Consider the following 54,665-nt stretch of genomic DNA (forward strand, 5'->3'; position numbering starts at 1 on the left):
TGGCCGGCCTGGTGCTGGTGGCACTGGCGGCGCAGATCAGCCTGGGCCTGAGCAACGTGCTGTTCCATTTGCCCCTGCCGGTGGCGGTGGCGCATAACGCCGGGGGGGCGGCGCTGCTGCTGACCCTGGTGCTGGTCAACTATCACGCCCGTACCAGCCTGGTACAGGCCCGGGATCGCCTGCCCCTGGGCTGGCGCCTCAGCCCGCGCAAACAGATGGCGGGTCCCATCACCATCAAAGGAGAGATGCCATGGCGACTCTGATTGGCGAACGTCAGCATCCCCAGGCCATCTGGCGCGATTACCTGGAGCTGACCAAACCCAAGGTGGTGGTGCTGATGCTGATCACCTCCCTGGTGGGCATGTTCCTCGCCACCCGCGCCGGGGTTCCGTGGACGGTGCTGGTGTTTGGCAACCTGGGCATTGCCCTGTGCGCGGGTGGAGCGGCAGCGGTGAACCATGTGGTGGACCGGCGCATCGACGCGCTGATGGCCCGTACCCACAAACGGCCCCTGGCCGAAGGCCGGGTTTCGCCCCGGGCGGCCTTGGTGTTCGCCCTGTTGCTTGCGTTGGCTGGGCAAGCGTTACTGCTGGCTTTCACCAATCCGCTCACGGCCTGGCTGACCCTGGCCTCCCTGCTGGGCTACGCGGTGGTCTATACCGGCTTTCTGAAACGCGCGACGCCGCAGAACATTGTGATCGGCGGGTTGGCGGGTGCGGCGCCGCCCCTGCTGGGCTGGGTTGCTGCTACCGGGCACTTGAGCGCCGAGCCGCTGCTGCTGGTACTGATCATTTTCGCCTGGACTCCGCCGCACTTCTGGGCCCTGGCCATCCATCGCAAGGAGGAGTACGCCAAGGCCGATATCCCGATGCTGCCGGTGACCCACGGCGAGCACTACACCAAGGTGCATATCCTGCTCTACACCTTTGCCTTGCTGGCGGTCAGCCTGCTTCCTTATGCCATCCACATGAGCGGCGTGCTGTATCTGGTGTGCGCCCTGGCCCTGGGCGGGCGCTTCCTGCAATGGGCCTGGGTGCTGTACCGTGGCACTCGGCCGCACGCGGCGATCAACACCTTCAAGTACTCTATTTATTACTTGTTCCTGCTGTTCATCGCCCTGCTCGTAGACCACTACCTATTGTTGAACCTATGACTCGAACTCAGAAAACCGTCTTTATTCTCGTTGCGCTGGTGGCCCTGGTCCTGGGGCTGACCGTCAACAAAGTACTGTCCGGCAAGGGTCAGGGCGATCCCACCGCATTGATCGACGCCGGCATCATCCTCCTGCCCCAGAGCCGCACCCTGCCCGCGGTGAAGATGCTCGATCAGGACGGCCAGCCCGTGGTGATCGACGAGTTGAAGGGCAAATGGTCCCTGCTGTTCTTCGGCTACACCTTCTGCCCGGACATCTGCCCCACCACCCTGGCGCAACTGCGGCAGATCAAGAGCGAGCTGCCCAAGGAGGCGGTGGACAAGCTGCAGGTGATCCTGGTCAGCGTCGATCCCAACCGCGACACGCCGCAGCAGCTCAAGCAATACCTGGGCTACTTCGACAAGGACTTCAAGGGCCTGACCGCCGCCTCGGTGGAAGACCTGCAGAAACTCGCCAACGCCGTGAGCATCCCCTTCATTCCGGCAGACACCAGCAAGCCCAACTACACCGTGGATCACAGCGGCAACCTCGCAGTGATCGGTCCGGATGGCAGCCAGCGTGGCTTTATCCGGGCACCGCTGAACAACCAGAAGCTGGTGGCCCAGCTGCCGCTGATGTTGCAGCGTCCGTAAGGACGGGGCAGGTTGTGGTTCTTCGCCGGCAAGCCGGCTCCTACGGTGTGTTGTAGGAGCATCTGAAACGAAACGGGGCGCCCAAAGGCGCCCCGTTTGCATTTCTGCAGTCGATCAGAACGCTGGCAGCACGGCGCCTTTGTACTTCTCGAGAATGAATTGCTTCACTTGCGGGCTGTGCAGGGCGGCGACCAGTTTCTTCATGGCGTCCGAATCCTTGTCGTCAGGACGGGCTACCAGGATGTTCACGTAAGGCGAATCCTTGCCTTCGATCACCAGGGCATCCTTGGAAGGGTCGAGCTTGGCCTGCAGGGCGTAGTTGGTGTTGATCAGGGCCAGGTCGACCTGAGTCAGCACGCGGGGGATGGTGGCGGCTTCCAGTTCACGGAACTTCAGGTCCTTGGAGTTCTCGGTGATGTCCTTGATGGTGGCCAGGATGTTGTTGGAATCCTTGAGCTTGATCAGGCCGGCCTTGTCCAGCAGCAACAGGGCGCGACCGCCGTTGGTGGCGTCGTTGGGGATCACCACGGTGGCGCCGCCTGGCAGCTCGGAGAGTTGCTTGTACTTGCTGGAGTAGGCGCCCAGGGGTTCCAGGTGCACGCCGGCCACGCTTACCAGGTGGGTACCCTTGGCCTTGTTGAACTCATCCAGGTACGGCTGGTGCTGGAAGAAGTTGGCGTCCAGGCGTTTCTCGGCCACTTGCACGTTGGGCTGCACGTAGTCGGTGAAGACCTTGACCTTCAGGTCCACGCCTTCTTTGGCCAGGGCCGGTTTGACGAATTCCAGGATCTCGGCGTGGGGCACCGGCGTGGCGGCCACGGTCAGGGTTTCGGCGGCGTGCGCGGAGAACGCGGCAACGGCTGCGAAAGCGACGAGTAGTTTTTTCATCGAACAAGCTCCTTGTAAGTCGCCCGACCCCGGGCGCCTGCCGGCCAGGGCCGGCGATTGCAATTATTTGCGGGAAAAGTGCACCACCAGCTTATCGCCAACGGTTTGCAGAACCTGAACCAACACAATCAGCATCACCACGGTAACCACCATCACATCGTCCTGGAAACGCTGGTAACCATAACGAATGGCCAGGTCGCCGAGGCCGCCTGCACCCACGACACCGGCCATGGCGGTGTAGCCGACCAGGGCGATGGCGGTGACCGTGATCGCCGCGATGATACCGGGGCAGGCCTCGGGCAGCAGGGCGTTCATGATGATCTGCCGGGTCGTGGCGCCCATGGCCTGGGTGGCCTCGATAATGCCGCGATCCACTTCACGCAGAGCGGTTTCTACCAAGCGCGCGAAGAAGGTGGAAGCGCCCACTACCAGCGGTGGGATGGCGCCCGCCACACCCAGGGAGGTGCCCGTGATGAGGATAGTGGTCGGAATCATCACAATCAGCAGGATGATAAACGGCAGCGAGCGGATGGCATTGACCACAAAGCCCAGGACCGAATAGACATTTTTCTGTTCCAGCAACTGCCTTGGGCTGCACAGGAACAGCAAGACCCCCAGCGGCAGGCCGACCAGTACGGTGAATACCAGGGACGTGCTGAGCATGACCATGGTGTCGCTGGTCGCCACCCCGATATCGGCCCAGTCAACGTTGTCGAAGTAATGCAGTAAGCCGCTCATTAGCGCAGCACCTCCATGTGGACATCCGCCGCGGTGAAGCGGGCGAAGGCCGCTTCCATGTCACCGCCGGTGATGGCCAGGGTCAGTTGCCCGTAAGGGGTGTCTTTGATGCGGTCGATGCGTCCGGCGAGGATGCTGTAATCGACCCCGGTCTCCCGGGCCACAGTGCCCAGCAGGGGTGCGTAGGTGGCATCGCCCTGGAAGGTCAGGCGCACGATACGGCCCGGCACATGAGCGAAGTCGTCGCGTTGCTCGTTTTCGTCGATCTGCTCGTCTTCCTGGACGAAGCGTTTGGTGGTCGGGTGCTTGGGGTGCAGGAACACCTCGGCCACCGAGCCCTGTTCGACGATCTGGCCGGCGTCCATGACCGCCACCTGGTCACAGACGCGACGGATCACGTCCATCTCGTGGGTGATCAGGACGATGGTCAGGTTCAGCTCGCGGTTGATCTCGGCCAGCAGTTGCAGGACCGAGGCCGTGGTCTGTGGATCGAGCGCGCTGGTGGCTTCGTCGCACAGCAGGATCTTCGGCTTGGTGGCCAGGGCGCGGGCGATGCCGACGCGCTGCTTCTGGCCGCCGGACAGCTGTGCCGGGTATTTCTTGGCGTGGTCGGACAGACCGACCCGCTCCAGCAACTCGGCCACACGGCGTTCGATGTCGCTGCGCGACAGCTCGCCGGCCAGGGTCAGCGGCAAGGCAACGTTGTCGGCCACAGTCTTGGAGGACAGCAGATTGAAGTGCTGGAAGATCATCCCGACCTGCTGGCGGAAGCGGCGCAGGCCGTTGGCGTCCAGCGCGGTGACTTCTTCGCCGTCGACGATGATCGTACCGCCGCTGGGGTTTTCCAGGCGGTTGATCAGGCGCAGCAGAGTACTTTTGCCCGCGCCGGAATGTCCGATCAGGCCGAACACCTGGCCATTCTCGACCCGAAGACTGGTCGGGTGCAGGGCGGGAATATCCTTACCGGCGACCCGGTAGGTTTTATGGACGTTTTGAAACTCGATCACGTAGCGAACCTTGTGGGGCGCGTTAGAAAAGGATCAGCGGTTAGCCGGGCGCGCATTTTAGCCTGTCCGTATAGAGGTTCTTAGCATTTATTTCGCAATCATCCTGCCATTTGGCAATAACGCGATCAAAGGTCATAAAAAAGGAACGGTGCCTGTTCCTCGTCAGTCACTACTTAAGCCACTCGAAAGCTCCCAGGTGCCGTGCCCGGGAGCCTTTGCTCACGAAGCCCCGGGCACGCCAGGGATTTCGCCAACGAGGAGTTTTTGTCTGATGAGTACGAAAAAAACCAGTACCCCGAAAAGCCAGATGGCGGGGACCGATACCCTGGACCGAGGCAACAGCAACAGTAAGTTGCAGAGCCTGGAGCCGTTCCGCTCCGACGCCACGGGCCAGGCCCTGCGCACCAACCAGGGGGTGAAAGTCGCTGACAACCAGAACAGTCTCAAGGCGGGCGCTCGTGGTCCTTCGCTGCTGGAAGACTTCATCATGCGGGAGAAGATCACCCACTTTGACCATGAGCGGATTCCCGAGCGCATCGTCCACGCCCGGGGCGTTGGCGCCCATGGCTACTTCCAGAGCTACGACAATCATTCGGCCCTGACCAAGGCTGGTTTCCTGCGTGACCCGGGGAAAAAGACTCCGGTGTTCGTGCGTTTTTCCACGGTCCAGGGGCCGAGAGGTTCCGGCGATACCGTGCGCGATGTACGGGGTTTTGCGGTGAAATTCTTCACCGACGAGGGCAACTTCGACCTGGTGGGCAACAACATGCCGGTGTTCTTCATCCAGGACGCCATCAAGTTCCCCGACTTCGTGCATGCGGTGAAACCCGAACCCCACAACGAGATCCCCACCGGCGGTTCGGCCCACGACACCTTCTGGGACTTCGTCTCCCTGCAGCCGGAGTCGGCGCACATGGTGATCTGGGCCATGTCCGACCGGGCCATTCCGAAAAGCCTGCGCAGCATGCAGGGGTTTGGCGTGCACACCTTTCGGTTGATCAACGCCGAGGGGCGTTCGAGCTTCGTCAAGTTTCACTGGCGACCCACTGTCGGTACTTGTTCCCTGGTCTGGGATGAAGCGCAAAAGCTGGCGGGCAAGGACACCGACTTCCACCGTCGCGACCTGTGGGAGTCCATCGAGGCCGGCGATTACCCGGAGTGGGAGTTCGGCGTGCAGATCATCGCCGAGGAAGACGAGCACAGCTTCGACTTCGACATACTCGACCCCACCAAGCTGATTCCCGAGGAGCAGGTGCCGATCACGCCTCTGGGCAAGATGGTGCTCGACCGCAACCCGGACAACTATTTTGCCGAAACCGAGCAGGTGGCCTTCTGCCCGGGGCACATCGTGCCGGGGATCGATTTTTCCAACGATCCGTTGCTGCAAGGGCGGCTGTTTTCCTACACCGATACCCAGATCAGTCGCCTGGGTGGGCCGAACTTTCATGAGCTGCCCATCAACCGACCACTGACCCCTTTACACAATGGTCAGCGTGACGCGATGCACCGCACCACCATCGACAGGGGGCGGGCTGCCTATGAGCCGAACTCCATTGATGGGGGCTGGCCGAAAGAAACCCCGCCGGCGGCCCAGGATGGTGGTTTCGAGAGTTATAACGAGCGCATCGATGCCCACAAGATCCGTCAGCGCAGCGAGTCGTTTGGCGATCATTTCTCCCAGGCGCGGCTGTTCTTCAACAGCATGAGCAAGCACGAGCAGGAACACATCATCGCGGCCTACAGCTTCGAGCTGGGCAAGGTCGAGCGGCAGTGGATTCGTGAGCGGCAAGTGAATGAGATCCTCGCCAATATCGATCTGCACCTGGCCGGCCGCGTGGCCGAGAACCTGGGCTTGGCCGCGCCGACGAAAGCCACTGTGGCAGAGCGCAAGACGTCGCTGACACGCTCGCCGGCCCTGAGTCAGGCGAACCTGCTGCCGGGTCATATCAAAACGCGGAAAGTGGCAATCCTTGCGGCCAACGGCGTCGATGGTGCCGCGATTGATGCGCTGAAGAAGGCTCTCAAGGCCGAAGGGGCACACGCCAAGCTGTTGGGGCCAACCTCGGCACCGGTTACCACCGCGGATGGCAAGCGCCTGCCGGTGGATGCTTCCATGGAAGGCTTGCCGTCAGTGGCGTTCGACGCGGTGTTCGTGCCGGGAGGCGTGCAGTCGATCAAGACCCTGAGCGGCAATGGCGTGGCGCTGCATTACCTGCTGGAGGCGTACAAGCACCTCAAGGCGATTGCCTTGCACGGTGAGGCCCGGGAGCTGTTGCACAACCTCAGACTGGAGGCGGATGAAGGCTTGATCCTGGGGACGGATGCCAAGGCGCTGAAGGCGTTCTTTGCTGCCATCGCTCAGCATCGGGTCTGGAGTCGGGAGGAAAAGGCCAAGGCAATCCCGGCCTGAACACACCTTCACCGACAAGCCCGCTCCCCCCGTAGGAGCCGGCTTGCCGGCGAAGGTTTTACTGCGCCTTGCGCGGAGTCAGCACCATCTGCGCCGGCACGTGGCGCACGATCTGCCGGCTGATCTTCTGTTCAAAGTCCGGGTCGAGCTTCTTCACCCGCTTGCCGAGCAAGGTCGACAGCCAGGGATAATCCTCGGTGCGCGGCACCTGGATGCTCACGTCGCACTGATAATTCACCACATCGGCGGCCAGGGCATCGAGTTGATGACGCAGCTTGCGGATATCGGTGACGTTCAAGGCGATGGTGGTGCTCGGGGCCGCAGGATCGATCAGCTTGGCCGGTGGGCGCGCCTCGGCGGCCTTCAAGGCGGCTTCGGCCTGTTCCAGCTCGGCCTTGCGTGCATGAGCGATGGCGTTGTTGACTCCGCCGGTCAGCGCCGGCGCCTTGGGCATCAGCGCCCGGGCGCGACTCAGGGCAGTGGCGGCGGCATTCACGTCACCCTTTTGCAGGACGATCTGACTGCGCTGCAGATAGGCTTCGGCAATCTGCCGCTGGTATTGCACCAACTGTGGGTCGTCAGGCGTTTGTGCCTGCAATGCACTGAGTTGGTCTTCAGCGGTGGCCAGCTCACTGCTGGCAATGTTTTGTTCCAGCTGCGCGATGGCCGTAGCCCGCGCATCGGGGACCTCGGTGGTCGCCGGTGGCGTGCTTTGGCAGGCCCCCAGCAGCAGGGAGAATGCGACAAGGAGCAGATAACGGGAGGCGAACGGCTTCATTCCTGCGACTCTCTATTTGCGCAAAAAGCGAGCAAGTCTACACCCCTCGACGGGGCAGAACAAAACTCAGCAGAAACAGTGCGGCGGCCGTGACCACGATCGACGGCCCGGCCGGGGTGTCCTTGAACCAGGACAGCGCCAGCCCGCCGCACACCGCGAGCATGCCCAGCAGGCTTGCGCCCAGGGCCATCTGCTCGGGCGAACGGGCGTGACGCTGTGCCGCAGCGGCCGGAATGATCAGCAACGAGGTAATCAGCAATACCCCGACAATCTTCATCGCCACCGCGATCACTACAGCGATCAACAGCATCAGCGCCAGGCGCAGCGAAGCCACGGGCAGGCCTTCGACCTTGGCCAGCTCCTCGTGCACGGTGATTGCCAGCAAGGGGCGCCACAGTGCCACCAGCAGCAACAGCACCGCTGCGCTGCCGCCGAGAATCCACGCCAGATCGCCAGGGCTGATCGCCAGCAGGTCACCGAACAGGTAGGCCATGAGGTCGATTCGCACTTCATGCATGAAGCTTAGTACCACCAGGCCCAGGGACAGGGTGCTGGGAGCAAGAATCCCCAGCAGCGTGTCGGATGCCAGGGGCTGGCGTTGTTGCAGGGTCACCAGCAGCACCGCCAGCAACAGGCAGCCTACGGTGACTGCCACCGCGGGGCTGACATCCAGCAGAAAACCCAGGGCGACCCCCAGGAGCGCAGCATGGGACAGGGTGTCGCCAAAGTAGGCCATGCGCCGCCAGACCACGAAGGACCCCAAGGGGCCGGCAACCACCGCCAGGGCCAAACCTGCGAGCAGGGCGTAGAGCAGAAAATCAGCCATGCTTGCAGTTTTCTCCATGGACATGGGGGTGGCCCGCGGCGGGCTGGGTGACCACCGAGCCATGCAGGTCATGGGCGTGATCGTGATGGTGGTGGTAGATCGCCAGGCTCGGCGCGTTCTTGCCGAACAGCTCGACGAAGGCGGGATCGCCGCTGACCTGTTCGGGGTGGCCGGAGCAGCAGACGTGGCGGTTGAGGCAGACCACCTGGTCAGTGGTGCTCATCACCAGATGCAAGTCATGGGAGACCATCAGTACGCCGCAGCCATGACGGTCCCGCAGGCGGGTGATCAGGCTGTAGAGTTCGGCCTGGCCGGCGACGTCAACACCTTGTACCGGCTCGTCGAGTACCAGCAGTTCAGGCTCGCGCAGCAATGCCCGGGCCAGCAGCACGCGCTGCATTTCGCCGCCGGAAATGCTTTGCACCGGGCTGTCGATCACCTGCTCGGCGCCGACTTCCTTGAGGGCAGCCAAGGCTCGGCTGCGATCCACGCCCGGTACCAGGCGCAGAAAGCGCAGCACTGACAGGGGCAGGGTCGGGTCGACATGGAGCTTTTGCGGCATGTAGCCGACCCGCAGCTTGGGCTTGCGCCAGACGCTGCCTCTGTCGGGCTTGAGCAGACCCAGTACGGCACGCACCAAGGTGGTCTTGCCGGCACCGTTGGGGCCGATCAGGGTCACGATCTGCCCGGGCTCGACGCTGAGCTGGATGTTGTCCAGCACGTTCTGCCCGGCAAAGGTCACCCCGACCTGCTCGAGGCGGATCAACGCAGTGCTCATCAAGCCCCCTGGCAGCCCGAGCAGAGCCCGACCACTTCGACGGTCTGGCCCTCGACCACGAAGCCGACGTCGCGGGCGCTGGTGACGATGGCGTCGCTGATGGATTTCTGTTCGAGCTCGATGGCGGCGTGGCATTCGCGGCAGATCAGGAACTGACCCTGGTGCGCGTGTTCCGGGTGGTTGCAGCCGACGAAGGCGTTAAGCGAGGCGATGCGGTGTACCAGGCCGTTTTCCAGGAGAAAATCCAGGGCCCGGTAAACCGTTGGCGGGGCGGCGCGACGACCGTCCTGCTCGCTGAGTACGGCGAGAATGTCGTAAGCCCCCAGGGGCTTGTGGCTTTGCCACACCAACTCCAGCACCCGCCGACGCAGGGCGGTCAGGCGCAGGCCTTGCCGTGCGCACAGGGCGTCGGCCTCAGACAGTGCGCTGTGTACGCAGTGAGAGTGGTCGTGTGGACGGCTGGCAAGGGGTGTTTTAGGCATGAGCGGCGACGAGGTTTGTGAGAGACGTTATTATGTTACCCGTTCTCGCCTCTTCGAGTGTCCATCGTGCCCACACTTTTTCGCCTTTTTGTCGCTTTTACCTTCAGCTTGTTCGCGATCGGCTCGGCCCAGGCCGAAGTCCGGGTACTCACCAGTATCAAGCCGCTGCAACTGATCGCTGCGGCGGTGCAGGATGGCGTGGCCATTCCCGAGGTGCTGCTGCCGCCGGGCGCTTCGCCGCACAACTATGCACTGCGCCCGTCGGACGTACGCAAGGTGCAGAGTGTGGACCTGCTGTACTGGATCGGCCCGGACATGGAGGGTTTTCTGCCGCGGGTATTGAAGGGCCGTAGCCTGCCGTCGGTGGCGGTGCAGGATCTACCGGGCATGAAGCTTCGCCATTTCGCCGAGGATAGCCACTCGCATTCCGAAGAAGCCGACGAACATGATCACGATCATCGCCCGGGGACCCTGGATGCCCACCTGTGGCTGTCGCCGTTGAATGCCCGGGTGATCGCGACGCGTATCGCTGCGGACTTGAGTGCTGCCGACCCGGCCAACGCTGCCCGTTACCAGAGCAACCTGAAAGCGTTCACTGAGCGTCTGGATGCCCTGGATACTCGCTTGAAGGCTCGCCTGGCGGGGATCGCCGGCAAGCCCTACTTCGTGTTCCACGAGGCGTTCGATTACTTCGAGGACGCTTATGGCCTCAAGCACACCGGGGTGTTCAGCGTTGCTGCGGAAGTGCAGCCGGGCGCGCAGCACGTGGCGGCCATGCGCGCGCGTTTGCAGCAGGTGGGCAAGACCTGTGTGTTCAGCGAGCCACCTCTGCGTCCACGGCTGGCCGAGACGTTGGTGGCCGGCTTGCCGGTGACGCTGGCTGAGCTCGACGCGCTGGGCGGGTATACGCCCGCGACCGCTCAGGGCTATGAGCAGGTGCTGGAGAAATTGGGGAACGATCTGGCGGGCTGTCTGGAGCAGCTTTAAGCAGGGATTGTTGCGGGGTGTTTTTCGCGGGCAAGCCCGCTCCTACAGGTTCGCTCTGTAGGAGCGGGCTTGCCCGCGAAGGGTTTACAGGGCGAACGGCAGCGTGAGGCTGACCTGTTGCCGCTGTGCCAGGCGCTGCTGGAACTCCATCGGATCGTGAATCAGTACGTCCTGCCCGGCGAAACTTTCGGCGGCAATCAGCCGTGACAGCCAGAAGCGCACGCAGGCCACCCGCAGCATGGTCGGCCAGAGTTCTGCCTCGGCGGCAGTGAATGGCCGCAGTGCCGCATAGGCGCCCAATAGGGCCCGGGCCCGCGAGCCGTCGATCACGCCTTCGGCGTCGGAGCACCAGTCGTTCAAGGCAATGGCCACGTCGTAGAGCATCGGCCCCGAGCAAGCGTTGTAGAAATCGATCAGGCCGGTCAGGTGGGTACCTTCGAACATCGCGTTGTCGCGAAACAGATCGGCGTGGATGTTGGCCCTAGGCAGGGCGAGGATCCTGATCTTCTGCTCGGTGATTTCATCCAGCGCCCGCTGCAGCAGGTTCTGAGCGCGAGCATCGAGGTGCGACAGCAGCTGGGTGCCCTCTTCCTGCATCCAGTCCAGGCCACGATCGGTCTTGCGTTTGATCATGTTGTCCTTGGTCGCCACGTGCAGATGCCCGAGCAACTCACCCACCTGAGCACAATGCTGGGCGTTGGCTTGCTTGATGTGCTTGCCCGCCAGGCGCGGTTGCAGCAGCGCCGGCTTGCCTGCCAGTTCCCGCAGGGCCACGCCGTCTGTGGTGCGCAGTGCATAAGGCACCGGCAGGTCGGCCTGGTGCAGTACGTCCAGCAGTTCGATGAAGAATGGCATTTCCTGGACCGGGCCGCGCTCCACCAGGGTCAGGACGAACTCGCCCTGTTCCAGGCTGATGAAGAAGTTGGTGTTTTCGCTACCAGCGGCGATCCCCTGGAAGTCAAGCAGGCGGCCGAGCCCATAAGGGGCGAGAAAGGTTTCCAGCTCGGGCCGAGCCAGGGGGGTGAACACAGACATGGTTAAAAACTGCCAGTACGGGCGCCGCTATCCAGCCAGCGCCATTGAGTTGAAGTCGGAGTGGTTTACCACTCAAAGATTTTCCACGAAGGGATCAGCATATCCGGCTGATCCGAACGGATGAAGTTGCCGTCGGAGCCATCGGCGCGCACCAGGAAGTAGGGTTTACCACCCTTGGGCGTGACCTTGATGGCGTACAGAAAGCCATTTTGCCGGTATTCCTGGATGGTCTTGTCGCCTTCCGTGCGAATGGTCACTTCCGGGTCCGCGGATGGCGCATCTTCTGCGGCGATCGCGGCCAATGGAGCGATTGCAATCAAGCCGGTCAGCAGCAAGCGATTTAGTGTGCGCATGATAACCTTGTCCCTTTGTCGTCAACGGTCCCGCTATTCTAGCGCCGGACCCGCCGAAAAGGTTGATCGCGCTCATGAGCCAAGCCCCCCTCGTCCTGGTGGACGGTTCTTCATATCTGTACCGCGCGTTTCACGCGTTGCCACCTCTGACCACCTCCAAAGGCCTGCCTACTGGCGCGGTCAAGGGCGTGTTGAACATGCTCAAGAGCCTGCGCAAGCAGTATCCGGACAGCCCGTTCGCGGTGGTCTTCGATGCCAAGGGCGGGACCTTCCGCGATGACATGTACGCCGAATACAAGGCCAACCGCCCGAGCATGCCCGACGATATGCGGGTGCAGATCGAGCCGCTGCACGCCAGTGTGATCGCCCTGGGCTTCCCGCTGCTGTGTGTGGAAGGGGTCGAGGCCGATGACGTGATCGGCACCCTGGCCCGCAGCAGCGCGGCGGCGGATCGCCCGGTGGTGATTTCCACCGGTGACAAGGACATGGCCCAGTTGGTCGACGGGCACATTACCTTGGTCAACACCATGTCCGGTAGCAGCATGGATGTGGAGGGCGTGAAGGAGAAATTCGGCGTCGCTCCCGAGCAGATCATCGATTACCTGGCACTGATGGGCGATTCTTCCGACAACATTCCGGGCGTACCGGGTATTGGTCCGAAGACTGCTTCCGGGCTGCTGGTTGGGGTCAATGGCGGCCTGAAGGAGCTCTACGAGCAGCTCGATATCGTGCCGACCCTGCCGATTCGCGGCGCCAAGACCTTGCCGGCCAAGCTTGAAGAGCACAAGGAGATGGCCTTTCTCTCCTATCAGTTGGCGACCATCAAGGTGGATGTGGCCCTGGATGTGGGGCTGGATGACCTGCACCTGCGCGAGCCCGACCGCGAGAAACTGGCGGAGCTCTACAGCCTGCTGGAATTCAAGAGCTGGCTCGATGATTTGCAGCGTGACGCCAAGCGCGTCGAGCTCAGCGCTGCCGAGGCGCCTGAGACGGTGGCAGAGCAACCGGCAGCAGCGGAGCAGGCGCCACTTGAGTTGCAGTACGAAACCATCCTCGACCAGGAGCGTTTTGCGGTCTGGCTGGAGAAACTGAAAAACGCCAAGCTGATGGCGTTCGATACTGAGACCACCGGTATCGATGCACAGCAGGCGCAACTGGTGGGGCTGTCCTTCTCGGTCAAGGCCGGGGAAGCGGCCTACGTTCCGTTGACCCACTCCTATATGGGTGTTCCGGAGCAGCTGGATCGCGACACTGTGCTGCTGGCTTTGAAGCCGTTGCTGGAAGATCCCAAACTGCTCAAGGTCGGTCAGCACGCCAAGTTCGACATGAACATCCTGGCCAATTGCGCCATAGGTGGTGATCAGGCCAGCGGCATCACCGTGCGCGGCATTGCCTTCGACACCATGCTCGAATCCTATGTGCTCAACTCCACCGCCACTCGCCATGACATGGACAGCCTGGCGCAGAAGTACCTGGACCACAGCACCGTGAGTTTCCAGGACATCGCCGGCAAGGGCGCCAAACAGCTGACTTTCGATCAGATCCCCCTTGAGCAGGCGGGGCCGTATGCTGCTGAAGATGCCGATGTGACCTTGCGTCTGCATCAGGTGCTGTTCGAGAAACTGACAGCCATTCCGAGCCTGGCCAGCGTATTGACCGATATCGAGATGCCGCTGGTGCCGGTCCTGGCGCGGATCGAGCGTCAGGGTGCTCTGGTGGACGACAAGCTGCTGGGGGTTCAGAGCATCGAATTGGGGGACAAGATGGTTGCCCTTGAGCGCGAGGCTTTCGAGATCGCCGGTGAGGAGTTCAACCTGGGTTCGCCCAAGCAATTGGGGACGATCCTCTACGACAAACTTGGCCTGCCAGTGCTGAAGAAGACTGCCAAGGGTCAACCTTCCACCGCTGAAGAGGTGCTGGCCAAGCTGGCGGAAGATGACTATCCGCTGCCTCGGGTGTTGATGCAGTACCGCTCCATGAGCAAGCTGAAAAGCACCTACACCGATCGCCTGCCGGAGCAGATCAACCCGCGCACGGGGCGTATCCACACCTCCTATCATCAGGCCGTGGCGTCTACCGGGCGTTTGTCCTCCAGCGATCCGAACCTGCAGAACATTCCGGTGCGCACCGCGGAAGGTCGGCGTATTCGCCAGGCCTTTATCGCCCCGGCCGGCTACAAGCTGCTGGCAGCGGACTATTCGCAGATCGAGTTGCGGATCATGGCGCACCTGTCGCGGGACGAAGGTCTGCTCAATGCCTTCCGCAACAACTTGGATGTGCACACCGCCACGGCTGCCGAAGTGTTCAAGGTGGAGCTCAAGGACGTTACGTCCGATCAGCGTCGCAGTGCCAAGGCCATCAACTTCGGCCTGATCTATGGCATGGGCGCGCAGAAGCTGGGCAAGGATATCGGCGTCGATACCAAGCAGGCCAAGGCCTACATCGATACCTATTTCGCCCGCTATCCGGGTGTTCGCGAATATATGGACCGCACCCGTGCCCAGGCGGCGGACCAAGGGTATGTAGAGACCATCTTCGGGCGCCGGTTGTACCTGCCGGAGATCAACTCCAACAAGCCGCAAGAGCGTGCCGGAGCCGAGCGCACCGCGATCAACGCGCCGATGCAGGGCACGGCGGCGGATATCATCAAGAAGGCCATGGTGGCGGTGGACAACTGGCTGGAGTCCTCGGGTCTGGATGCACGGGTCATTCTGCAGGTACACGACGAACTGGTGCTGGAGGTGCGTGAGGACCTGGTGGACCAAGTACGTGACGAGATTCGCGGGCACATGAGCGGCGCCGCAACCCTGGATGTGCCGTTATTGGTTGAAGTCGGGGTGGGAAATAACTGGGATGAGGCCCACTAAGGGCTCTTTTAAGCGGTTTTTGCCGCGGCATAGTGTCGCGGTAAAAGCTGGCGAGGGGCTATTAGCACAGAAAATTTCATCGATTATTGCCAATAGTTTTTGCAACGCGCCGGAACTAAATCGGTGAAAGCCCACTCAGAGTTACTGAATGGCTGGTGAAGCCCTTCGATGCTCCTATGTTGTGTTAAGTGTTGGCAGATATCTGGACCCCGCCCTAGCGGTCTAGAACTTGAACCCCGAACTTCCCCCTCCCCATACGAAGTCCGGGGTTTTTTTTGCCTGAAAATTGCCTGGGAAATGATCATGCGGCGTTAAAAGCGCGGCGCGAAATGCTCATTTACAGCCAGTAAACTCCGTTTTCGCACCGCGCTTTTGCCTTGCCTGATCATCCCCCAGACAGTTTTCCCTACGTCCCTCAGGCCTCGATTTCAGCGCCTTTGTCGGCCAGCTCCATCCAGCCTGCCAGCACGGTGTAGGCCTCTTCCAGGCCCATGCGCTTGGGGGCCGAGAACAGTTGGATGGTGACCGCTTCGCCCCAGCCCTTGCGGATCTGCGACTGCACCTTGAGCAGGGTGTTCTTGGCCGCGCCGTAGGTCAGCTTGTCGGCCTTGGTCAGCAGGATGTGCATCGGCATGCCGCTGGCTACCGCCCAGTCCAGCATCAATAAGTCGAAGTCGGTCATCGGATGACGGATGTCCATCATCAGGATCAGGCCTTTGAGGCTCTCGCGACTCCCCAGGTACGCTTCCAGGTGACGCTGCCAGTGCTGCTTCAGCGGGATCGGTACTTTGGCGTAACCGTAGCCCGGCAGGTCGACCAGACGGCGATCGTCGTCTAGCTTGAAGAAGTTCAACAACTGCGTGCGACCCGGGGTTTTCGAGGTACGGGCCAGGCTGGCGTGGGTCAGGGTGTTCAGGGCGCTGGATTTACCGGCATTGGAGCGCCCGGCAAAGGCCACTTCAAAGCCGTCATCGTCAGGGCATTGATCGACTTTGGCGGCGCTGAGCATGAACGTAGCCTGTTGGCACAGACCGAGGATGGGGTTCTTGAGTTGCATGGGATTTCCGATAGGGGCGATGCCGAGAGTGGACGCGGCGAGCGGTGTCGTTTCCGTTTCAGTAACGCCAGTATATAATGCCGCAGATTTTGTGTGCGCTTTGTCCCAGCGTAGGATGAAGTTCACGAGAGCGATAAACCTTGAATGCGCATTAGAACGCAGCACGCTCTCAACCCTGAAAAGGTCGTTTTATGACGAAATGGCTGCTAGCTGCCGGTGTCTTGATGCCGCTTTACAGCGCTCAGGCTACACAGGATCCGGAAGCTGTGTACAACCGTGTTTGTGGGGCTTGTCATTCCGGCCAACTACCCACGGCGCCCCGCAAGGGCGACCAGGAAGCTTGGGCGCCGAGGTTGGCGCAAGGTATGGAGACGCTGGTGCAACACGTGACCCAGGGTTTCAAGGCGATGCCGCCGCGTGGTTTGTGCATGGACTGCAGTGCCGAGGATTACCGAGTCATCATCCATTGGATGAGCGAGTGATCCCGGTCCATAACTCTTAACCCTTAGCCGTAGTTGGATTAGCTGATGAACAAATTACTCGTGAGTCTGCTGTTGACCTTGGGCATCACAGGTGTCGCCCATGCCGCAGGCGACGCTGCTGCCGGTCAGGCGAAAGCCGCAGTATGTGGCGCTTGCCACGGCCCTGATGGGAACAGCATGGCGCCAAACTTTCCCAAGCTGGCGGGTCAGGGGGAAAAGTACCTGGACAAGCAGTTGCACGATATCAAGTCCGGCAAGCGGCAAGTGCTGGAAATGACCGGTCTGCTGACCAATCTGAGCGATCAGGACCTGGCTGACATCGCCGCCTACTTCGCCAGCCAGAAAGGCAGCGTCGGCGCCGCCGATCCTAAAGTCGTGGCCCGTGGTGAAGAACTCTTCCGTGGCGGCAAACTGGACCAGGGCATGCCTGCCTGCACCGGCTGCCACTCGCCAAATGGCGCGGGTAACGCAGCGGCCGGCTTCCCTCACCTGGGTGGGCAGCACGCACAATATGTGGCCAAACAGTTGACCGACTTCCGCGAAGGCAACCGCACCAACGACGGCGATACCATGGTCATGCGCAGCATCGCCGGCAAGCTGAGCAACAAAGACATCGAGGCGGTGTCCAGCTATATTCAGGGCCTGCACTAAGGCCAGCTCGATCAAGCTGCCGAGGGTGTTGAGCCGCGGCAACGTTAATGATCGATTAATCTGACGGTGCAAGCATAAAGGGTGGCTCAGGCCGCCCTTTTTTATGGCGTCTGCCGCTACACTAGCGAACTCAAGCCCGCCATGATCTGTCTGAATTCAGGTCGCGCGAGGCGCCAAAATTGTCCAGGAGTAAAGCATGCGTAATCTGATTCTCAGCGCCGCTCTCGTCACCGCCAGCCTGTTTGGCGTGACCGCTCAAGCCGCCGAACCGCTTGAAGCCGGTAAAACATATGTCGAGTTGAGCAGCGCCGTTCCGGTTGCCGTGCCTGGCAAGATCGAGGTGGTGGAGCTGTTCTGGTATGGCTGCCCGCACTGCTACGCCTTTGAGCCGACCATCAATCCCTGGGTTGAAAAACTCCCTAGCGATGTCAACTTTGTGCGTATCCCGGCGATGTTCGGCGGTATCTGGAACGTTCATGGCCAACTGTTCATCACCCTGGAAGCCATGGGCGTAGAGCACAAGGTTCACAAGGCCGTATTCGAAGCCATCCATAGCGGCAAGAAACTCGCCACTCCAGAAGAGATGGCCGAATTCCTGGTGGCCGAAGGCGTCGACAAGGACAAGTTCCTGAGCACCTACAACTCCTTCGCCGTCAAAGGCAAGGTCGAAGATGCCAAGAAGAAGGCTCAGGCCTATCAGATCACTGGCGTACCGACCATGGTGGTCAACGGCAAGTACCGTTTCGACCTGGGTACCGCCGGTGGTCCTGAAGGCGCGCTGAGCGTCGCCGACCAGTTGATCGCCAAAGAGCGCGCAGCCAAGTAAGCGCCGCCGCCATGCCGCGCTGGGGCTCGGAACGCATCGTTGGCCTGCATGATCCGCAGGTCAACGAGCACCATTTGGCGTCGACCGGCCTGCCGGCGGACAGTCGCCTGCGCTTGCTCAGTTTCAATATTCAGGTCGGCATCAGCACCGAGCGTTATCGCCATTACCTGACCCGTGGCTGGCAGCATCTGCTGCCCCATAACGGGCGTGCGGACAACCTGCAGAAAATCGGCAATCTGCTGGGGGACTTCGATCTAGTAGCCCTGCAGGAAGCCGATGGTGGCAGCCTGCGTTCAGGCTACGTCAATCAGGTGGAACACCTGGCCCAATTGGGCGCCTTCCCTTACTGGTACCAACAGCTCAATCGCAATCTGGGACGCCTGGCTCAGCACAGCAATGGTGTGCTCAGTCGCTTGCGCCCCTGGGCCATCGAAGACCATCCATTGCCCGGCCCCAAGGGGCGCGGCGCAATCCTCGTGCGATTTGGCGAAGGCCCCGAGGCGCTGGTGGTGGTGATGATGCACCTGGCGCTTGGCGCCCGGGCCCGAACCCGGCAACTGGCTTACATCCGCGAGTTGATCGGTGGCTACAAGCATCAAGTGCTGATGGGAGACATGAACACCCACGCCAGCGATCTGCTGGAGCACTCCCCTTTACGTGACCTCAGCCTGTTGGCGCCGCAACTGCAGGCGACCTTCCCCAGCTGGCGTCCGCAACGCTGCCTGGACCATATCCTGCTCAGCCCCAGCCTGACCCTGGAGCGAGTCGAAGTCCTGGCCCAACCCATATCCGATCACCTGCCGGTCGCGGTAGAGATTCGTCTGCCGGGTTCGCTCACGGCCGATGCATTGCCCGCGTTGAGTCCTGCACCTCGCGGAACCGATGAATGAGCGACGACGCCCAACGCTGGAAAGAGAAATACCTCAAAAGCATCGAACAGCAGGAAAAGCTTGAGCGCCGTTGGGCCGCTCGCCTGGACTTGCTGCGTCGTGGCCTGGTGCGTAGCACCCTGGCGGCGGAGGGCACCGATCGCGCGGTCGACCAGTGCATGAAGGAGATGCGCGAGGTCGTGCGCACCGATGACATGGATGCTGGGCTTGCGGCGCTGCTGCCCCGCCTGGAAAAAGCCGTGCTGGACTCCGAGCAGCGGCGTGAAACCCGGGTCGACCAGATGAGCAGCGCCTTGACGGCACTGGTCACTCAATTGCAATCCCTGCCCCTGCCCCGGGAAGTCAGTCGCCCGTTGAAGGCCTTCGCCAAGCAACTGGACGGCCGGGTCAGTCAGGCGCGAGAGATCCCCCTGCTGCTGGGTGAGCTGAGCAATCTCCAGGGCAAGGCCCTGAGCCAGTTGGAAACCCCTGCCGAGCCAGGTCGCCCGAGTCTGCTGCAGCGCCTGTTCGGGGCCCGTGACGCCGCCGATGTTCCCCAGGCAGAAGCGGTTACGCCTGCGGTCCCTGGCCCCGTTCCCGCGGTGGATTCCCGTCCCCAGGTTGAAGAGGTCGCAGAAGCGGACGAAGTGGTTCGCGAGCATTATCAGACCCCTACCACTGACTTGCCGGAAGTCGCCCAGGTCCCTCCGGCAACCGTCGCCGTGACACCGGCCAAGCCCGAGCCAGCTCCCGTTGCGCCGCCCGTTTCCGAGGCCCCGGCCAAGGTTGAGCCCGAAGCCGGCAGCGTACCGGTCCCGCCGTCGGTGACGGCATTCGTGCCGCCAGTCCTGGCGCAGGAAAAACCCCTTGAGCCAGTGCCCCAGGTCGAGATTGACTCTCCGGCTCCGGCTCCGGCTCCGGCTCCGGCTCCGGCTCCGGCTCCGGCTCCGGCTCCGACCGAGGTCGAGGTCGCGCCTCCTGCTTCTGCACCTGTCGATGCTTTACCGCTAGCGCCCCCGGAGCCGTCGGCAGAAGTGCCTGCCGCACTTCAGAGCGAGCCCGTCCCGCTCAACCCCGATGAGTTGCTGCCGCTTCCCGCGGTTTCCCCGGCAGTGCTGCTCGACAGCCTGCCCTTGCCGCCGGTCATGGCCGAGGCTTTGGCGGCCATCGATCCGGAGCAATCCGAGCACGATGTGCTCTACGCTCTGCCGGACTCTCCCGAGCCCTCCTACAGCTCGGTGGCCAAGCATATCGAGCACACCCTGCTGGGGTTGCTCGATGACCTGAGTCTGCCGGAACGCCATCGGCCTCAGGCCGAAGCCATGCGTGATCGTCTGCAACATGGCCTGAACTGGTACGAGTTGCTGCCAATCCTCGATGACCTGGCAGTGCTGATGCTGGCAATTACCGATTCGGGCCAGCATGAGTTCGAGACGTACCTCAAACAGCTTAACGAGCGCCTCGAGGCCTTCCAGAGCAATCTGCAGGCGGCCAGTGATGGCCACGCCGACAGCAGCTCGGCGGCACGGGCCATGGACTCCCAGATTCGTGAGCAGGTCGATGGCCTGCAGAGCAGCGTGCAGGAGGCGGCAGACCTGGATGACCTCAAGCAGGTGCTGGAAAGCCACCTGGAAGGCCTGCTGGGTACCATGGACCACCACCAGAAACAGCGCGATGAGCGTGAGAAGGAAGTGGCGGCCCGCCTGCAAAGTCTGGCAGAACGCGTTTCGAGCATGGAGCAGGAGGCCCAGGGCTACCGTGAGCACCTGGAAGAACAACGGCAAAAGGCCCTGATCGATCCGCTGACCGGCCTGCCGAACCGCGCCGCCTGGACCGAGCGTCTGGAACACGAGGTCGGCCAATGGCAGCAACATGGCAATAGTCTGCTGCTGGCCATGCTCGATCTCGATCACTTCAAGCGGATCAACGACAACTACGGCCATTTGGCCGGGGACAAGGTGTTGAAGATCATCGCCAACGTGTTGCGCAAGCGCCTGCGTGGCAGCGACTTTATCGCGCGTTTCGGCGGCGAGGAGTTTGTCCTGCTGATGCCCAATACCCCGTTGCCAGCGGGCGCGCGGATAGTGGAAGCGCTGCGAGCGGCGGTCGAGGCGTGTCCGTTCCACTTCAAGGGCGAGCCAGTGACCATTACCGTGTCCGTCGGACTGAGCGCCTTCAAGGCCGGTGATCGCAGCGATCTGGTGATAAAAAGAGCCGATCAGGCGTTGTACCGGGCCAAGGATGCGGGTCGCAACCGGGTAGAGGCAGGCTGAGACGCTTGCCGATTCCTGTCTGAAACCTCGGTTTTGCCCATGGCGTTGGGAGCAGTACGTTACACTGTTGCATTCTTTTCATCAGCGTATTGCCCTTTGCCATGAAACTCCTTGCTCTTGCTTTTTCGCTCCTGGTCCTCGCCGGTTGTGCCAGCGGTCCGCGCATCGACACCAGTCACCCTTCGGTCAACTACGACCAGCGCGCCCAGTTCATCATCGTTCACTACACCTCGGCATCCCTGGAACGCTCCCTGGCCTTGCTGACCCACGGTCAGGTCAGCAGCCATTACCTGATCGGCGACGACAAGTCCGCCACTGTCTACAAACTGGTGGACGAGCAATACCGCGCCTGGCACGCCGGCGAGAGCCAGTGGCAGGGCCGGACCTGGCTCAACTCCAGCTCTATCGGCATTGAAATCGTCAACCCGGGCTTTCGTGATGGCCCCAGCGGACGACTCTGGTATCCCTATAGCGAGGCGCAGATCCAGAATCTGATCGTGCTGCTCAAGGACATCAGCAAGCGCAACAACATCTCCCCGCGCCACATCATCGGCCATAGCGACATTGCTCCCCAGCGCAAGCTGGACCCGGGTCCGCTGTTCCCCTGGAAGCGCCTGGCCGACGCCGGACTCGGCTTGTGGCCAAACGCTCAGGCTGTGGCACGCCAGCAGGCGTTTTTTGCCGCGAGCCTGCCGAGCATCAGCTGGTTCCAGCAACAGTTAGCGGTCCTGGGCTATGCCACGCCGCAGACTGGTGAACTGGATGCGGCTACCCGCCATGTGCTGGCGGCCTTCCAGATGCACTATCGCCCGGGTCGTTTCGACGGCACCCCGGACGCAGAAAGCGCAGCCATCCTCCAGGTGCTCAACCAGACAAAATAATGACGCCGCCGGACGGTTCGGGCCGATTACTCAATCAGTTGCTATAACTCATTGGTAATCCTTCGGATCTTTCATGATGCCGGCCGCTCGCCAGACCCTGCGCACCTGGTTCCATCGCCCCTGGTTGCTGGCGATGCTGGCGGCTGCGCTGAGCGCGGCGGTGTTGTTGCTGGGCAGTGCCGGAGTGGCCATGCATCAGGTCCAGCAGCGAGAAAGCGAACAGATGAACGCCCAGGGCCAGCGTTTCCTGGAACGTCTGGAGCAACTGTTCGGGCAACTGCGTGAGGGCCTGGATGTACTGGAGGCCCAGCCGCTGCGCGAGTGCAGCGCCGAGCTGATCGCTGCCCTGCAGCAGGTTAGCTACAGCTATCGCTTCATTTATGAAGCGGCCTATATGGATGCCACCCAGACCTGCTCAAACTGGCCGCAGCAGAATCTCCTGCCTTCGCCCAGGGCTCCGGATATCCGTGGGCCGACCTACAGCTACTGGCTCAACACCTCGACCCAACCCAACGAAAATCTCGCCGCTCTGATGCTGGGACGAGGCAATTTTCGCGTGGCCACCTCCCGTGGGCACTTGACCGACGTGGTCGACCTGCCGGCCGGTGGCAGCCTTATGGTGGTGGTCGACCACGGTGTTCGGGCGATTCCGGTACTGGGTCAGGCTCGGGCCTGGCCACCGGTGGAACCTTGGCGGGCCGGCCGTGACGGTCCCTTGCAGGTCACCCAGGATCTGTTGATCTATCGCATGCCGACCCGTAACCCCGAATACCAACTGGTGATGATCAGCCCCCGGGCCAGCATGCAGGCGGAAATGCTCGATGGCTGGTGGTGGTTGTTGCCGGTCAGCCTGCTAATGGCGCTGTTTATCGGCGGGCTGGTGTATCAGTTGGTGCGGCAGCGCCAGTCGTTGGGAGCAGAGCTGCAAGGGGCCCTGCGACGCGGTGAGCTGCAGGTGCTGTACCAGCCGATCTTCGACCTCAACAGCAGGCTCTGTGTCGGGGCCGAAGCCTTGCTGCGCTGGCGGCGTCCGGACGGCACTCTGACCAGCCCCGATCTGTTCATCCCCCTGGCGGAGAACACCGGACAGATTCGCCAGATCACCGACTTCGTCCTGCAACGCCTGCTGGAGCAACTGGGACACGTGCTGCGAGCCAATCCCCAGCTGTACATATCAGTCAACCTGGCGGCCTGCGATGTCATGGTGCCGCGGATCGGCCTGGTCATGGCCCGGCTCCTGGCGTTGCATCGGGTGGCGGCGCGACAGATCGCCTTCGAGGTGACCGAGCGCGGCCTGATCGACGTGGTGGTGGCGCGCGACAACCTGCAGGCCCTGCGGGATGTCGGGCATCAGGTGCTGATCGATGACTTCGGCACCGGCTACTGCAGCCTGGCCTACCTGCAAAGCCTGCCGGTGGATTGCCTGAAGATCGACAAGGCCTTTATCGACGCCCTAGGCCACGATGCTGCCAGCAGTGGCGTGGCGCCCCACATCATTCGCATGGCCCACGCCTTGAAGCTCAAGGTGATCGCCGAGGGCATCGAGTTCGAGGACCAGGCCTCGCTGCTTAGCAGCGAGGGGGTGAACTTCGGTCAGGGCTGGCTGTTTGCCCACGCCCTGAGTGCGTTGCAGTTCACCGAGCTGATCACCCGCGGTCGGCGTCTGGTGGCCCGGCGCCTGGATGATGAGGCGTGAACCTCTAGAGCGGCAGGGCCAGATAGAACTGGGTGCCCTGCCCCGGCCTTGAGTAGACGCCCATGCGTCCGCCGTGGAGCTGGACGATTTCCTTGCACAGGGCCAGTCCGAGCCCGGCACCGCCTTTCTTGCGTCCGACCTGAACGAAGGGTTCGAAGATTCGACCCTGCTGACCGTAAGCGATGCCCTCGCCATTGTCCTCGACACTGACAATCACCCGTTCGCCATGGCGTCGCGCCTGCAGGCGGATCTGGCCGCCACTGGCGGTATGGCGCAGGGCGTTGTCGATCAGATTGTCCAGGACCCGTTCCAGTTGCGGTCGGTCGGCGTGCAGGCGCGGCAGTGGCGCCTGGATCTCCAGCAGCAGGCTGATGTCCTGCCGCTGCGCCTGTTCGTTGAAGCGGCCCTGGGCCTGCTCCAGCAACTCTTCCAGGGGGCAGGGCGCGAGGGTGAGCTTCTGCAGGCCATTCTGATAACGGGAAAAATTCAACAGGTCGTTGATCAGCTGCATCAGCCGCTGCATTTCTTCGTTGACCGTATTGAGCAGGTCGGTTTCCCGGGACTCTTCGGCGAAGTGCAGGCGTTCCTGGAGCAGGCCGAAGGCCATGTGCATGCCGGTAACAGGTGTTCGCAGCTCGTGGGAGGCGCGCAATACGAACTCGCTGCGCACCCGCTCGAATGCCCGCTGCTCGGTGACGTCATGCAGCACCATCACCGCGCCGAGAATATGGCCCTGGGTGTGGCTCACCGGGGTCAGGCTATAGGTCAGCAGGCGCGATTCGCCGTCGACCTCGATATTCAGGTCTTCCGGGGCTCGTTCCAGGGTGCCGCCACGCAGAACCAGCTGCAGCTGTTCATCCAGCTCCGGGCGTTGCAGAGCGCTGCCCAGGCCCTGGCCGAGGCGCTCTTGATCCCAGCCCAACTGCCGCTGGGCCACGGGGTTTAGGTGTTCCAGGCGGCCTTGGCGGTCGATCATCAACAAGCCGTCGTCGATGCTGTCGAGCACCGCCTGCAAGCGCTGCTGGCCGGCCAGCAGTTCGTCGACATTGGTCGCCTGATGCTGGCGCAGGGCTTCGGCCATGATGCCGAAGCGTCGGGTCAGCAGGTTCATTTCCGCTGCTGCCGAGATCGGCAGGGTGACGTCGAAATTGCCTTGGCCGATCTTGTCCGCGGCCTTGGCCAGGGCTTCGATCGGTCCGCCAAAGCGCCGGGCAATGGCATGGGCGGTGATGAAGCCGATGATCAGCACCGCCAGGCCGACCAGGCCCAGCAAGCCGGCCACCAGCAAGGCGCGGTCCCGGGCCTGGCGCTCGACCTGGCTGATGTTGTCCAGGGCGCGCTTGTGTTCATTGATCAGGCCGTTGCGCAAGGTATTGAAACGCTCGGTCAGCGCCTCGTTGTTATTCAGGCTGGCGGCGGTGTTGCTGTGCTCGAAGGCCTGGTAGAAGCTCAGGTAATCGCTGCGGGCCTGCTTGAAACCGCCCACGGACGGGTTCTGCTGTTCGTGGACGATGCCCTCGTCGAGCAGGTCCAGATAGCGCTGCCGCGAGGCTTCCAGGGCCGCGGGGTCGGGCTTGTTGCTGAGCATGATGATCAACTGATCACCCAGGGTCTGGCGCAGCTTTAGCCCCAGGTCCAGGGTGATGAAATTGTTGCGGATCAGCGATTCCTGGGTACTGGCCATCTGCATCACGCTGACCAGCCCGAGCACCAGCCCCAGTAGGGCCACGGTGATCAGGGCCGAGATGCTCAGAAACAGCCGGGTCCGCAGTTTCATCGCTAACTTCATAGGGTGATGCTCACAGGTTGTACTGTTTGCGCTTGCGGTACAGGGTCGAAGCGTCGATACCCAGGGTCTTGGCTGCTTGGTCCAGGGTATCGCTGGTGGCCAGGACGGCGCCGATATGGGCTTTTTCCAGCTCATCCAGGCTCAGCGCGGCACCGATTCGCGGGGCATTGTTGGTGGGCTGCTCGGTCATGCCCAGATGACTGATTTCCACCCGTTCCTGGGGACAGATGATGCTCGCCCGCTCCACCACGTTGCGCAGCTCGCGGATGTTGCCCGGCCAGCGGTAGTTGAGCAGTGCTTCCCGGGCGTCGTCGCTGAAGCCTCGGGCCGGCCGCGAATACTCTTTGACGAAGCGTGCGAGAAAGCGGTCGGCCAGGGTCAGGATGTCTTCGCTGCGTTCGCGCAAGGGCGGCAGGTGCAGGGTAATCACGTTCAAGCGGTACAGCAGGTCTTCACGGAAGCGCCCGTCGCGCACCATGTCCTCGAGATTGAGGTTGGTGGCGGCGAGGATGCGGACATCGGCACGGCGAGTCACCGGGTCGCCGACGCGCTCGTATTCCTTGTCCTGGATAAAGCGCAGCAGCTTGGGCTGCAGGGTCAAGGGGAAGTCGCCGATTTCATCGAGGAACAGGGTGCCGCCATCAGCCTGGTTGACCCGGCCCAGGGTGCTTTCGCTGGCCCCGGTAAAAGCACCGCGGCTGTGGCCGAAGAGCTCGCTTTCCATCAGTTCGGCGGTCAGCGATGGGCAGTTGATGGTCACGCAGGACTTTTTCGCCCGTTTGCTCCAGCCGTGGATGGCCCGGGCCAGTTCGCCCTTGCCGGTACCCGACTCGCCGAGGATCAGAATATTGGCATCGGTGCTGGCCACCTGGCGGGCGGTTTCCAATACCACTTTCATCGCCGGACTGTGGGAGTCCAGGCCGTCCTTGGGTTTGCGCACTTCACCTTCCAGGGCTTCCAGGCGCGCCGAGAGCTGGCGCACTTCCAGTTGCTTGGCGGTGGCCAGGCGCAGTTGGTCGGGGCTGCAGGGCTTGACCAGGTAATCGGCGGCACCGGCCTGGATCGCGTCCACCGCCGTGTCCACGGCGGAGTGGGCCGTGACGATCACCACCCGCATCCAGGGCGCCTGGGTACGCATCTGGGCCAGCACATCAAGGCCGTTGTCTTCCCCCAGGCGCAGGTCGAGGAAACACAGGTCGAACACCTGGCGTTGCAACAGGGCATCGGCCTGTGCCGCGCTGTTGGCGGTGGCTACGGTGTAGCCCTCGTCTTCCAGGCAATAACGGAAGGTGCGAAGGATGGCGGATTCGTCATCCACCAGAAGGATGCGGCCTTGATTCTCCGGCGCTGACTCCATTTCCCAGGCTCCTTTAATGAATGATCTTATTTAGTCCCGGATAAATCGGGCAAGTTGCAAGGTTGATTCTGATCCATTCCACGGCTTGAAGGTTAGATATCTCCGCCGGAAATGGCTAACAGACTGAAATCCCAAATGTTTTGCCAAGGCTAGTCCTTGAATGGGTCTGTATCAGGCTGTCCGTCACTGGGCAAAGTTCCCCCTCCGATCAAAAAGCCATGGACGCTGGCCGGTCCGATCGTGCATTTCGCACGGTTGACTGGGGGGCATCGTGCAGGATGCGTATGGGTCAGTGTTTTTGTGTTGTTTTAACTCATTGATTTTATTGAGTTTATAGTCTGTTTAAAAGCTGGCATGCAGACTGCAATAACCCTCTCGTCGTGAAGCGCAACTCAGGGCTTCCATAACAACATCACCACAGTGTGGGAGGAGTTTCAGGATGAATCGCCAAGGTCTTGCCCAATTGCGTATCGCGCCACTGCATCTCCAGCAAGGCCTGTTCGCCAGCCTGGCGTTACTGGTCACCCTGATCGCCGGGCAGCAGTTGCAGCGTTGGGAGGATAGCCAGGTGCCCGCCCCGCGCGTACCGGCTCATCACTTCACCCAGACCCATTTCAGTTCGGTGAGCAGTCAGCTCAACGATGCAACACCAGTGCAACTGATGGCCGTCGATCAGGCACAGCCGGCGCTTGAAGCGCCGCGTCAGGAACGCTGGGTGTTCTAGGCACCAAGGCCTGGCCCGCATTCGGCGGCGCACGGCCGGCTTCATAGGCAGCACCACTAATAGAAGAGTAAGGAGAATCATCATGCTGAGCTGGGCAATCACATTCCTGATCATTGCCATTGTCGCTGCGGTCCTGGGCTTCGGTGGTATCGCGGGCACCGCCACGGGTATCGCCAAGATTCTCTTTGTCGTGTTCCTGGTGATGTTCATTGCTTCGTTCTTCTTTGGCCGTCGTGGCCGAGGCTGACCATGAGTCTTTCGTTGAAGACATTGGCTGCCACGCTGCTGCTGGGCGTCAGCGCCCTGGCGTCGGCGGCCAATGATGGCCAGGCACGTGCCAACCAACTGCTGAGTTCGGACCCGCAGTTTCGTGAAACCTGGCAGGGGGTTGTGCACAAGGAAGAGCGCTTGCCCGAATGGGTGATGAACCTGTCGGGCGATGCTCAGCAACAGATGAATGCAGTGACTGAAGACGGCGATCAGTACCTGGTGGGACCACTTTGCGAGACTGCGCAGAGTTGCCAGAACCAGCGCCTGATCCTGGCCTTCAGCTTCGACAAGAAGCATGCCTACGCGATGCTGGTGGAGGTGCCTGTGGGCTTGCCTGCGGACAAGTCACCGACCCGTCACGCGAACTACCGCTTCCTCGGCAAACCCGATGAAGGGATGCAGGCGTTGCTTCAGGAGCAGTTGCGCAAAGATCCGAACTGGTACTGAGTTCGAGGTGCCGATACTGCATAACGGATAGAAGAAAGGGCCGCCCTGGCGCTTTCGACTGTTGCACCACCTGAGGAGGGTGAGTGCATGACCATGGGGTCGGGACGTTCTGATCCACTGATGATCGGAGTGACCTAGGGGTACAGGGAGTGCCTCCGCAAGGGCCGGGTCAGGAAAGAGCTGCGGCGTAAGCTCCCAGGTCGAGCATCGACTTGACGAGCTTGCGGCGTGCTTGAAGAGCAAAGTCTTGTCCTAGAGCCATCCGTCCGTCATTTTCGTGACTCCCCCAGGAAAAAATCTTCCTTTGACTCCGGTCAAACGTTTCCTAGTGTTTCTCTGCGACCGTATATCGAGAAACTTTGCGCCACTTGCGCAACCTTTCCGGGCGCCCGAATCAGAGCAATCCTAAACTTTTTTAGACTTTTTCCTGACCCTTCCGACAAGCCTGCACACCGCCTGAAATGGCCGTTTCACGGCATTTTTGCCTGCCGAAATGTCGTATTCGAACCGGTTGGGACGCTCGTTTTGTTTGTAAAAACTCATGCCGATTCGGCATAGGGTAGGCGTTTACGGCATTAGACGCGCCTCCCTTGCATCGGAATAGTTGCGCCTTTTTTCGCCCGCAGAGAGCCGTAAATGCTCGTTCGGGATGACCTTATACGGGGGCCGATGCACAAACTTTTCCGCCATTGAGCGTTCCAGTTCGCGCATCAGCCCGAGTCCAACTGAAGTAAGGGTAATGATATGAAGAAGGCAAAATTAAGCCTCGCCTGGCAGATCCTCATCGGTCTGGTCCTGGGGATTGCGATTGGCGCGCTGCTCAATCATTTCAGTGCTGAAAAGGCCTGGTGGATCAGCAACGTTCTGCAACCTGCAGGCGATATCTTTATCCGCTTGATCAAGATGATCGTGATCCCGATCGTCATCTCCTCGCTGATCGTCGGCATTGCCGGTGTCGGCGACGCCAAGAAACTTGGCCGTATTGGTCTGAAGACCATCATCTACTTCGAAATCGTCACCACCATCGCCATCGTCGTGGGCCTGCTGCTGGCCAACCTGTTCCATCCGGGTGCGGGCATCGACATGAGCACCCTGGGGACCGTGGACATTTCCAAGTACCAGGCCACCGCCGCCGAAGTGCAGCATGAACACGCGTTCATCGAGACCATTCTCAACCTGATCCCATCGAACATCTTCGCGGCCATGGCCCGTGGCGAGATGCTGCCGATCATCTTCTTCTCGGTGCTGTTCGGCCTGGGCTTGTCGAGCCTGCAGTCGGATCTGCGCGAGCCGCTGGTGAAGATGTTCCAGGGCGTCTCGGAAAGCATGTTCAAAGTCACCCACATGATCATGAACTACGCGCCGATTGGTGTGTTTGCCTTGATCTCGGTGACCGTCGCCAACTTCGGTTTCGCCTCCTTGCTGCCGTTGGCCAAGCTGGTGATCCTGGTGTACGTAGCCATCGCCTTCTTCGCCTTCGTGATCCTCGGCCTGATCGCCCGCCTGTTCGGCTTCTCGGTGATCAAGCTGATGCGCATCTTCAAGGATGAGCTGGTGCTCGCCTACTCCACCGCCAGCTCGGAAACCGTGCTGCCGCGGGTGATCGAGAAGATGGAAGCCTACGGTGCGCCGAAAGCCATCTGCAGCTTCGTGGTGCCCACTGGCTACTCCTTCAACCTTGACGGCTCGACCCTGTACCAGAGCATCGCGGCGATCTTCATCGCCCAGCTGTACGGCATCGACCTGTCCATCAGTCAGCAACTGCTGCTGGTGCTGACCCTGATGGTCACCTCCAAAGGCATCGCCGGAGTTCCGGGCGTGTCCTTCGTGGTCCTGCTGGCGACCCTGGGCAGCGTGGGCATTCCCCTGGAAGGCCTGGCCTTCATCGCCGGTGTCGACCGTGTGATGGACATGGCGCGTACCGCCCTGAACGTCATCGGCAACGCCCTGGCAGTCCTGGTCATCTCCCGTTGGGAAGGCATGTACGACGATGCCAAGGGCCAGCGCTACTGGAATTCCCTGCCGCACTGGCGCAGCAAAGAGAAGCTGCCGGCTGGCGAAGCTACCAAAGGCTAAGCGCCTACTGCGTAGGAGCTGGCTTGCCAGCGAAGAGACCCTCAAGTCCTCTACACGGCTCAGACGCGCCTTCGGCGGCCAGCCGGCTCCTACAGATGACAGACCCCGGTTAATCCGGGGTTTGTCGTTTCTGCCCGCCCCGCTATCATTCGCCGCATCTTCCGAGGGATATGACCGATGCTCAATGGCCTGTGGCTTGGCTTCTTTATCGTAGCGACCGTGTCCGCCCTGGCGCAGTGGCTGGTGGGCGGCAACGCCGGGATCTTCGCCGCCATGGTGGAAAGCATCTTCGCCATGGCCAAGCTGTCGGTGGAGGTGATGGTGCTGTTGTTCGGCACCCTGACCCTGTGGCTGGGCTTTCTGCGGATCGCCGAAAAGGCCGGCATCGTCGATTGGCTGGCCAAGGTCCTGGGGCCGCTGTTCAAGCGCCTGATGCCGGAAGTGCCGCCAGGGCACCCGGCCTTGGGGCTGATCACCCTGAACTTCGCCGCCAACGGCCTGGGCCTGGACAACGCCGCCACGCCGATCGGCCTCAAGGCCATGCGCGCCCTGCAGGAACTCAACCCCAGCGCCACCACCGCCAGCAACGCGCAGATCCTGTTCCTGGTGCTCAACGCTTCGTCCCTGACTCTGCTGCCGGTGACTATCTTCATGTACCGCGCCCAGCAAGGCGCGGCGGACCCGACCCTGGTGTTCCTGCCGATCCTCCTGGCGACCAGTGCCTCGACGCTGGTGGGCTTGCTGTCGGTGGCGGTGATGCAGCGCCTGCGTCTCTGGGACCCGGTAGTGCTGGCCTATCTGATTCCCGGGGCCCTGGCGCTGGGCGCCTTCATGGCACTGCTGGCGACCCTGTCGGCCACGGCCCTGGCGTCGCTGTCATCGATCCTCGGCAACCTCACCCTGTTCGGTCTGATCATGCTGTTCCTGGTGATCGGTGCGCTGCGCAAGGTCAAGGTCTACGAGGCCTTTGTCGAAGGGGCCAAGGAGGGCTTTGACGTCGCCAAGAACCTCTTGCCGTATCTGGTGGCCATGCTCTGCGCGATTGGTGTGTTGCGGGCTTCCGGGGCCCTGGATTTTGGCCTCGACGGGATTCGTCATCTGGTGGCCTGGGCCGGCTGGGATACGCGCTTTGTCGACGCCCTGCCCACCGCCATGGTCAAGCCGTTCTCCGGCAGTGCGGCCCGGGCGATGCTGATCGAGACCATGAAGACCCAAGGCGTGGACAGCTTCCCGGCCCTGGCGGCGGCGACCATCCAGGGCAGCACCGAGACCACCTTCTATGTGTTGGCGGTCTACTTCGGTGCGGTGGGTATCCAGCGGGTGCGGCACGCTGTGGGCTGTGCCTTGCTGGCGGAATTCGCCGGGGTGGTGGCGGCGATTGCGGTTTGCTACTGGTTCTTTGGTTGAGTTGACCGAGCCTTCGCCGGCAAGCCGGCTCCTACAGACGTTGTAGGAGCCGGCTTGCCGGCAAAAGGGCCCTCAATGTTTCAGCGCCAGGTTGCCCTGCCCCACTGCCCAATCCACCACCTGCCGGGTCAGCGCATCGCTGGCCTGGCCAAATCCTGTCACCACCGCCGGCACCTGGGTTTGCGCCAATGGCTGGCGCACTTCAAAGCGTCGGCTGGCGAGGATCTTCTGGTCATAGCCGCGAATCAGTCGCGCATCCAGGCGAATCACCACCTGGGCGTCAGAGCCCTGATACTCGGTCTGAAAGGCCTGCAGGTCACCGCCCAGGGCGAGGTCGCTCTGCAGGTTGCTGTCGTCGGTGCTCAATAGCTGCACCCGGCCATCGCGCTGGAAGCCGTCCAGCAGGCGGTTGCGCAGCAGGATCGGTGCCGGGTCGCTCCAGCGCGAAGCTTTGTAGCTGCTGATCAGGTTGCCCTGGGGAATCACCGCGATTCGCGCGCTGTTCAGGGCATCGCCGGCCTGGGGCTTGAGCAACTGCAGCGACCACGACAGCGCCTGGCCCGTGGCGGGGGGCGTGCTCTGGCTCACCGGCAGCCGATAGATATCCAATGGTTCGCCCTTGGGCAGGATCGAACAGGCACTGGTCAGGGCCAGGGCGGTCCCCAGGGCCAGTGGCGCCAGCAGATGACAGACACGCTTCATGGCGTGAACTCCTTGTTCTTCTCGTTACCCAGCAAGTAACCGCCAGGGTTGGCTTCGAGGCGACGGGTGATGGCTCGCAGCGAGCTCAGGGTCTCGCGCAGCTCGCGCACCGCCGGCGCCAGGCCGTTGAGCCCTTGCATGCCATTGTTCAGCGAGTCCTGGTTGTCGCTCAGCAGTTTGTTCAGGGTGGCGCTGCTCTGTTCCAGGTTGCGCATGGCGTGCTCGGCGCTGCCGAACATCTGCTTACCCTGGTCGTTGAGTACGCCGTTGGCATTGCGCATCAGCGCGGTGGTCTGTTCCAGCATGGCGCTGGTCTGCTTGCTGATAGAACCCAGTTGCTGCATCAGTTGGCGCAGATCGTCACGTTGTCCGGCGATGCTGGCCGAGGTCTTCTGCAGGTTATCCAGAGTGCTGCTGACCCGCTCCACGTTGTCCGGGGAAAACATGCGGTTGGTGTTGTGCAGCAGCAGGTTGACTCCGGTCATCAGGTCATTGCTGTTGTTCAGCAGGCGGGCAATGGGCGATGGCGAGGCGACTATGGTCGGCAGTTGGCCGTCCTTGCCCTTGAGCACCGGGCTTTGCGGTGTACCGCCGCTGAGCTGGATGATCGAGGTGCCGGTGATGCCGGTCAGGGCCAGCTTGGCCTGGGTGTCCTCCTTGATCGGGGTTTCACTGCCCAGGCGGATCTGCGCCAGTACCCGGCGCGGGTCCTTGGGGTCCAGGCGCAGATTGACTACGTCGCCGACCTTGATCCCGCTGTACTGCACGGCACTGCCCTTGGACAGGCCGCTGACCGCTTCATTGAACACGATCTGATAGTCCTGGAAGGCGCTGTCGACGCTGGACTTGGCCAGCCACAGGCCGAACAGCAAGGCGCCGGCCACCACGATCACGGTGAACAGGCCGATCAGTACATGATGGGCTCGGGTTTCCATGTCATCCCTCGTTGGTCTGTGTAGCGGCCTGATAGGCCGCGCGGCCGCGTGGGCCATGGAAGTATTGGTGAATCCATTCGTCCGGGGTTTGCGCGACGATGTCGATGGCGTCCGCCACCAGCACCTTTTTCTGCGCCAGTACCGCCACCCGGTCGGTGATGGTGTAGAGGGTGTCGAGATCGTGGGTGACCAGGAACACGCTCAAGCCCAGGGCATCGCGCAGGGTCAGGATCAGTTGGTCGAAGGCTGCAGCCCCCACCGGGTCGAGGCCGGCGGTGGGTTCGTCGAGAAACAGGATGTCCGGGTCCAGGGCCAGGGCGCGGGCCAGGGCCGCACGCTTGATCATGCCGCCGGAGAGCGAGGACGGGTACTTGTCCGCTGCCGACAGGGGCAATCCGGCCAGGGCCAGTTTCACCGCCGCCAGGTGTTCGGCGTCGCTGCGGGACAGGCCCGCATGCTCGATCAGCGGCAGGGCGACGTTTTCGGTCACCGTCAGCGAGGTGAACAGCGCGCCCTTCTGGAACAGCACGCCAAAGCGCCGTTCAATCAGTGAGCGTTGCTGCTCCGGCAGGCTTGGCAGGTCCTGGCCGAAAACCCGCACCGAGCCTTCGCTGGGCTGACGCAGGCCGACGATGCTGCGCAGCAACACCGACTTGCCGCTACCGGAGCCGCCGACCACGCCGAGGATCTCGCCCTTGTACACGTCCAGGTCGAGGTTTTCGTGCACGCTCTGCTTGCCGAAGCGGTTGCACAGGCCACGGACTTCGATCACCGCCTCGGCAGGCGGGCGCGTCGGGCGGCTCACCAGCCCATCTCCATGAAGAACAGCGCGGCCACGGCGTCGATGACGATCACCACGAAGATCGACTGCACCACGCTGGACGTGGTGTGGGCGCCCACCGACTCGGCACTGCCGCTGACCTTGAAACCCTCCAGGCAGCCGATGGCGGCGATCAGGAAAGCGAAGATCGGCGCTTTGACCAGGCCCAGCAGAAAGTGCTTAACGCCGATGTCCGAATGCAGCAGCGAAAGGAACATCGCCGGGGAAATATCCAGGGACAGGGCACAGACCACGGCGCCGCCGATGATCCCGGAGAGCATCGCCAGAAAGGTCAGCATCGGCAGCGCCACCAGCAAGGCCAGCACCCGGGGCAGCACCAGCAACTCCATCGGGTCCAGGCCCAGGGTGCGAATGGCGTCGATCTCTTCGTTGGCCTTCATCGAGCCGATCTGCGCGGTGAAGGCGCTGGCGGTGCGCCCGGCCATGAGGATCGCGGTCAGCAGCACGCCAAATTCCCGCAGGAAGGAAAACGCCACCAGGTCGACGGTAAAGATGCTGGCCCCGAAGTTGGCCAGTACCGTGGCCCCGAGAAAGGCCACCACCGCCCCCACCAGGAAGGTCAGCAGGGCAACGATGGGCGCGGCATCTAGGCCGGTCTGCTCGATATGCGCCACCACCGGGGTGATGCGCCAGCGCTTGGGGTGCAGCAGGCCCCGGGCCAGGGTTTCGAGGATCAGGCCGATAAAGCCGAGGACTTTCAGACTGTCTTGCCAGACGGTGTAGACCGCACTGCCAATGCGTGAGAGCAGTTGCACGCTGACGGAAATCTCCGGTTCCTTGACCGGTACACAGAAATCGTTGAGCGAGCTGTAGACCGTATGCAGCAACGCGCGGTCGGCGGCGGACAGGGTGCAATCAGGGTGTTCGGCGGATCGCCCCAGGCGTTCGGCTCCCAGTAGTTCTACCAGCAGCGAGGCGCCGGCGGTGTCCAGGGCTCCCAGGCCGTTGAGGTCGATGTGGGTGCTGCTGTCATAGCGGCCGCTGAGGGTTTGGCTGAGACGCTTGAGCTCGCTGTAGTGCGCCAGCGTCCAGTCCCCGGAGATGCGCAGTTGCGCCGGGGAGAGGGCAAGGTCCAGTTGAGCGGTGCCGGGCGTCACGCTGGTAGTCATAAGCTCCGAGCTTGTGTGGCGATTACGCAGTGCTACGTAATAGCACGATCCCGACTACTTTGCCTCGCCGCTCTTGGCGGCGTCTTGATCTGGATCGGTGATCTCGAAGCGCAACACGCCAATTACCTGGCCGTCCTCGGTGATCACCCGCACTTGCCATTTTCCCGCTGGGTTGCCGGGAAAATTCTGCTTGTGCGACCAGGCGCGGTAACCCTCCTTGCGTCCGCCATGAATATCCAGGGCGATGCGGTCCACTTCGCTGCCGTTGAACTGCCAGACGTGATAGATGCGCTCGTCCAGGCCCCGGGGTGCATTGATCGCGGTGTAGGCGTACAAACCGTTGCTGCGTACCTGGCTGGCGCTCACCTGCTCCAGGCTGTCCCCGGGCGTGCGGTCCTGGAGTTGGGTGCTGATGGCGTCCTCGGTCAACCACAGAGTGGCCGGCGGCACCCAGGAGCGCAGCAGCCAGCCGGTGCTGCCAATGGCCAGGGTGATGCACAGCACCGCCAGTGCGCTGCGCACGCTGCGGATCGGCAGGATCGACGCCAGGCTCGGGAAGGACAGGAGCATGGCGATGCCCAGGGCCAGCTTGAAGCTCTGGGCCGTGGTCAGGTGCAGGATCAGCGGCAGGGCCGTGAGCAAGGCGGCGAACAGGGTCAGGGTGTGCAGGGCGAGGAACAGCCAGCGCCGCGGCGCCAGCCACTTGTAGTACAGCGGGTCGGTGATGGAAATCAGCGCCGCCGCTCCCAGCAGCCCGGTGAACACCAGTTGGCCGCTGTTCCAGCTGGTGGTGATGAAGAAGAACGGCAGGACGAAGAACAGACTTTCCTGGTGGATCATTTGCGTCGCGTAGCGCAGCAGCGGTTGCGGGATCTCGCGCTTGAAGACCTTGGTGAACAGTTGGGTCAGGCTGTTTTCCAGCATCAGCCAGACCCAGCTCACCAGCAGGATCACGGCGATCCACGAGGCCAGGCTCTGTTGCCGATCCACCAGGATGAAGCTGCCGACTCCAGAGATGAAACCGCCGAGCGCAATGACCCCCGGGTAGCGCTTCATCAGTTCCAGAATGCGCTGAATATAGTGGGTCAGGTTAGGCATCGGGTGGGGTCACAGTCTTGGCAGGAAAAAACCGCGACAGGATACCTGTTGGCCGCTGCCTGTGGCGAGGGAGCACGCTCCCTCGCCACACCGGCTAGAGGTTACGCCGGCGGTGCAGCAGGTAGCCGCCCAGGCTGCCGAGGACGATCAGGGCCAGCAGGCCGCCGGTCAGCCAGAGCAGTTGCTCGTCCCCCAGCAGCGGTTTTTCGATTCGCACGTAGCCCGGCTGCTGCAGCAATTGCCCCAGGGCCAGGTTGGCCTGCTTCAGGCTCACCGCCCGCAGACGCTTGGCCGGGTCGCTGAAACGGCCGTTGTCGAAGTCCCCGAGGGCGCTCCAGTAGTAGTCCGCCAGGGCGCTGTTGCCCTGAACTGCCCAGGCCTGGCGATCGATGGCGGCCTGCTTCAGGCGCTCGAAAGTCGCGGGGTCGAGGCCGTCCTTGAGCAGCTTCGCCTTGAGCTGCTCGACCACCTGTCGGGCCTGGGGCAGGTCATCGCGTTCGAGGTCGGCATTGAGGCTGAGAAAACCGACGCCGCCAAACACCTCACGGTCGCTCCAGGGACCGTAGGACAGCTCATGCTCCAGGCGTAACTGACGGTACAACGCCCAGTCCAGATAGTCCTTGAGCAGGTCGAAGGTCTCGTCGTGCTGCTGTTCCAGCAGGGGTTCGGGGAACAGCCAGTGCAATTGTGCGCTCTGCCCTACCCAGCCATGGATCAAGTCGCGCTCGGCGGCGGCCGTACCCTGGATCTGCGGCAGTTCGCGGTGCTCGCTGGGTTCTACCGGCTCGAGGGCGCCGTAGGTGCGCTCCAGATAAGCCGGCAACAGGCGATCCAGTTCGCCGACGACGATCAGGGTCATGTTGTTGGGGGCGTACCAGTCTTTGCGCACTTGCTCCAGCTGGGCCAGGGTCAGGTGCTCGACTTCGGCGCGCTCGGCGCATTTGAGCCCCAGTTCCACCGCCAACTGGTTGCCGGCCTTGTGGCCCAGGTCCTGGCGGTCGAGCCAGCGCTGCAGGTGCGAGTAATGACCGCCGTCTTCGCGCTCCACCACCTGTTTGGCGGCGGCCACGGCGTTGTCGTCAAGGCGGGTGCGGGTGAGCAATGACAGCAGCAGGTCGAGGACTTTGCGCTGGTTTTTCGCCGGGGCTTCGATGACGAAGGTGGTGTCGGCATTGCTGGTATAGGCGTTCCATTCGCCGCCCAAGGCTTGCATGCGCTCTTCCAGGCCGCCTTCGCCGTCGGCGTCGATGCCGCTGAACAGCAAGTGTTCAAGCAGGTGCGGCAGTTCCTTGTCGGCACAGGCGAAATCGTCCAGGCCGACGCCCACCACCAGGCGGATCGCCACGTGGCCGCGTTCGCTGCCGGGCTTGAGCAGCAGCTGCAGGCCGTTGGGCAGGGTGTAGCCTTCGACCTGGAAGCGATCCAGGGCCCATCCTTGTGCACTGCCCAGCAACAGGCAGGCGAATAACAGACAACGCATAACAAGCTTCCTTACGGCGTGCGTAAGTTTTAGAGACTTCAGATAACGCTGGACGTTCAGGGTGAATGGGTGATGTCAGCCATGTCCTCGACTTCCAGCGCCCCGGTATCCGAGGTTTCCAGGACCACATAGGCGCTGCTGCAGAACAGCGAGTTGAGACGCTTCATATCGGCAATCAGTTCCAGGTGCAGGGAGCTGGTCTCGATGCTCTGGACGATCTTGCGCTGCAGCCGGCTGACGTGGGCGTGGGCCAGACGCCGTTCCTGGGCGCGGAAGCGGCGTTTCTCCCGCAGCAGTTGGCGGGCGCTTTCCGGGTCGGCGCTGAGAAATACCGAGAGCCCCAGGCGCAAGTTGGCGATCAGTTGCGCGTGCAGCCCGGTCAGTTCTTCCAGACCCACTTCGGAGAAGGAGCGGCGTTGCGATGTTTTCTGCTGCTGGACCTTGCGCAGCATGCGTTCAATCAGGTCGCTGGCCAGCTTGAGGTTGATCGCCAGTTCGATGATTTCCGCCCAGCGCCGGCTGTCCTGCTCGCTGAGGTCCTCCCGGGGCATTTGCGCCAGGTACAGCTTGATAGCGCTGTACAGTGCTTCGACATCGTCGCTCAGGGCGCGCATTTCCTGGGTAATGGCGGTCTGCTTGCCACGCAGCACATCGCGCATGGCTTCCAGCATATTGTCGATCAGGTCGCCGATGCGCAGGGTTTCCCGGGCGGCGTTGGCCAGGGCCAGGCTCGGGGTGGCCAGGGCAGTGGGATCGAGGTGCCGTGGTCGTGCACGGCCGTTGTCCTGGGGGCGCTCGGGCATCAGCCACGCGCAGAATCGCGCCATGGGGCCGACAGTGGGCAGCAGCAACAGGCAGCGGGCGGTGTTGTACAACAGGTGGAAGCCGATCACCACTTCCTGGGGACTGAAGTCCAGGCTGTCCATCCAGTGGGCCAGCGGGTCGAGTACCGGAATGATCAGCAGCAGGCCGATCAGCTTGTACAGCAGGCTGCCCAGCGCCACCTGGCGTCCGGCAGTGTTCTGCATGCTGGTGCTGAGGAAGGCCAGCACCCCGCTGCCGATGTTGGCGCCGATCACCAGGCCGATGGCCACCGGCAGGCTGATCACTCCGGCCCCGGCCAGGGTGGCGGTCAGCAGCACCGCTGCCAGGCTGGAGTAGGACACCATGGCGAACACCGCGCCCATCAGCGCATCCAGGAGGATGTCGCCGGTAAGCGAGGCGAACAGCACCTTCACCCCTTGAGCGTGAGTAATCGGCGCTGCGGCTTCGACGATCAGTTGCAGGGCCAGGATGATCAGGCCCAGGCCGATGCCAACCCGGCCCAACTGACCGGCGCGGGTCTGCTTGCGCGACAGGAAGAAAATCACCCCGAGGAAGATCAGCAGCGGCGACAGCCAGGACAGGTCGAAGGTCAGCACCCGGGCCATCAATGCGGTGCCGACATCGGCACCCAGCATGGTTGCCAGCGCCGGGGTCAGTGCCATCAGGCCCTGGCCGACAAAGGAGGTCACCAGCATCGCCGTGGCGTTGCTGCTCTGGACCATGGCGGTCACCAGGATGCCGGCGACGAAGGCCAGCGGTCGCCTGGCCATGTTCTGACCGATCACGTGGCGCAGGTTGGAGCCGTAGACCCGCAGGATGCCGGTACGGACGATGTGCGTGCCCCAGATCAGCAGGGCCACGGCGGAAAGCAGATTGAGCAGGGTCAGCATGAGAGGCCCCCCCTGGGGTGAAGAGCCCCAAGCGGGGCCAGTGGACGTTGTTGCGCGAGGTTCTACGTTATGTATTTAAGCTGTAGTTGGCTAACGCACAGGACGCCAGCATCGCATAGCTAAACCGGTGATTGAAACAAAACTGTCATGAAAACAGCTGCCTGCAGACGTGAAAAAGGGGCTCGAAAGCCCCTTTTGCTTGAGTGCGTTCGCGGTTTATTGACCAGGAACGTCCTTGCGCAGTTTTACCGGGTCCTGCTGTTTTTTCTTCTTCGCGATGGCGGTGCGCATCTTGATGTTGATGGCTTCCACCGCCAGGGAGAAGGCCATGGCGAAGTAGACGTAGCCTTTTGGTACGTGCACTTCGAAGGCCTCGGCGATCAGTACGGTGCCGACTACCAGCAGGAACGACAGCGCGAGCATCTTCAGCGACGGGTGCTTGTCGATGAATTCGCTGATGGTGCCGGCCGCCAGCATCATCACCAGGACCGCGACGATGATCGCCGCCACCATGACCGGTACATGGGACACCATGCCCACCGCGGTGATGACCGAGTCCAGGGAGAAGACGATGTCGATGATCGCGATCTGGATGATGGTGTAGAGGAAGTTGCCGCCCTTGCCTTTGGGTTCATCCAGGGTTTCGTCTTCACCTTCCAGGGCGTGGTACATCTCCTGGGAGCTTTTCCACAGCAGGAACAGGCCGCCGAAGAACAGAATCAGGTCTCGTCCGGAAATGCCTTGGCCGAAGACCACGAACAGGTCGGCCGTCAGGCGCATGACCCAGGTGATCGACAGCAGCAACAGAATCCGCGTGACCATGGCCAGCGCCAGACCGAAGATCCGCGTGCGCGCCTGCATGTGCTTGGGCATGCGGCTGACCAGGATCGAAATCATGATGATGTTGTCGATGCCCAGGACGATTTCCAGGGCGGTCAAGGTAAAGAAGGCAACCCAGATTTCCGGGTTGGTCAGCCATTCCATGTGTATTCCTTTGAGCGGTTGTTATGGCCCGGGCCGGGAAGCCGGCCCGAGCGAAGAATCATTGCTTTTATAGAGTGCTGAACAGCGGAAAAATCCCCATCAGCAAAGCGGCGAACATTATGCACAGACAGACCAGCACTGCCCACTTGAGGGTGAAGCGCTGGTGATCGCCGAACTCGATGCCTGCCAGGGCCACCAACAGATAGGTCGAGGGTACCAGCGGGCTGAGCAAGTGCACCGGTTGGCCGACGATCGACGCGCGGGCCATTTCCACCGCCGTGATGCCGTAATGACTGGCGGCTTCTGCCAGCACCGGCAATACGCCGTAGTAGAAGGCGTCGTTGGACATGAAGAAGGTGAACGGCATGCTCACCAGCGCGGTGATCACTGCGAGATAGGGACCCAGGGCGTCAGGGATCACTGCCAGCAGGCTCTTGGACATGGCGTCGACCATGCCGGTACCGGACAGGATGCCGGTGAAGATACCGGCAGCAAAGATCAGCCCGACCACTGCCAGCACGCTGCCGGCGTGAGCCGCAACCCTGTCCTTCTGCTGCTGCAGGCAGGGGTAGTTGACGATCATGGCAATACTGAAGGCCACCATGAACAGTACCGGTAACGGCAGCAGCCCGGCGATCAGCGCGCACATCAGGGCGAAGGTCAGAGCACCGTTGAACCAGATCAGCTTCGGACGACGAGCGTCGGGGTACTGCGAGACGCTGATTTCACTGTGGTCGATCTCATCGCCCGCCAGGTGCAGTTCACCCAGGCGTGCGCGCTCACGTTTGCCGTACAGATAGGCGATCGCCAGGATCGCCACCACGCCGGCCAGCATGGCCGGGATCATCGGGACGAAAATGTCCGACGGGTCCACGTGCAAAGCGCTGGCGGCACGGGCGGTAGGACCGCCCCAGGGGGTCATGTTCATCACCCCGCCGGCGAGGATGATCAGGCCGGCCATGATCCGCGGGCTCATGCCGATGCGGCTGTACAGCGGCAGCATGGCGGCCACGCAGATCATGTAGGTGGTGGCACCGTCACCGTCCAGGGACACCACCAGGGCCAGCACGGCGGTGCCGACCGAGACCTTCAGCGGGTCGCCCTTGACCAGCTTGAGGATCTTGCGCACCGCCGGGTCGAACAGGCCGGAGTCGATCATCAGGGCGAAATACAGAATGGCGAACATCAGCATCACGCCGGTGGGCGCCAGCTTGGTGATGCCTTCGAGCATCATGGGACCGATCTTCGGCGCGAAACCGCCGAACAGGGCGAACAGGATCGGCACGATGATCAGCGCGATCAGCGCGGACAGGCGCTTGGTCATGATCAGGAACATGAACGTGATGACCATGGCGAAGCCAAGGAAAGTCAGCATGGGAATACTCCAGGCGTAGCGCGGCTAGGGAATGGCGAACCGGGTGGGATCAGCGCAGAACGGCAAGCACGAGGCGTACGGGAGGAGTCGAAGCGAACAGGCGGGTACGAGCAGACATCAGAATCACCATTGTTGTTGTTAATAGGGCCGGGAGCGCCAGAAACGCCCGCTGTGGCCAACCGGTCTTTTGCCGGTAGTGGAGGCGATCCTAATCGGGGAAGCTTTCAGCCAGCTTTCGACATTGAAAGGAAACGGTGGATGTTCCTGCAGGCGACCAGCGGCATAAAGTGATGGGCATGGGCCCACAAGAGGAATGCACATGAGTGAGTTGCACACCGGAGGCTGCCACTGCGGGCGGCTGCGCTACCAGTTCAGCGGGCCACTGCGGGATATTGCTCACTGTCATTGCTCGGTCTGCCGCCGGGTCAGTGGCGGTCTGGTGACCACCTGGATCACCCTGCCCGCCCGGGCTTTCACATGGCTGGAGGGAGCTCCCGCCCGCTATGACTCCTCCAGCAGCTGTGCCCGTTATTTCTGCGGCAACTGTGGAGCACAGCTGGCGTTGATAACCCATCTGAGTCCCGAGAGCATCGACGTGACCATTGCCAGTCTGGATCACCCTGAGTTGGCGCCGGCCGAGCGACACATCTGGACTGACAACCGACTGCCTTGGCTACATCTGGATGAGCACTTGCCCGCGGAGCCGCAGGAAACATTGTAGGAGCCGGCTTGCCGGCGAAGCTTTCAAGGCAGCTCTAACCCACCCGCCGCCTTGTGCAGAGCCCGCAGATGCTCGCCCACCTGCTTCAGATTGGCCTCGTTGGCGGCAATTTCCGCCGCCCGTGCCGGCTCCAGCAGGGCCCGCACTTCCTTGTCCAGTTCGCCGGTCAGGGATTGCAGCTGTTTCTGCCGCTCACTGCTTTCGGACTCCAGGCGCTGCCATTCGCCGGGCTGGGGCAAGCCATAGCCGCTGCTGCCCAGCAGCTCCGCCGGTCGGCTGAGGAAACCGCTGTTGGCGAGAATTTCCTGCAAGGTCTTGTTGGCTTTCTCCATGCCGCCATTCTTCAGTTCCCGGGCGCCGAGGTAGCGCTGCTTGACCTCGTCCTGGGCCAGCAACAGTTGCCGGCGATAGCTGGCCTGCTCCAGGAGCAGCAAGGCCGCGCTGGTACGCAGGTCGGCCCGGTCGAACCACTGGCGGCGCTCCGCGGCGCTCAGTGACAGCCAGTCTTCGACGCTGGCCTGCTTGATCGGCAGGTGCTTTTTGATCACCTCGAACATTGCCTGGTAGCGGTCGCGGAAGGAGTCGAAGCGATAGCCCAGGCGTAGCGCTTCCCGGGGATCGTCGAGCACGCTGGTGTCCGCCAGTCCCCTGCCCTTGAGTACTTCCAGCAAGCCGTTGGGCATGATGCTGTCGAGGCCGATCAGTTGTTTGTTGTTGCTGCCGCTACGCAGCAGCTTGAGGCTTTCCACCGCGCAGTTGTTGGACAGAAAGTAATAGTTGCCGTCATAGCTCCAGTGCATCTCGGCGGCGTGCTCCACCACTTCCTCGATCTCGCTGCGTGACAGCTTCAAGGGCACGGACGCCAGGCTGCGCAGTTCGGTCTTGGTGTATTCATCGATGACTTGCGACAGCGGCAGGACGAAAAGCCGCGAAGGATATTTGCCCACCAGGCCATCCCAACTGGACAACTGCACATCACCGACAAAGGCGCGATAGGACAGCACCAGATGCTGGTCCAGGTCCAGGCGGCAATCCGGGCCACGGGGCCGGCCCGGGGCACAGATCACCAGGCGCAGCATGCTGTGGCCCCAGCGGCTGACCCAGTTCTGGTTGGCTTCGGCCAGCAGGTAGTCCACCGCGTAGACCCGCTCCGGGTCCACCTTGCCCAGGGGCGTCTTGGCGAAGTCGTTGCCGGCGTTGAGGAAGGCGAAGGACTGGGCGCAGTTGTCCTTGGCGGCCGGGGCCCAGGCGAAATGTTCCTGGTAATAGCGGTACAGCGCCGGGCGGCGGCAGGCGTAGCTCGGATCGAGGAGGAAGTACTCCATGTTCACCGCTACGAACTCTTTCGGGTTGGTGGTCTCGTAGAGGTCCGGACTGCGAGCTATCTGCCGGTTGTGCTGTTCCCGCTCTCCGCGGCGGCCGACATATTGCGGCCAGCCGGCCAGGTCCAGCAGTCGCGGGTCGTCGCTGAGGGTGAAGCGGCGATCGTTCTGGCCCCGGCACTCATCCGGCAGGCCGATCAGGCCGGAGGTGCCGGTCTTGCGGGTGCAGCGCTGGATCAGGCTGCGTTCGGCGCTGGGCCATAAACGCGCACGATCATAAATGTGGGTCAGTTCATGCAGTACGGTGGCGAGTAGCTCCCGGCGCACGGTGCCGTGAGGGCGACTGGTCTTCTGGTTCGCAGCGGAGCCATCGGCCAGGCTGGGTAGCAGAGCGCGGTTGAGGTCCAGTTCCGCAACCAGGGATGCCGCGCCATAGGCGTTGTCGGGCATCTGGTCGGTCCAGCCGACATCAATGGTGCGATCCAGTTGCTGGATCAAACGCGGCGGCAATGCCTGCATCGCTTCATCCAGCAGCGCCTGGCTGGCGTGTTGTTGCGCCGGGCTCAAACCATCGGTCTTGAGGCGCAATTGCAGGTCGGCCTGGGCGGTGCCACAGAGCAGCGCCAGGGTCCCGGCCAGCAGCCAGGCGAAGACTGGCTTCACAGGGCGAGGATAGCTTCGGCCAGGACCTGATCGCTGGCGTCACGGGCTTCCGGCAGCTGGGTACGCAGGGCAGTGAACGCCGCTTCCAGTTGTGCGCCACGGATATCGCCATTGCTGGCGACGAAGCTGGCGGCATCGTCATGGGCTTCGCGCACGACTTTGGAGTCACGGATCGAGGTGGTGGTGTCCGAGGTGAAATCGATCGTGCGGCCAGAGGCGCGGACGATGATATTACTGGTGGCCACCAGGGTGTGTGCCTGGGCCACGTCGGCCAACAACAGCAGGCCAAGGGTGGCGGCAATCAGCGGGCTACGCATGGAACGACTCCGGAATAACAGGGATGGCTATTGGACGAGAATTGCCTGCGCCAGTTCAAGGTCGCTGGCATGAAGTTTTGCCTGGTGTTGCCGCAGATATTTCAGCGTGGACTCCAGGCGTGCCCCACGCAGTTGGCCGTCGGTCGCAATGAAGGCGGCGGCGTCATCCTGGGCGGCGAGCAGCAGTTTATGGTCGAAGGGCGCCGAGGTCACCTGGCTTGTAGCGTAAGCCGTGATGACCGAACTCTGGGTCGTCAGGTCGAATGCCTGCACCGAGGAGGCCCAACAGACAGCGATCAATAGTGGAGCGAAAAGCGAAATTCGGAACAAACCCAAGAGTCTCGACAGCTGAAAACCAGCGCCAAGGCTAGCGCAATGGCCCGGACAGGGCCAGTGCAGAGGCTTTCAGGTGCGTATACGCACCTGAAACGGCAGGTCAGATCGCCAGGATTGCCTGAGCCAGTTGTGTGTCAGTGGCCTGCAGTTGAGGGGCTTGTTGGCGGATGTGGGCGAAGGCACTTTCCAGTTTTACCCCACGAATTGCGCCGTCGGTGGCGACGAAGCTGGCGGCGTCATCCCGGGCAGCGCGGACAATCTTGTTGTCGCGCAGGGAGGAAGTGGCGTCGGAGGTCGCATCGGTCGTGGCCTTGAGGGCGCCGACAATGGCATCAGTGGTCACGATCAGGCTAGTGGCGTGGGCATTGGTAGCCAGGGCCAGCAGTGCGGCAGCGCTGAGCAGGCGAAGACGGGACATGGGTAACTCCTGTGAATGAACAGACAATTAAAGGGCGCTGAGTGAGACGCCGGGCAGCCACTGCGAGGTGCTGTGTCTGATGGATCTGACGCAGCTCGGACGAGAATCGCTACGTCACTTCAGATATTAGGCTGAGCTGTTCTATTCGCACAGATCTGTGTCAGGGCTGGGGACCGCCAACAATGGGTGCATGACGCAGTCCACGTTGATACGTCGAACGATTGGCTTGCGGCATCGTGGTGTTGGGTTTCACGGCGGCTAGACAGATACATCCGGGTTTAAATTGTACTGGTTGTATTTTGATTTTATTAAAACTGTACCTGTCATTGTCAGGTACAGGCTTTCCTTTACCTTTGGACATTTGTCATCGGCCCAGAACGACAAAACCCGTCGTGGTTTCCCACGACGGGTTTTGTGTGTGCAATTCGGGGTGCTGGCGGTGGACCCGGAGGGTCAGGGCCAGCGACGCTGCGTTAGCGCCAGAACGGCTTGCTCAGCTCTTCGTAGCGTTGTGCTTCGCTGATCCCGGCATCGGCCAGCAGACGCGAATCCAGGCGAGCCAGTTGATGGCGGCTGGAGATGCGGCGCTGCCACAACATCAGGTTGGCGATAACGCGCAGAGGCAGGGAAGCCTGGGTTTTTTCAGCTTTGTCTTCGAAGAACAGTTCGGAACTGAGTGTACGTTCCATGGTTGACATCCTTCCGCTTGTGGCGGGATCAGGTAGTGGTTTAACTGGTGCCCATGATCCTCTTCCCGCGCAAGACTCTGTAGATACAGTTCACCTGTATTGTGAGGGACCAGTTAACTGTTTATAGGGGCTGTACTGTTCGGAAATGGCGCAACTGTACCTGTCAGCACCTTTTTGGTGCGTTTAGGCGGTTTTTGATTGGGGATTAACGGTTTCAGGCGAGGAAAAGACCGGTACAGCAGTACAGTTTTTGTCGACCTTTAGTGGACGGCTGGCGAGCTGACGAAACTGTGTTTGCGTCAGCTGCCAACTGTATCAATCACTCGGCGAGCATCTTCCCGGTTTCTTCCAGGTTGATGTGCCAGCTCAGAGCATCACGCAGGATGTGCGGCGTGTGACCACCCAGGGCGCAGGCCTTGGTGAAGTAGTCATTCAGCGCGTCGCGGTAGGACGGATGCACACAGTTGTCGATGATCACCCGGGCCCGCTCACGTGGCGCCAGGCCACGCAAGTCGGCGAGGCCGATCTCGGTCACCAGGATGTCGACGTCATGCTCGGTGTGGTCTACGTGGCTGACCATGGGTACCACGCTGGAAATCGCCCCGCCCTTGGCAATCGACTTGGTGACGAAGATCGCCAGGTGCGCGTTGCGGGCGAAGTCGCCGGAGCCGCCGATGCCGTTCATCATCCGCGTGCCGCAGACATGGGTGGAGTTGACGTTGCCGTAGATGTCGAACTCCAGTGCGGTGTTGATGCCGATGATGCCCAGGCGGCGCACGACTTCCGGATGGTTGGAGATCTCCTGTGGACGCAGCACCAGCTTGTCCTTGTAGCGCTCCAGATTGCCGAACACGTCGGCGTTGCGCCGGCTCGACAGGGTGATGGAGCTGCCCGAGGCGAAGCTGAGCTTGCCGGCGTCGATCAGGTCGAAGGTCGAGTCCTGCAGTACTTCGGAGTACATGGTCAGGTTCTCGAACGGCGACTCGATCAGGCCGCACATCACTGCGTTGGCGATGTTGCCGATACCCGCCTGCAGCGGGCCGAGCTTGTTGCTCATGCGCCCTGCGTCCACTTCCTGCTTGAGGAAATCGATCAGGTGATTGGCGATGCCCTGGGTTTCGCTGTCCGGGGTGGACACGGTAGACGGCGAGTCGGGCTGGTTGGTGATGACGATGGCGACGATCTTGTCCGCTGGAATCGGAATCGCGGTGCTGCCGATGCGATCGTCGACCTTCACCAGGGGGATTGGGGTGCGGGTTGGACGATAAGTCGGGATATAGATGTCGTGCAGGCCTTCCAGGTTCGGGTTGTGCGCCAGGTTGATCTCGACGATCACCTGCTTGGCGAAGATCGCGAAGCTGGCGGAGTTGCCCACCGAGGTGGTCGGTACGATGTGCCCCTGCTCGGTAATGGCCACGGCTTCGATCACCGCAATGTCTGGCAGCTTGAGCTGCTGGTTGCGCAGTTGCTCGACGGTTTCCGAAAGGTGCTGGTCGATGAACATCACTTCGCCGGCGTTGATCGCCTTGCGCAGGGTGCTGTCGACCTGGAACGGCATGCGCCGGGCCAGGACGCCGGCTTCGGTGAGTTGCTTGTCCAGGTCGTTGCCCAGGCTGGCGCCGGTCATCAGGCTGATTTTCAGCGGGGTTACCTTGGCCCGTTCGGCCAGGGCATGGGGCACGGCCTTGGCCTCACCAGCGCGGGTGAAGCCGCTCATGCCGACGGTCATGCCGTCCTCAATCAGGGCGGCAGCGTCGGCGGCGCTCATCACCTTATCCAACAACGAAGGCAAGCGGATACGATCACGGTACATGGATTGTTATCTCGGGCAACGGAAGCAAGAAGCGCAGTCTAGTGATTTCAAAAAAAAACGCCCCGCGACAAAGGTCGAATGAAAGGCCCTGATCTAGAGCCTTCTGTCGGCTTTATGGTGTAAATAAAAAACCCCAGCCTACTAAAGGCTGAGGTTTGGGGTATTGCGCTACAGCAGCTTTATTCGACGGCTTTGACCATGTCTTCGATGACCTTCTTCGCGTCGCCGAAGACCATCATGGTCTTGTCCAGGTAGAACAGTTCGTTGTCCAGACCGGCATAACCACTGGCCATGGAGCGCTTGTTGACGATGATGGTCTTGGCCTTGAAAGCCTCAAGGATCGGCATGCCGGCGATGGGCGATTTCGGATCGTTCTTCGCCGCCGGGTTGACCACGTCGTTGGCACCCAGGACCAGCACCACGTCGGCCTGGCCGAACTCGGAGTTGATGTCTTCCATCTCGAATACCTGGTCGTAAGGCACTTCGGCTTCGGCCAGCAATACGTTCATGTGGCCGGGCATGCGCCCTGCTACCGGGTGGATCGCGTACTTCACGGTCACGCCGCGGTGGGTCAGCTTTTCGGTCAGCTCTTTCAGCGCGTGCTGGGCCCGCGCTACCGCCAGGCCGTAGCCGGGAACGATGATCACCGTGTCCGCGTTGGTCAGCAGGAAGGTCGCATCGTCAGCCGAGCCGGATTTCACCGGACGGGCTTCCTGTGCACCGGCCGGGCCGCCCGCATCGGCGCTGTTGCCGAAACCGCCCAGCAGCACGTTGAAGAACGAACGGTTCATCGCCTTGCACATGATGTACGAGAGGATTGCACCGCTGGAGCCCACCAGGGAGCCGGCGATGATCAGCATCGAGTTGTTCAGGGAGAAACCGATCCCTGCCGCTGCCCAGCCCGAATAGCTGTTGAGCATCGACACCACCACCGGCATGTCGGCGCCGCCGATCGGGATGATGATCAGCACGCCCATGACGAAGGCCAGGGCCAGCATCAGGGCAAAGGCGCCGAGGTTGCCGGTGACCATGAAGGTCACACCCAGGCCGAGGGTGGCCAGGCCCAGCACCAGGTTGAGCTTGTGCTGCCCGGCGAACTGTACTGGTGCGCCCTGGAACAGGCGGAACTTGTACTTGCCCGACAGCTTGCCGAAGGCGATCACCGAGCCGGAGAAGGTGATGGCACCGATGGCCGCGCCGAGGAACAGTTCCAGGCGGTTACCGGCGGGGATCGCGTCGCCCAGGTGCTTGACGATGCCCAGAGACTGCGGCTCGACTACGGCGGCAATGGCGATGAACACCGCGGCCAGGCCGATCATGCTGTGCATGAAGGCCACCAGCTCCGGCATCTTGGTCATCTCAACGCGCTTGGCCATGATCGAACCGGCGGTGCCGCCGATCAGCAGGCCGACAATCACGTAGCCAATGCCGGCGGTCGCCAGTTCAGCGCCGAGCTTATAAATGAGGCCAATGGTGGTCAGCACCGCCAAGGCCATGCCCAGCATGCCGAACAGGTTGCCGCGTCGGGACGTGGTCGGGTGCGAAAGGCCCTTGAGCGCCTGGATAAAACACACCGAGGCGATCAGATAGAGGGTTGTTACCAGGTTCATGCTCATTATTTCTGCACCTCTTCTTTCACGGCTTTGGGCGCTTTCTTCTTGAACATTTCCAGCATGCGGCGGGTGACCAGGAAGCCACCGAACACGTTGACCGCAGCCAGGGCTACGGCCAGGGTGCCCATGGTCTTGCCCAGCGGGGTCACGGTCAGGGCGGCAGCCAGCATGGCACCGACGATGACGATGGCGGAAATGGCGTTGGTCACGGCCATCAGGGGCGTGTGCAGTGCGGGTGTGACGTTCCAGACCACGTGGTAACCGACATAGATCGCCAGCACGAAGATGATCAGGTTGTAGATACCGGGGGAGATAAGCTCTTCCATCGTCTGAATCCCTGCTTAGGCGTTTTTGCGGATGACTTGGCCGTCGCGGCACATCAGGCACGCGGCGACGATGTCGTCTTCGAGGTTGACTTCGAACTGCCCTTCTTTAGTGAAGACAAGCTTCAGGAAGTCCAGCAGGTTGCGGGCGTACAGCGCCGAGGCATCTGCAGCTACTGCGCCGGCCAGGTTGGTCGGGCCGACGATGGTTACACCGTTTTCGACCACGACCTGATCCGCTACGGTCAGTGGGCAGTTGCCGCCTTGTGCTGCTGCCAGGTCGATGACCACCGAGCCGGGTTTCATCTGGGCGACAGTCTCGGCACTCAGCAGCGTCGGTGCCTTGCGGCCTGGGATCAGCGCGGTGGTGATGACGATATCGGCTTGCTTTGCACGCTCGTGGACCGCCTGGGCCTGGCGCTGCATCCAGCTGGCCGGCATGGGACGGGCGTAGCCACCGACACCGACAGCGCACTCGCGCTCTTCGTCGGTCTCGTAAGGCACGTCGACGAACTTGGCCCCCAGGGACTCGATCTGCTCCTTCACCGCCGGGCGCACGTCCGAAGCCTCGATCACCGCGCCCAGGCGCTTGGCCGTGGCAATGGCCTGCAGCCCTGCCACACCGGCGCCGAGGATCAGCACGCGGGCCGCTTTGACGGTGCCGGCGGCGGTCATCAGCATTGGCATGAAGCGCGGGTAGTAGTGGGCGGCCAGCAGCACAGCCTTGTAGCCGGCAATGTTGGCTTGGGACGACAGCACGTCCAGGCTCTGGGCCCGGGAAGTGCGTGGAGCTGCCTCCAGGGCGAAGGCGGTAATGCCGTGTTCGGCCAGCTTGGCGATGGTTTCATTGCTGAACGGATTGAGCATGCCCACCAGTACGGTGCCGCTCTTGATCAGAGCCAGCTCGCTGTCGCTGGGGGCCACTACCTTGAGGATCAGTTCGGCGCCAAAGGCATCGTTGGCGTTGCCAATGGTTGCCCCTGCCGCTTCATAGGCACTGTCGACCACGCTGGCGTTGATGCCGGCGCCGCTTTGCACAGTGACTTTATGACCCTGGCCGATCAGCTTCTTGATGGTTTCCGGGGTTGCAGCTACCCGTGTTTCACCCGTCTGGGTTTCGAGAGGAACACCAATGTGCACGTCAAATCTCCTGCTTGATCTTATTGCTTTCGATCTTTCTTAGAAGGCCAGCGCACTGAGGAGGGTGCGGCTGGGGCGGCCGATCAGCACGATCCCGCTGAAATCACAGCGGGGCGCGGCATTTTGCAGGCGAACTTTGAGGCCTTCAAGGGATTCTGACTAGTGACGGAAAATTAACTACAAGTCACCCCGTGACCGAATGTCGCAACGTACAGGCTTAACCCCTTGTAAGCCGTGCCTTTCAAGGCTTTATCCATCAAATTAAGATTTTTCTCATCGGTGGCGTGAATAGTCTTACATCGCCTCTAAGTAAACCCTACAAGCCGCGTGGTTAGGCGCTTGTAGGACGATTGTCCAAGGTGTCGGTACAGTCTGTTTAAATGCGACAAATAGTTATATCTGTAGGGCTTTTTATTATTTGACTACGGGGTCAGCTATTGGCTCGAAGCCTTCATTTACTGAGGTTGTAGCTGTTCGCCTGGCCCACCAGCCAATCGCGAAATGCCCGTAAAGAGGCTGACTCCACCTTGCGCTCGGGAATCATCAGGTAATACGCCTTGATGCTCGTCAGTGCTTGAGGGTTGGCAATCACCAGGCGTTTTTCCGCCAGTTCGCGTTGAATGAGAAAGGCTGGAATCAGGGCGATGCCCATGTCGTGCATGGCTGCCTGGGCGAGCATGGAGAATAGCTCGTAGCGTGGCCCTGTCATGTCGCGGGGGACGTTCATTTGTTGTGAGTTGAACCATTGTCGCCAGGCATAGGGGCGTGTGGTCTGCTGCAGCAGGGGCAGCTCGGCAATGGCTTTGGCGCTCAGTTGCTGGCTGCTACCCAGTATGGCCGGGCTGCACACCGGCACTGGATGCTCGCCCATCAGACGATGGGACTGAGTGCCGGACCAGTCAGCGTCGCCGAAGTAGATGGCCGCGTCGAAGGGGGTATCAGCGAACAGGAAGGGGCGCGTGCGGTTGGTCAGGTTGACGGTGACTTCGGGGTGTTGCTGCTGGAAGTCCTTGAGGCGTGGCAGCAGCCATTGAGTGCCGAAGGTCGGCACCACTGCCAGTTCGATGACATTGGCGCCTTGCTGACCCATTACGGAAAGAGTGTCGCGCTCTACTGCATCCAGTTGAGTCGCGACCCGTCGACTGTAGGAAAGGCCGGCTTCGGTAAGTTTGACTCCCCGCCGCGAGCGTCGGAAAAGTTCTACACCGAGGAACTCCTCCAGGCTGGCGATCTGTCGGCAGACGGCACCCTGGGTCAGGGAAAGCTCCTGTGCCGCCTTGGTAAAGCTCTCGTGGCGGGCGGCTGCCTCGAAGCTGATCAGGGCGGCGGTACTGGGGATCTTTCTGCGCATGTACGGCTATCTCACTAATGGTGGCTGTGGATGGCACTTTCTGCCGTTACGAAGTGAGAAATTAGCACAACAGCATGCAAAATCCTCGTTTGCCGGGAGGCTCCTGCTGGGCCTAGGATCAGCCCACGATAGTTGACCTACTTCACGAGGACTCACTCATGGGCGGCAAAGCAAGCTTCAACTGGATCGATCCCCTTTTGCTGGACCAGCAACTCACCGAAGAAGAGCGCATGGTCCGCGACAGTGCCGAGCAGTTCGCTCAAGACAAGCTGGCACCACGGGTTCTGGAAGCTTTCCGCCATGAGAAGACCGACCCGGCCATCTTCCGGGAAATGGGTGAAGTCGGCCTGTTGGGTGCGACCATTCCCGAGCAGTACGGCGGCAGTGGCCTGAACTATGTGTGCTATGGCCTGATCGCTCGTGAAGTGGAGCGCGTGGACTCGGGTTACCGCTCCATGATGAGTGTGCAGTCGTCCCTGGTGATGGTGCCGATCAACGAGTTCGGCACCGAAGCGCAAAAGCAGAAGTATCTGCCGAAGCTGGCTTCTGGCGAATGGATTGGCTGCTTTGGTCTGACCGAGCCGAATCATGGTTCCGACCCGGGCGCGATGATCACTCGCGCTCGTAAAGTGGAAGGTGGCTACAGCCTGACCGGCAGCAAGATGTGGATCACCAACAGTCCGATCGCGGATGTGTTTGTGGTCTGGGCCAAGGATGACGCTGGTGATATCCGTGGCTTCGTTCTGGAGAAAGGCTGGAAAGGCCTGAGCGCTCCAGCCATCCATGGCAAGGTGGGGCTGCGGGCATCGATCACCGGCGAGATCGTCATGGATAACGTCTTTGTGCCGGAAGAGAACATCTTCCCGGATGTGCGCGGTCTGAAAGGTCCTTTCACTTGCTTGAACTCGGCACGCTACGGCATCTCCTGGGGAGCACTGGGCGCGGCGGAATTCTGCTGGCACACCGCGCGTCAATACACCCTTGATCGTCAGCAGTTCGGTCGTCCTCTGGCCGCCACTCAGTTGATCCAGAAAAAACTGGCGGACATGCAGACCGAGATTACTCTCGCCCTTCAGGGCTGCCTGCGTCTGGGGCGGATGAAGGATGAAGGTACCGCGGCGGTGGAAATCACCTCGATCATGAAGCGCAACTCCTGCGGCAAGTCTCTGGATATCGCGCGCATGGCTCGTGACATGCTGGGTGGTAACGGGATCTCCGATGAGTTTGGTATCGCTCGCCATCTGGTGAACCTGGAGGTGGTCAACACCTACGAAGGCACCCACGACGTGCATGCGCTGATTCTCGGGCGTGCACAAACCGGTATCCAGGCGTTCTATTAATAGGAGAGCGGCCATGGGCGCGTTATCGCATCTGCGGGTACTGGATTTATCGCGAGTACTGGCCGGGCCTTGGTCCGGGCAGATCCTTGCGGACCTGGGGGCCGAGGTCATCAAGGTCGAGCGTCCGGGCAATGGTGACGATACACGCGCCTGGGGGCCGCCCTTCCTTAAAGATGCCTATGGCGAGAACACCACGGAAGCGGCTTATTATCTGTCGGCCAACCGTAACAAGCAGTCAGTGACCATCGACTTCACTCGTCCTGAAGGGCAGCAGTTGGTGCGTGAGCTGGCTGCCAAGTCGGATATTGTCATTGAGAACTTCAAGGTTGGTGGGCTGGCTGCATATGGCCTGGACTATGAATCGCTCAAGGCAACCAATCCGAGCCTGATTTATTGCTCGATCACCGGGTTTGGTCAGACCGGACCCTATGCCAAGCGGGCGGGTTATGACTTCATGATTCAGGGGTTGGGTGGGTTGATGAGCCTGACCGGACGCCCTGAGGGTGATGAGGGGGCTGGGCCGGTGAAGGTCGGTGTGGCGTTGACCGATATTCTGACCGGGCTGTACTCGACGGTGGCGATTTTGGCGGCCTTGGCCCATCGGGATCAGGGAGGCGGCGGCCAGCACATCGATATGGCGC

The 54,665-nt window shown here is 61.7% G+C and carries 52 protein-coding genes (2 of these 52 only partly in view); 21 read left to right on the top strand and 31 right to left on the bottom strand.

Going from position 1 to position 54,665, the window contains the following annotated elements; all coding sequences use genetic code 11:
* The 3 genes in view from P7C00_RS00820 to P7C00_RS00830 are tightly spaced (each overlapping or abutting the next) and all read left to right on the top strand, a layout consistent with a single transcriptional unit that may run on beyond the window.
* Positions 1-263, top strand: the end of a protein-coding gene (locus tag P7C00_RS00820) for a COX15/CtaA family protein (protein ID WP_346634662.1). Its footprint begins 817 nt before the window's first position; the window shows 263 of its 1,080 coding nt (coding positions 818-1,080); its start codon lies beyond the left edge, outside the window; the stop codon is at positions 261-263.
* Complete coding sequence (cyoE, locus tag P7C00_RS00825; protein ID WP_404937989.1) at positions 251-1,153, top strand: heme o synthase; 903 nt, start codon at positions 251-253, stop codon at positions 1,151-1,153. Before P7C00_RS00820 ends, cyoE begins: the two co-directional genes overlap by 13 nt.
* Positions 1,150-1,785 carry an SCO family protein gene (locus P7C00_RS00830; protein WP_346634660.1) on the top strand — a complete coding sequence of 212 codons (636 nt, stop codon included), beginning with the start codon at positions 1,150-1,152 and terminating at the stop codon, positions 1,783-1,785. The genes cyoE and P7C00_RS00830 overlap by 4 nt, the downstream gene beginning before the upstream one ends.
* A 114-nt stretch (positions 1,786-1,899) precedes the next feature.
* On the opposite strand, the gene P7C00_RS00835 is transcribed toward P7C00_RS00830, so the two are convergent.
* From P7C00_RS00835 to P7C00_RS00845, 3 genes are all read right to left on the bottom strand, one after another.
* Positions 1,900-2,673, bottom strand: a complete 774-nt coding sequence (locus P7C00_RS00835) for a MetQ/NlpA family ABC transporter substrate-binding protein (RefSeq protein WP_346634659.1) — start codon at positions 2,671-2,673, stop codon at positions 1,900-1,902.
* Between the two features lie 63 nt (positions 2,674-2,736).
* Positions 2,737-3,411, bottom strand: coding sequence for a methionine ABC transporter permease (locus P7C00_RS00840; RefSeq protein ID WP_346634658.1), 675 nt, complete (start codon positions 3,409-3,411; stop codon positions 2,737-2,739).
* Complete coding sequence (locus tag P7C00_RS00845) at positions 3,411-4,418, bottom strand: methionine ABC transporter ATP-binding protein (protein ID WP_123723769.1); 1,008 nt, start codon at positions 4,416-4,418, stop codon at positions 3,411-3,413. Before P7C00_RS00845 ends, P7C00_RS00840 begins: the two co-directional genes overlap by 1 nt.
* Positions 4,419-4,614: 196 nt before the next feature.
* Between P7C00_RS00845 and katE the strand changes: the two genes are divergently transcribed.
* Positions 4,615-6,828 (top strand): catalase HPII, encoded by a 2,214-nt coding sequence (katE, locus tag P7C00_RS00850; protein WP_404937990.1) that lies wholly within the window; start codon positions 4,615-4,617, stop codon positions 6,826-6,828.
* Positions 6,829-6,886: 58 nt separating this feature from the next.
* Here katE and P7C00_RS00855 read toward each other — a convergent pair whose 3' ends face one another.
* The 4 genes from P7C00_RS00855 to zur are packed head-to-tail and all read right to left on the bottom strand — an operon-like array spanning position 6,887 to position 9,692.
* A complete protein-coding gene (locus P7C00_RS00855) occupies positions 6,887-7,606 on the bottom strand; it encodes a PA5502 family lipoprotein (protein ID WP_404937991.1) in 720 nt (239 codons plus the stop codon).
* Positions 7,607-7,643: 37 nt separating this feature from the next.
* Positions 7,644-8,432: a zinc ABC transporter permease subunit ZnuB gene (gene znuB / locus P7C00_RS00860; protein ID WP_102862489.1), complete on the bottom strand. Its 789-nt coding sequence runs from the start codon at positions 8,430-8,432 to the stop codon at positions 7,644-7,646.
* On the bottom strand, positions 8,425-9,210 hold the full coding sequence (znuC, locus tag P7C00_RS00865) for a zinc ABC transporter ATP-binding protein ZnuC (RefSeq protein WP_404937992.1): 786 nt from the start codon (positions 9,208-9,210) through the stop codon (positions 8,425-8,427). The genes znuB and znuC overlap by 8 nt, the downstream gene beginning before the upstream one ends.
* Positions 9,210-9,692 carry a zinc uptake transcriptional repressor Zur gene (gene zur / locus P7C00_RS00870; RefSeq protein ID WP_016963931.1) on the bottom strand — a complete coding sequence of 161 codons (483 nt, stop codon included), beginning with the start codon at positions 9,690-9,692 and terminating at the stop codon, positions 9,210-9,212. Before zur ends, znuC begins: the two co-directional genes overlap by 1 nt.
* A gap of 57 nt (positions 9,693-9,749) precedes the next feature.
* On the opposite strand from zur, the gene P7C00_RS00875 reads away from it, so the two are divergent.
* Complete coding sequence (locus tag P7C00_RS00875; protein ID WP_346634654.1) at positions 9,750-10,679, top strand: metal ABC transporter solute-binding protein, Zn/Mn family; 930 nt, start codon at positions 9,750-9,752, stop codon at positions 10,677-10,679.
* An 84-nt stretch (positions 10,680-10,763) separates the two neighbouring features.
* On the opposite strand, the gene P7C00_RS00880 is transcribed toward P7C00_RS00875, so the two are convergent.
* Complete coding sequence (locus tag P7C00_RS00880) at positions 10,764-11,714, bottom strand: homoserine kinase (RefSeq protein ID WP_346634653.1); 951 nt, start codon at positions 11,712-11,714, stop codon at positions 10,764-10,766.
* 65 nt (positions 11,715-11,779) lie between these two features.
* The gene (locus P7C00_RS00885) at positions 11,780-12,067 is read right to left on the bottom strand and encodes a DUF2782 domain-containing protein (protein WP_346634652.1); all 288 of its coding nucleotides are present in this window, start codon (positions 12,065-12,067) and stop codon (positions 11,780-11,782) included.
* A gap of 74 nt (positions 12,068-12,141) precedes the next feature.
* On the opposite strand from P7C00_RS00885, the gene polA reads away from it, so the two are divergent.
* Positions 12,142-14,934 (top strand): DNA polymerase I, encoded by a 2,793-nt coding sequence (gene polA / locus P7C00_RS00890; RefSeq protein ID WP_404937993.1) that lies wholly within the window; start codon positions 12,142-12,144, stop codon positions 14,932-14,934.
* 415 nt (positions 14,935-15,349) lie between these two features.
* On the opposite strand, the gene yihA is transcribed toward polA, so the two are convergent.
* Positions 15,350-15,991, bottom strand: coding sequence for a ribosome biogenesis GTP-binding protein YihA/YsxC (yihA, locus tag P7C00_RS00895; RefSeq protein ID WP_123723777.1), 642 nt, complete (start codon positions 15,989-15,991; stop codon positions 15,350-15,352).
* A gap of 191 nt (positions 15,992-16,182) precedes the next feature.
* On the opposite strand from yihA, the gene P7C00_RS00900 reads away from it, so the two are divergent.
* The 7 genes from P7C00_RS00900 (at position 16,183) to P7C00_RS00930 (ending at position 23,669) form a co-directional block, all read left to right on the top strand.
* A complete protein-coding gene (locus P7C00_RS00900; protein WP_025132045.1) occupies positions 16,183-16,473 on the top strand; it encodes a cytochrome c5 family protein in 291 nt (96 codons plus the stop codon).
* Between the two features lie 45 nt (positions 16,474-16,518).
* Positions 16,519-17,124, top strand: coding sequence for a c-type cytochrome (locus tag P7C00_RS00905; RefSeq protein WP_346634650.1), 606 nt, complete (start codon positions 16,519-16,521; stop codon positions 17,122-17,124).
* A gap of 196 nt (positions 17,125-17,320) precedes the next feature.
* On the top strand, positions 17,321-17,950 hold the full coding sequence (locus P7C00_RS00910; RefSeq protein ID WP_346634649.1) for a thiol:disulfide interchange protein DsbA/DsbL: 630 nt from the start codon (positions 17,321-17,323) through the stop codon (positions 17,948-17,950).
* Between the two features lie 11 nt (positions 17,951-17,961).
* Positions 17,962-18,840, top strand: coding sequence for an endonuclease/exonuclease/phosphatase family protein (locus P7C00_RS00915; protein ID WP_346634648.1), 879 nt, complete (start codon positions 17,962-17,964; stop codon positions 18,838-18,840).
* Entirely contained in the window at positions 18,837-21,092 is a 2,256-nt protein-coding gene (locus P7C00_RS00920; RefSeq protein ID WP_404937994.1) for a diguanylate cyclase, read from the top strand. Before P7C00_RS00915 ends, P7C00_RS00920 begins: the two co-directional genes overlap by 4 nt.
* 101 nt (positions 21,093-21,193) lie before the next feature.
* On the top strand, positions 21,194-21,973 hold the full coding sequence (locus tag P7C00_RS00925; RefSeq protein WP_346634646.1) for an N-acetylmuramoyl-L-alanine amidase: 780 nt from the start codon (positions 21,194-21,196) through the stop codon (positions 21,971-21,973).
* 76 nt (positions 21,974-22,049) lie between these two features.
* Positions 22,050-23,669: an EAL domain-containing protein gene (locus P7C00_RS00930; protein ID WP_346634805.1), complete on the top strand. Its 1,620-nt coding sequence runs from the start codon at positions 22,050-22,052 to the stop codon at positions 23,667-23,669.
* Between the two features lie 4 nt (positions 23,670-23,673).
* Here P7C00_RS00930 and P7C00_RS00935 read toward each other — a convergent pair whose 3' ends face one another.
* Both P7C00_RS00935 and algB read right to left on the bottom strand, forming a co-directional pair.
* Positions 23,674-25,458: a KinB sensor domain-containing domain gene (locus P7C00_RS00935; protein WP_346634645.1), complete on the bottom strand. Its 1,785-nt coding sequence runs from the start codon at positions 25,456-25,458 to the stop codon at positions 23,674-23,676.
* 10 nt (positions 25,459-25,468) lie between these two features.
* On the bottom strand, positions 25,469-26,815 hold the full coding sequence (algB, locus tag P7C00_RS00940; protein ID WP_346634644.1) for a sigma-54-dependent response regulator transcription factor AlgB: 1,347 nt from the start codon (positions 26,813-26,815) through the stop codon (positions 25,469-25,471).
* A 439-nt stretch (positions 26,816-27,254) separates the two neighbouring features.
* On the opposite strand from algB, the gene P7C00_RS00945 reads away from it, so the two are divergent.
* The 5 genes from P7C00_RS00945 to P7C00_RS00965 all read left to right on the top strand — a co-directional run bounded on the left by P7C00_RS00945 (position 27,255) and on the right by P7C00_RS00965 (position 31,739).
* A complete protein-coding gene (locus P7C00_RS00945) occupies positions 27,255-27,539 on the top strand; it encodes a hypothetical protein (RefSeq protein WP_346634643.1) in 285 nt (94 codons plus the stop codon).
* An 82-nt stretch (positions 27,540-27,621) separates the two neighbouring features.
* Positions 27,622-27,786, top strand: a complete 165-nt coding sequence (locus tag P7C00_RS00950; RefSeq protein WP_003170804.1) for a DUF1328 domain-containing protein — start codon at positions 27,622-27,624, stop codon at positions 27,784-27,786.
* Between the two features lie 2 nt (positions 27,787-27,788).
* On the top strand, positions 27,789-28,256 hold the full coding sequence (locus P7C00_RS00955; protein WP_404937995.1) for an inhibitor of vertebrate lysozyme family protein: 468 nt from the start codon (positions 27,789-27,791) through the stop codon (positions 28,254-28,256).
* A gap of 744 nt (positions 28,257-29,000) precedes the next feature.
* A complete protein-coding gene (gene gltP, locus P7C00_RS00960; RefSeq protein ID WP_404937996.1) occupies positions 29,001-30,332 on the top strand; it encodes a glutamate/aspartate:proton symporter GltP in 1,332 nt (443 codons plus the stop codon).
* Between the two features lie 177 nt (positions 30,333-30,509).
* Positions 30,510-31,739 (top strand): nucleoside recognition domain-containing protein, encoded by a 1,230-nt coding sequence (locus P7C00_RS00965; RefSeq protein ID WP_123723788.1) that lies wholly within the window; start codon positions 30,510-30,512, stop codon positions 31,737-31,739.
* A 72-nt stretch (positions 31,740-31,811) separates the two neighbouring features.
* Here the strand turns inward: P7C00_RS00965 and P7C00_RS00970 are convergent, their stop codons facing one another.
* From P7C00_RS00970 to P7C00_RS01010, 9 genes are all read right to left on the bottom strand, one after another.
* A complete protein-coding gene (locus tag P7C00_RS00970) occupies positions 31,812-32,441 on the bottom strand; it encodes an ABC-type transport auxiliary lipoprotein family protein (RefSeq protein ID WP_346634640.1) in 630 nt (209 codons plus the stop codon).
* Positions 32,438-33,376: an MlaD family protein gene (locus P7C00_RS00975; RefSeq protein ID WP_346634639.1), complete on the bottom strand. Its 939-nt coding sequence runs from the start codon at positions 33,374-33,376 to the stop codon at positions 32,438-32,440. The genes P7C00_RS00970 and P7C00_RS00975 overlap by 4 nt, the downstream gene beginning before the upstream one ends.
* Before the next feature lies 1 nt (position 33,377).
* On the bottom strand, positions 33,378-34,181 hold the full coding sequence (locus P7C00_RS00980; protein WP_346634638.1) for an ATP-binding cassette domain-containing protein: 804 nt from the start codon (positions 34,179-34,181) through the stop codon (positions 33,378-33,380).
* Positions 34,178-35,326, bottom strand: a complete 1,149-nt coding sequence (locus tag P7C00_RS00985; protein ID WP_346634637.1) for an ABC transporter permease — start codon at positions 35,324-35,326, stop codon at positions 34,178-34,180. Before P7C00_RS00985 ends, P7C00_RS00980 begins: the two co-directional genes overlap by 4 nt.
* Before the next feature lie 54 nt (positions 35,327-35,380).
* Complete coding sequence (locus tag P7C00_RS00990) at positions 35,381-36,424, bottom strand: DUF5924 family protein (protein ID WP_346634636.1); 1,044 nt, start codon at positions 36,422-36,424, stop codon at positions 35,381-35,383.
* A gap of 94 nt (positions 36,425-36,518) precedes the next feature.
* The gene (locus P7C00_RS00995) at positions 36,519-37,904 is read right to left on the bottom strand and encodes a M16 family metallopeptidase (protein WP_404937997.1); all 1,386 of its coding nucleotides are present in this window, start codon (positions 37,902-37,904) and stop codon (positions 36,519-36,521) included.
* Between the two features lie 56 nt (positions 37,905-37,960).
* Positions 37,961-39,619 (bottom strand): Na/Pi cotransporter family protein, encoded by a 1,659-nt coding sequence (locus P7C00_RS01000; RefSeq protein WP_346634634.1) that lies wholly within the window; start codon positions 39,617-39,619, stop codon positions 37,961-37,963.
* Positions 39,620-39,835: 216 nt separating this feature from the next.
* Entirely contained in the window at positions 39,836-40,603 is a 768-nt protein-coding gene (locus P7C00_RS01005) for a TerC family protein (RefSeq protein WP_123723793.1), read from the bottom strand.
* A 67-nt stretch (positions 40,604-40,670) separates the two neighbouring features.
* Entirely contained in the window at positions 40,671-41,978 is a 1,308-nt protein-coding gene (locus P7C00_RS01010) for a CitMHS family transporter (protein WP_123723794.1), read from the bottom strand.
* Between the two features lie 319 nt (positions 41,979-42,297).
* Here P7C00_RS01010 and P7C00_RS01015 point away from each other — a divergent pair, with 319 nt between their 5' ends.
* Positions 42,298-42,699, top strand: a complete 402-nt coding sequence (locus P7C00_RS01015) for a GFA family protein (protein ID WP_404937998.1) — start codon at positions 42,298-42,300, stop codon at positions 42,697-42,699.
* Positions 42,700-42,722: 23 nt separating this feature from the next.
* Here the strand turns inward: P7C00_RS01015 and P7C00_RS01020 are convergent, their stop codons facing one another.
* The 10 genes from P7C00_RS01020 to P7C00_RS01065 form a co-directional block, all read right to left on the bottom strand.
* Complete coding sequence (locus P7C00_RS01020; RefSeq protein ID WP_346634632.1) at positions 42,723-44,684, bottom strand: DUF4105 domain-containing protein; 1,962 nt, start codon at positions 44,682-44,684, stop codon at positions 42,723-42,725.
* Positions 44,681-45,001 (bottom strand): DUF2388 domain-containing protein, encoded by a 321-nt coding sequence (locus tag P7C00_RS01025; protein WP_016963715.1) that lies wholly within the window; start codon positions 44,999-45,001, stop codon positions 44,681-44,683. Before P7C00_RS01025 ends, P7C00_RS01020 begins: the two co-directional genes overlap by 4 nt.
* A 27-nt stretch (positions 45,002-45,028) precedes the next feature.
* Complete coding sequence (locus P7C00_RS01030; RefSeq protein WP_404940128.1) at positions 45,029-45,322, bottom strand: DUF2388 domain-containing protein; 294 nt, start codon at positions 45,320-45,322, stop codon at positions 45,029-45,031.
* Between the two features lie 115 nt (positions 45,323-45,437).
* Positions 45,438-45,755 carry a DUF2388 domain-containing protein gene (locus tag P7C00_RS01035; protein ID WP_123723799.1) on the bottom strand — a complete coding sequence of 106 codons (318 nt, stop codon included), beginning with the start codon at positions 45,753-45,755 and terminating at the stop codon, positions 45,438-45,440.
* A gap of 473 nt (positions 45,756-46,228) precedes the next feature.
* On the bottom strand, positions 46,229-46,444 hold the full coding sequence (locus P7C00_RS01040) for a DUF1127 domain-containing protein (protein ID WP_011058498.1): 216 nt from the start codon (positions 46,442-46,444) through the stop codon (positions 46,229-46,231).
* 319 nt (positions 46,445-46,763) lie between these two features.
* Complete coding sequence (locus tag P7C00_RS01045) at positions 46,764-48,257, bottom strand: acetyl-CoA hydrolase/transferase family protein (RefSeq protein WP_346634631.1); 1,494 nt, start codon at positions 48,255-48,257, stop codon at positions 46,764-46,766.
* Positions 48,258-48,436: 179 nt separating this feature from the next.
* A complete protein-coding gene (locus P7C00_RS01050) occupies positions 48,437-49,873 on the bottom strand; it encodes an NAD(P)(+) transhydrogenase (Re/Si-specific) subunit beta (protein WP_296412596.1) in 1,437 nt (478 codons plus the stop codon).
* On the bottom strand, positions 49,873-50,196 hold the full coding sequence (locus P7C00_RS01055; RefSeq protein WP_005783507.1) for an NAD(P) transhydrogenase subunit alpha: 324 nt from the start codon (positions 50,194-50,196) through the stop codon (positions 49,873-49,875). The genes P7C00_RS01050 and P7C00_RS01055 overlap by 1 nt, the downstream gene beginning before the upstream one ends.
* A gap of 15 nt (positions 50,197-50,211) precedes the next feature.
* Positions 50,212-51,333: a Re/Si-specific NAD(P)(+) transhydrogenase subunit alpha gene (locus P7C00_RS01060; RefSeq protein ID WP_346634630.1), complete on the bottom strand. Its 1,122-nt coding sequence runs from the start codon at positions 51,331-51,333 to the stop codon at positions 50,212-50,214.
* 451 nt (positions 51,334-51,784) lie between these two features.
* Positions 51,785-52,684 (bottom strand): LysR family transcriptional regulator, encoded by a 900-nt coding sequence (locus tag P7C00_RS01065; RefSeq protein ID WP_346634629.1) that lies wholly within the window; start codon positions 52,682-52,684, stop codon positions 51,785-51,787.
* A gap of 158 nt (positions 52,685-52,842) precedes the next feature.
* Between P7C00_RS01065 and P7C00_RS01070 the strand changes: the two genes are divergently transcribed.
* Positions 52,843-54,024, top strand: a complete 1,182-nt coding sequence (locus P7C00_RS01070; RefSeq protein WP_077933165.1) for an acyl-CoA dehydrogenase — start codon at positions 52,843-52,845, stop codon at positions 54,022-54,024.
* A 13-nt stretch (positions 54,025-54,037) separates the two neighbouring features.
* Positions 54,038-54,665 carry the 5' portion of a CaiB/BaiF CoA transferase family protein gene (locus tag P7C00_RS01075; protein ID WP_404937999.1) on the top strand. Its footprint extends 593 nt past the window's final position, so the window shows 628 of its 1,221 coding nt (coding positions 1-628); its start codon is at positions 54,038-54,040; its stop codon lies off the right edge, out of view.

It is taken from the genome of Pseudomonas sp. JDS08PS003 (assembly GCF_045013505.1).
GTDB lineage: Bacteria > Pseudomonadota > Gammaproteobacteria > Pseudomonadales > Pseudomonadaceae > Aquipseudomonas > Aquipseudomonas protegens_B.

Excerpts from the sequence above, each read along its gene's own strand:
- P7C00_RS00885 (WP_346634652.1), bottom strand. The coding sequence starts at position 12,067 with ATGCGCACACTAAATCGCTTGCTGCTGACCGGCTTGATTGCAATCGCT.
- P7C00_RS00945 (WP_346634643.1), top strand. The coding sequence starts at position 27,255 with ATGAATCGCCAAGGTCTTGCCCAATTGCGTATCGCGCCACTGCATCTC.
- P7C00_RS00835 (WP_346634659.1), bottom strand. The coding sequence starts at position 2,673 with ATGAAAAAACTACTCGTCGCTTTCGCAGCCGTTGCCGCGTTCTCCGCG.
- algB (WP_346634644.1), bottom strand. The coding sequence starts at position 26,815 with ATGGAGTCAGCGCCGGAGAATCAAGGCCGCATCCTTCTGGTGGATGAC.
- P7C00_RS00965 (WP_123723788.1), top strand. The coding sequence starts at position 30,510 with ATGCTCAATGGCCTGTGGCTTGGCTTCTTTATCGTAGCGACCGTGTCC.
- cyoE (WP_404937989.1), top strand. The coding sequence starts at position 251 with ATGGCGACTCTGATTGGCGAACGTCAGCATCCCCAGGCCATCTGGCGC.
- P7C00_RS00930 (WP_346634805.1), top strand. The coding sequence starts at position 22,050 with ATGCCGGCCGCTCGCCAGACCCTGCGCACCTGGTTCCATCGCCCCTGG.
- znuB (WP_102862489.1), bottom strand. The coding sequence starts at position 8,432 with ATGGCTGATTTTCTGCTCTACGCCCTGCTCGCAGGTTTGGCCCTGGCG.
- P7C00_RS00880 (WP_346634653.1), bottom strand. The coding sequence starts at position 11,714 with ATGTCTGTGTTCACCCCCCTGGCTCGGCCCGAGCTGGAAACCTTTCTC.
- P7C00_RS01045 (WP_346634631.1), bottom strand. The coding sequence starts at position 48,257 with ATGTACCGTGATCGTATCCGCTTGCCTTCGTTGTTGGATAAGGTGATG.
- P7C00_RS01000 (WP_346634634.1), bottom strand. The coding sequence starts at position 39,619 with ATGCTGACCCTGCTCAATCTGCTTTCCGCCGTGGCCCTGCTGATCTGG.
- P7C00_RS01005 (WP_123723793.1), bottom strand. The coding sequence starts at position 40,603 with ATGGAATGGCTGACCAACCCGGAAATCTGGGTTGCCTTCTTTACCTTG.
- P7C00_RS00985 (WP_346634637.1), bottom strand. The coding sequence starts at position 35,326 with ATGACTACCAGCGTGACGCCCGGCACCGCTCAACTGGACCTTGCCCTC.
- P7C00_RS00935 (WP_346634645.1), bottom strand. The coding sequence starts at position 25,458 with ATGAAGTTAGCGATGAAACTGCGGACCCGGCTGTTTCTGAGCATCTCG.
- P7C00_RS00900 (WP_025132045.1), top strand. The coding sequence starts at position 16,183 with ATGACGAAATGGCTGCTAGCTGCCGGTGTCTTGATGCCGCTTTACAGC.
- P7C00_RS00840 (WP_346634658.1), bottom strand. The coding sequence starts at position 3,411 with ATGAGCGGCTTACTGCATTACTTCGACAACGTTGACTGGGCCGATATC.
- P7C00_RS00855 (WP_404937991.1), bottom strand. The coding sequence starts at position 7,606 with ATGAAGCCGTTCGCCTCCCGTTATCTGCTCCTTGTCGCATTCTCCCTG.
- P7C00_RS00905 (WP_346634650.1), top strand. The coding sequence starts at position 16,519 with ATGAACAAATTACTCGTGAGTCTGCTGTTGACCTTGGGCATCACAGGT.
- P7C00_RS00990 (WP_346634636.1), bottom strand. The coding sequence starts at position 36,424 with ATGCCTAACCTGACCCACTATATTCAGCGCATTCTGGAACTGATGAAG.
- P7C00_RS00830 (WP_346634660.1), top strand. The coding sequence starts at position 1,150 with ATGACTCGAACTCAGAAAACCGTCTTTATTCTCGTTGCGCTGGTGGCC.
- P7C00_RS00950 (WP_003170804.1), top strand. The coding sequence starts at position 27,622 with ATGCTGAGCTGGGCAATCACATTCCTGATCATTGCCATTGTCGCTGCG.
- P7C00_RS01065 (WP_346634629.1), bottom strand. The coding sequence starts at position 52,684 with ATGCGCAGAAAGATCCCCAGTACCGCCGCCCTGATCAGCTTCGAGGCA.
- P7C00_RS01050 (WP_296412596.1), bottom strand. The coding sequence starts at position 49,873 with ATGAGCATGAACCTGGTAACAACCCTCTATCTGATCGCCTCGGTGTGT.
- P7C00_RS01015 (WP_404937998.1), top strand. The coding sequence starts at position 42,298 with ATGAGTGAGTTGCACACCGGAGGCTGCCACTGCGGGCGGCTGCGCTAC.
- zur (WP_016963931.1), bottom strand. The coding sequence starts at position 9,692 with ATGCCTAAAACACCCCTTGCCAGCCGTCCACACGACCACTCTCACTGC.
- P7C00_RS01040 (WP_011058498.1), bottom strand. The coding sequence starts at position 46,444 with ATGGAACGTACACTCAGTTCCGAACTGTTCTTCGAAGACAAAGCTGAA.
- polA (WP_404937993.1), top strand. The coding sequence starts at position 12,142 with ATGAGCCAAGCCCCCCTCGTCCTGGTGGACGGTTCTTCATATCTGTAC.
- P7C00_RS01035 (WP_123723799.1), bottom strand. The coding sequence starts at position 45,755 with ATGTCCCGTCTTCGCCTGCTCAGCGCTGCCGCACTGCTGGCCCTGGCT.
- P7C00_RS01010 (WP_123723794.1), bottom strand. The coding sequence starts at position 41,978 with ATGCTGACTTTCCTTGGCTTCGCCATGGTCATCACGTTCATGTTCCTG.
- P7C00_RS00975 (WP_346634639.1), bottom strand. The coding sequence starts at position 33,376 with ATGGAAACCCGAGCCCATCATGTACTGATCGGCCTGTTCACCGTGATC.
- P7C00_RS01070 (WP_077933165.1), top strand. The coding sequence starts at position 52,843 with ATGGGCGGCAAAGCAAGCTTCAACTGGATCGATCCCCTTTTGCTGGAC.
- P7C00_RS01025 (WP_016963715.1), bottom strand. The coding sequence starts at position 45,001 with ATGCGTAGCCCGCTGATTGCCGCCACCCTTGGCCTGCTGTTGTTGGCC.
- P7C00_RS00970 (WP_346634640.1), bottom strand. The coding sequence starts at position 32,441 with ATGAAGCGTGTCTGTCATCTGCTGGCGCCACTGGCCCTGGGGACCGCC.
- yihA (WP_123723777.1), bottom strand. The coding sequence starts at position 15,991 with ATGCAACTCAAGAACCCCATCCTCGGTCTGTGCCAACAGGCTACGTTC.
- P7C00_RS00925 (WP_346634646.1), top strand. The coding sequence starts at position 21,194 with ATGAAACTCCTTGCTCTTGCTTTTTCGCTCCTGGTCCTCGCCGGTTGT.
- gltP (WP_404937996.1), top strand. The coding sequence starts at position 29,001 with ATGAAGAAGGCAAAATTAAGCCTCGCCTGGCAGATCCTCATCGGTCTG.
- P7C00_RS00910 (WP_346634649.1), top strand. The coding sequence starts at position 17,321 with ATGCGTAATCTGATTCTCAGCGCCGCTCTCGTCACCGCCAGCCTGTTT.
- P7C00_RS01055 (WP_005783507.1), bottom strand. The coding sequence starts at position 50,196 with ATGGAAGAGCTTATCTCCCCCGGTATCTACAACCTGATCATCTTCGTG.
- P7C00_RS00995 (WP_404937997.1), bottom strand. The coding sequence starts at position 37,904 with ATGCGTTGTCTGTTATTCGCCTGCCTGTTGCTGGGCAGTGCACAAGGA.
- P7C00_RS00915 (WP_346634648.1), top strand. The coding sequence starts at position 17,962 with ATGCCGCGCTGGGGCTCGGAACGCATCGTTGGCCTGCATGATCCGCAG.
- P7C00_RS00920 (WP_404937994.1), top strand. The coding sequence starts at position 18,837 with ATGAGCGACGACGCCCAACGCTGGAAAGAGAAATACCTCAAAAGCATC.
- znuC (WP_404937992.1), bottom strand. The coding sequence starts at position 9,210 with ATGAGCACTGCGTTGATCCGCCTCGAGCAGGTCGGGGTGACCTTTGCC.
- P7C00_RS00955 (WP_404937995.1), top strand. The coding sequence starts at position 27,789 with ATGAGTCTTTCGTTGAAGACATTGGCTGCCACGCTGCTGCTGGGCGTC.